A 50,663-nucleotide genomic window follows, 5' to 3' on the forward strand; every position below is an offset into this window, starting at 1 on the left:
TAGCTTCGGCGCCGACTACATCGCGGCGCTTGCCGATCCTCAGTTCAACACAGCCAACATCGTGTTCGACGGCGAGACTGATCCTGCGATGGCACATCTGCACCGCATCAACCAGCCAGCTTGGCAAGCATTCAAGAACGCTCAGGAAAGCCTCAAATTGGCCCCTCGAGGCGCGATTGCATTGCTCAATTCAGAAGGGCGCCGGCACATTCGAATCCACGCTGGAGACGGCTACATTAGCGAATGCCGGACGATGCGCACTTCGGGTCCAAAGCCATCCGTTCGTGAGATACAAGAGTGCCTGCTCTCGTACGAGGGCTATCTGGCCCGGTGCCAAGCAAAAGAAGAGCGGACAATCCTCAGCAATTTTGCTCGCCTGCGCGACTTGAATCTGCAACCTGGTCAAACGATCCGCGACGTTGAGCTGACGCACAACGGAAAACGCTCGAAAATCAGCTTCACTATCCAGTCCATCTCTGCAACCGGATTCCTGTCGCTTGCAGATGGCGTACTACGCGGTAGCCGAAATCGCTTCACCGCAACGGTAGCGGCCTGCCCCCGCTTTACCCGACGACACGATCATCACCGTGACGCTTAGGACTATCGAACACAGCTGCTACCTTGTTGATAGGGCAAAGAAGCTGGCGGTACAACTGGGCCTCGTCACAACAGTCGACGATGTACCTGAAACTTACGAGACGACATTCGGCTTAGTGCGCGAGAAGAACGAGGAATACTTACTTTCTACGCTCAGCTTTACACTGTCACTTGGACGCTGCCACCGAGCGTCAACGCCACGCTGCTGCAGGGCTGCGCTGCCCCCGGCCAAACTCCCCAACAGAGTCTCTTTTAACAAGCACTTCAATCCCGGACGCGCAGATCCCTGTGCGGTCCATTCACACGCCTTTCGCGTAACCACCAATACACCCTCAGGGTGCCCTACAAGGAAAATACTGATGGATAAGAAAAGCCCAATAAGCCGCCTGGCGGACGCCGGTATCGGCTTCGATGGTTCACCTTTACGGATTAAAAAAGATACCGAAGAATCTGCAACTCATTCCCAAACTAGGTTCGATGTACACAGGCACAGAAAATTCAAATTTAAGGCAGTGGTGGGCTTGGTTGTACTTATAGGCGCCGCCGCCGCGTACTTCTACAACGGGGGCATTTGGATTTACTACGATTAGGATGGGGAGCCCATGTTCAACGAATTACCAGTACGGCAAAAAAACGCCAACCTAGCTAGCGAATTCGTCATGCGTGTTGGCATCCCCCACAGCGGAGGAAAACTCGCAGCACACGCATTCAACGAAAATTATCCAGCCATGGTGTCTGCTTCGGCTTTCTGGAACCGAACGAAACGAGAGTTTCGGATTCCAGAGGCAACGGACCTCAGTGAGTTGGACTTTGCGCTCGATTCTGCCGGATACACCGGCATTCTTAACTTTCAACGTAATGGCGTTCAAGAGGGTATCGCAGGGATTTTCCCATGGAGCTACACCGCATACATGGAGTTCGCGAATCTGTCGGGATGCAGCTGGTATAGCCAGGCGGATCTGTGTGTGGAGCAAGCAGTTGCAAAAAATCGCGAAGCCATCGACTACCGCATTCGCGCTACGGCAACTATCATGGAGGGCATGCTCCAAATTTTGTATGAATGGCAAAATGAACTGGCAAGGTCATGTAATTCAACGGTTGTCGCCAATATGCTGCGCCCCCCAGTGCCAGTCCTCCAAGGTCGCAATGTAAGCGACTACCTCTTCAGTTTGGAACTGCTCAATTCTGTATGGGACAGGTGGCATGGTTGGCTCGACACGCCAACATTGATAGGTATCGGCAGTATGTGCCGTCGTGATCTGCATGACGCAGAAGAAGGGTTGTACCCGATCCTAGAAACACTCAGTCGAAACTTCCCAAGTAGTTCAAGAGCTCACTGCTTTGGGGTCAAGAATCTGGCGCTGAACGAACTTCCTAAGATGGGCTTCATCGCTAGCTCAGATAGTATGGCCTGGGACTTCAACTCACGTGTCAAAGCACACAAACAAGGCGTCTCGAACTCTATTGAACGGCGTTCGAACGAGATGACAGCTTGGATGCGAGCGGCCATGAACCGCATCGCCGCCAGCACCAGACTTCCAAGTTCCTTCCTCAACAACTAAAGCCGTCTGCCCTGATTACCAGGGTAGCGGCTTTCCCTTTCTCCGGCCACACGCCAGCTTTTCTGTGCACGCGTACCGAACAGCTTCAACCCGGTTATCACAGCCGATCTTCGGCATCTAACCACATACCACCCGGCATAATTTTTGTCGCAAGGTACCTAAAACAAACTGGAAAATCCATGAGCAATGCCACCACCCTGGCCACCGCACCATTTACACCTACCCCTGAGATGATTTCGGCCGCCGAAAGCCTGCTATTGGCGATCGCATATGAGCGAACGGTACGCCCAATCGTCGAGGGTTACGAGCGAAAAATTCTTGCGGAACGCAAGTGGGAGGTAAAGTCTGAAATGCAAAAAGAACCTGGTGTGATGGAGTACATCACTGCCAGCAATCTGACTTGGCTGATGTCTGGCGAAGACTTTGAATCCTATCGCAAGCGGTGCAACGAGGAACGGGTTGCAGCCAAACTAGATTCCGCAGTCGACGACAGCCTGCCCCAGGACGACTATTGCCCGCTTCTGGTAGCAGTTGACATTACAAGGAAGATGAAAATTACTCTGTGCGAGGTAATGGCCAGCGTAGCGAAAATCAGTAGTGACGACATGATGATGCTCAGTACCGAAGAAACTGAAAGACTGGTTGAAATGAGCCTTAACCTCTTGGTGGGATTCGTTGCAAACCCATTAGCTGAGGGTGGTCGTTCTAAGCCCACAACCTAAATAGTCGTGCAGTCAATCCGGAGAAACCTCCAAGCTGGCACCCCGGACCACAAACGAAAATAATATAGCCTGACGAACAAGCCCCTCATTCCTATAACCGGAATGGGGGCGGGTGTCAGTTCTTGAAAATTCGTTGCCAAAAGTCAATACACAATTCAACAGGCCGCTAACTATGTTGGCGCGCAGAGCCGGTATCTATGGCCATGACAGCTTAAGCGCGGCTCTTAGCAATGTGTTCGGCGCACGCTTCTACGCTGAATTCTTGCCCTTCGTAGTCGTCGACGACATCACGCTCGTCGGCTGAAAGTATGACAGTCAGACCTTTCCGGCCAAGCTTCTCCTGGACTGCCGTGAAGTAATCACTTGATGCCTGAATCATGTTCTCTCCTTAGTTAAGTCGGTTTTACTTCCCTGAGATCATCCCACAGAAATATGTCTCGAAAGACTATCTCCGGAATTGCAAAACGCAAGCTACTTTATAGCCGAAGTCGAGGATAAATGAGTAGAGCTAGGATGACGTAAGCACCGATGCTATTATCTCAAAATCAAAAATTATGATGTGAGGACCTTCACCGATAGAATGGTCGAAAACCTGTCAAACGAGCAAGAAAGCTAAAACTCACCTCGACAAGGAACCCTCACAAATAATTGCTGCTTTTATGGCAAACTTATTTTTTATGGAATTTAAATGAAAAAAATTGCAATTCTTATGCTTGCGGTTGTACTAAGTGCGTGTGGAAACAACGGAGGAGAGTTCGAGGGGAAGTGGGTCGAAACAAACGACGGAACATCCCTGATGTCGATTGAACGAAATAACAATGAATTCCTGGTAACAATTAGCGACAGCACGGAACCCGCCGATGCCTTTACTCCAATCCCGGCGACTCTGAAAGACGGAAAACTCTTCTTGGAAAGATCGGGCGCGACGGTCACTTATGTGAAAGCAACAAAAACCGCAGTTGTCAGCAGTATGTTGGCAGGAGCAGAATTTAAACGTGCTAAATAATTAACAACAGTATTATTACAAAAAAGGAATTACCATGACCGACCTGAGCAACTATTCGTTGGATCAACTCAAGGATCTGCAAACCCAAATCAAAAGCAACATTGCATCCCGCGAGAAGGAAGCAATCGCGAATGTCCAGCAGCAAATATTGACTCTTGCCGAAAGCGTTGGCATGACAGTCGCACAACTCATGAACATCAAGGGAACAAAAATGGGGAAACCCGTGAAAACCGTGGAGCCTCGCTACCGCCATCCCGATAGTCCTGAACTGCAATGGACTGGCCGCGGTCGTAAGCCCCACTGGATCCAAGCATACATCGACACGACAGGCAAGGATCTGGATTCGCTGCTGATCAAGTAAAGGTGAATGACATAGTGAAGGGCCAATACCAGGTACTCCGCTATGCTGAGTTACCATCACCATAATTAAAAGTAAGGAGTAGGTTCGCGAAAGCGATCCTACTCCTACTCTTACTCCTACAGCATCCGTTGTGCCAGGCTCATTAGCTTGCAAGTACGAATTGTTAGTGTAAAATTGACCTGTCGCCATGCGGCATTGTAGTTGCACTCAACTCCTTCATGCACCAGTGCATTGACGAGTTCAAAAAAACTCCCCCTTTTTTCATCACCGCCTTGCGGTAAAACTGTTCGCTTTCGAACTTCAAACACCTGTCAACAAATTGCGTCGTCGGAACTTCTTCCGGCACGGATGGAGGCTCCGATACGTATTCTAGGAGCCCCTAATGAAATTAAAATAGCCTACCCCCCCCCCCATCATCTGGATTGGTTTATCAATCCGAACTCTTCGGAAATCTTCAAGTACGGCCTGGTTGAGTGTGCGACAAGGCAATTATTAATCAAATAATATTTCAAGAATTTTCCTCAACTCAAACGCAAAGAAAACTCCTCAGCATTTTCTACGGTACGACTATCAGTGTCGTGCAGCCTATAGCTGTTCAAAACAGTTATTGCCATCCACGGTATGATCCTGACCGGCTCCAATTACATGGATCGGACACTGTCGCGCGCGTAGGGGCAATGCGAAGGAGATTTGCCACGCCTGGTGCCAACGTCAAAACGTTCGGCAAAATGCGGCTGAGATAGCAATACAGAATACACAGGAGCGCATTGACGCTTCGCTTCAACTCTCTACCACCTGGGTGAACCTTCCCCAGTGGGGCAGGTTCGTCCTCGTTTCAAGGATTAAACATGCTCCAAAAAAACTCCATTACTCAAAACATCCAGCCTCCAATTGTAGCGGCCGGATCGATGCTCACCGCCACAAACTTACTTTTTAGTTTCCTCTTTGCATGCTGGCACCCGATGCTCGTATACAGCCGTACCAAGTTCGAATACATACTCGCTGACCTGATCGGCGCCACATACCAAGCGCGTGCTGCCTCATGAAGACTGCTAAAGACCTCCAGGCATCATTCGGACAGCGCAAGCCGAATCCACAGGAAGTGGCGCTGCTCCACAAACTCCGTCACCAAGACGTTGAACACCTCCTCCAGAAAGACGTGATCACTATCAACGGTATCTTGGGTTTAGACTGGGGTGGCAGATTCGCCATCGCAAACAGACACTTCGACAAATGTGACGACGACGCGAAGCATGCGCTTCTACACGATCAGCATCACGCTGTCCGAGCGGCTGCGTCCCTGTTCAAACCGCCGGTGAAGTTAGCACGAGTCGGTGCAGTGGCACTGGCGATTATGGATGGCAAGCCAAACATAGGTACGCTAAATGGCGTGAAATCACTTGAAGGTATTGAAGAGATGATTATTTCAACGCATCCCTTTGCCGTCCTTGAAGCTGCCGAAAAGTTCATTTCCGGCTTCGAAGATGACAACACGCAGTTTGGCGTTGGAGAATTGCTCGCCCAACTGCGGGCCTGCATTAATCCCATCCGGTAAATCTCTATAACATTCCGCCTTTCCCTCATCCAGGGCAAGGCGGATGTTTTTTTAGCTTTCGCTTCATATTTTTCGTGCCCCTCACATTGTTAGCGTTGCACGGAATACGAAGACTCATAACATCGATTCGTCTCTCAATGTCGCTTTACAGAACCATGCTTCTGTACGGCCACTCGGCCAACTCCTTTCAAATCGCCAGTCGCTGGCAAATTATGGAGTAACCATGGATATCGAAATCACATTCGCACAATTTAATGAATTGACCAGCCGATTAGACCAGGAGGTTTGTACTGGGCTCAAGCGCAAATTGGAAAGTCAACACGGAATTTATTTTGTGGAGCAGCACAGACTTGGTGACCATGTCATTTTTTCGGTCCACACCGATCAGCATCGCTTAGAAATCCTATCGGCATTCATCCCCCTTCGTCGAAAAATCGAAGACCTGTGTACGATTCAGCCAACCCTCGCAAAGTTCCTTTGCATACGCCATCTAATCAACCCTAATGAGCTCGGCTGGTGGCATGTTGACCAGAGTTATGGAGATCACGGGTATGCCACATTCTGCGTAAATCCACTTGATATTGACGGTATCCACGCCTTTATTGCGGTGCTAGCAAAACACATTCTTGAGCATCTCATACAGATACACGCTTGAGTCACTTCACAAATCCGCCAAAGCTCGAAAGATCGAAAGCTATCTCAGAGGTTTTCGCAAACTGGGAATTACAAGAAATACAAAGGTCAACTCATGTCATCAAATCTACGCACACCTGTGCAGACCACTCCTTCATTGGTGCCCACGGCATGTTACGCCGAAGCAGTTGTGTTGCACGGTATTCACGACGGCATCGCATTGCCGCCATTAATCGAGGACCAGTTTTTAAGCAAGCTGAGTACCTCTGGCTCTGTTCTTTTTGGAGGCGCCACGTATGTATTGCTTCCTCACCATGTGGGTGGCATACGGTCCGGATGGACTGTAAATGCAATCTATCCAAATGGATCGAAAAAAACCTTTGGTGAAGGTCACGCTTTAACCCGACCTCTAGCCGTTCAGGTCGCAAAAGAAGATGCAATGGACTGGTGGATGAACCGCCGTGAAACACAAGCGCAAGTAACTTTGGGCTAGCCCCGACTACTACACAAACTTTACCCTAGTGGGGCTCTCCCGCTAGGGAAGCCCCATGCCCAAAATGGAGCAGACAATGGCTTTTTCCTGTACAGACTTTACCGACAACATCCTCAATCACCTTATTAAACTTGGAGCAATCACGGAGGATGACTACGACCCTGAAGACCCAGAATCTCAAGCTAACGCTGCTCTCGCGGCGATCAACAAACTCAGCGCACCCAGGGAAGATTTGCTCACCCCTGTCTCCAACCCCACGGCTGCGGCATTTGGCAAGAATGGGGAAGTAAATTCCACATGCTTCATGCAAGAGCTGCTTGCCTCACACGAGACACTTACAGGTATCGGAGATATCCACGGCGTCTACACTCTCGCAGACTGCATGTACATGCTTAGCGCATTGCAGAGAGGCACGTACATCGAGGTCCACCGCCCGAGCGACTCTAAAATCCTGGAAGTGATTCAGTCTCTTCCGTCCGCAAAGGTTTGGATGACTCACGTAAATGAGATTGATGCATGAAACAAGCTCAAATTTTAGCTGTCTCACATATCAGCATGGGCGTCATAAAAGCGGTCGAAGCGGCCGGCGACCTTGGGGCCCCTGGTGGCGTACTCTACGCAGCCATGCAATCCCACGGCGCCAAGCTGAAACAGTTCCAATCGATCATGGACATGCTTACCTCCCCCGGATACCTGATGCTGGAAGTTGACTGCTACCACACCACGCCATGTACCGCGCAAATGAAAGCCAGGCTGGCGCTAGTAATCGCAACAGTCGAACGTTAAAAATCCACAGTTCCCACCATACACACCAGCTCAGCGTTGGTGTGTATTGATGGGCTGCCTGACTGATCTTTGCCCTGCATAGATGAGTAGGCCCATCGAATTTCTACGCCGTCCATCGGCAATCCTTCATGGCCAAGCGCCTCTATAAATCACACATCGTTGGCAAACTCCACTCGGACTGCCACTTGAAATACACTGGAGCAATTAAATGAAGCATCATCTCGAAAGGAACGCTGCACCACTCGTTCACGACAAAACAGAAGAATTATTGGCGCTGCTCGAGGCGCAACCTATGCTCGGCGTAACAATCAAGCAAAGCGAACAAAGAAAAACAATCCAGGAAGAGGGCATTGAGACACTGCTTGGGCTCATCCGCCGGCGTCATTCTCTGCATCTACGTTTTAGTTCGGGCAAGGACTCAACTTCATGTGTCGTATTAATGATCGAGGCGGTGCGTAGAGCTGTAGCCGAAGGGATCACAACTACGCACTACATCAGCAGCAGCAGCACTGGCATTGAGAACCCATTGATGGAAATGCATCTCTTGACCGTTCAAGACGAGATGCGGGAGCATTTCTCTGAGCATGCACTGCCGATCGAGTTATACCTGACCCATCCATCACTGGCCTCGTCTTTCATCGTCACAACGATTGGACGGGGCACGCTTCCGCGGTTTCCGGAAAACAGCAAGGCTCGTCAATGTGCTGCCGACTGGAAATATCTGCCAGCCCAGCGCTTGGCTGCCGAACTGGAAACGCGAGCAATTGCGCAAACCGGCCGAGAAATGGTCACAATAATTGGCTCGCGACTGGGCGAGTCGACCGTGCGTAAAGGTCGGATGGCAAGACGCGGCGAGTCAGCACATGAGCCAATTCGTAGCTCCTCCGGAGAGTTGGTTTTGAGCATTATCGCTAACTGGTCTCTATCCGATGTTTGGGAGACGCTAGAAATGCTGTTGGAGCCTGAAAGTAACCCGTATCAGTCACCGATAACAGCAGAAAGTGTGCATCGGCTGTTCACAATCTACCAAGATGCAAACGATGGTGTTTGTGGCGTCGTGCTGGGTGACGGGGGTAACAAGCAACCGTGCGGGGCACGTACCGGCTGCTCATTTTGTACTTTGACTGGCGCCGAGGATAAGAGCATGGAGAGCATGCTGACGCTTGATCGGAACTCATTTATGAGGCCACTAAACGACTTCCGCAACCTATTGATGACAACACAATTCGATATGGAGTCGCGCGAGATAGTCGGAAGAACTGTCAGCGCAGCTGGTTATATTCAGATACGGCCAGATGTCTACTCATATGAGTTTCGACGATCCATGCTCCGTTACCTATTATCGATGGATGCCAACGAAAGGGACAGAGCGGAGGAAATGGAAGCCGCTATTTTCACCGGTCGCTTGCCTGACACGAAAGAAAACCGACTTATTGCCAGTCCTACTTTCGAGCTGGTCTCCTTACAACAGCTGGCGCTGATTGATTGGCATTGGAGCAACCATTATCAAGCTGTCGAAGCATTTCCTGCCGTGGCCATTTGGTATGAGGTGTACATTTTAGGACGACGTTATTCAATTCCAAAACATGACAAGGCGCCGAAACTGACCATTCCAACTACCCGATGGTTCAAGGTGGGAAAATATGACCACGAAGTCCCGTCAGAAGGAATGCGCAGCTTGGTTGATGAGATGTGGAACCCGTACTTACACCCTGAAAGGCAATTCTCACACTGGGTGATCAATGGCAAGAAAACCACCTGGTTCAACGAGACCGATCAACTCAGTGTTGACGCTGAAAAAGCCTGCGAGTTCATTACCTGCGTATACCCTACGATATCGATTGATTGCAATAATCTGCCGGCATCCGAATCAGCCACCTTCTGGCTGAATCAGGGGATTGTCAGCCTCCCAGCTGGTCACGCTCATAGGTACCAGGAGATCGCGCTTCGCAACCGCTACTTCGCAAACCTTGCACTTCGATTCGATCTTTCTCCAGTCGAGTTAAATCACTACTTGATGCAGAAGTCCATCTCGAATGCTGAGCATGAGAAGCTACTACCACCAGCCCCACAATTAGACATGTTCGAAATTGACAAGTCGTCTTAGCAAAGCCATTCTGGCATCACAACCTATCGCTGACCGCTTCCCGGAGTGACCAACAAGGGGGAGTGTTTAGGAAATAAACTACGTTTTTCTGAACCCTGCTACGGCAGGGTTTTTTTTGGTCCATACCTAGCAGATAGGCATTTTCGACATTCAGCCGCAACCAGTACTAGTTGTTGATTGACAAAATAGGCACGTGTGCCTATTCTGGCATCTCATAGGCACACGTGCCTATTCTCCCACTATCAAATCAAGGACCCATAAAATGCAGAGTTCCGTTTGCCGCGTCTATGTCAACCAGGTTGAGGTCGGTGCTCTGCCTGAACAGGACTACCGCTCCCCTGTTGCCGAGGCCCAACGGGAAGTGAAGAACGAGCGCCGCCTTTATCTCGCGCAGGCGTTCAATCTCATAGGATGCTCATATCGCGTGGCTAAATTGACCGTGTTCTTGTTGCCGTTGCAGCTCTTTTTCAGCGTGGTTGCCGGCTTGCTGTTCGCGCCAAGCATGATGGCGGAACTCCTGGAAGCCATGCGTCACGCTAGCGCCACGGAAGTGATTGCTGCCATGCGAACCCTCGTGCAGATCTGGGTAATTATTACGATCTTTCTTCTTTTTACGGTCGCCATGTTTAGTGGAAATTGGTTCGGTTATATCAACCAATTCACCAAAGCAGTCGGTGAGCGCATCAGCCTGCGAATCAGGGCCATCCTGGAAGTTGCGGCGGACGGTGTCGTGGAGGTAAATATCGGTAAGAGCTGCCGTCGGTGATGGGGAACCGAGAATTGTTCCAGAACATACTTACCAAGCACCGATTGACGCAGGCAGATAGCGCTGCGCTGATCTGCGAGCTGACCCAACGTCCATGCTCCGTTAGGGCAGTGCGTTCCTGGTTGAACGATCCGGACAAACCCAGCTCGCGGTCTTGCCCGGACTGGGCAATCACGGCACTATCCGATGCCTTAAAGCGGCGTGACCACGAACAGGATAGAACTTGAGCGAGCGCCAAATTTCCTTAAGGGCGCTTACCGGTGATTCTGTCGAATCGAGGTAAATGAGCCACACAACCGGCATGTTCGTTGACGCTACTTGCGACAGTTTTACCAGCCTTAAAATCCGATCGCAAGTTGCCATCATTGTCGCTAGCGAAATGAAAAACTTCGACGATGTCCATCCCTGATGAGGACATTGCATCCGCGGCTAGGTCAAGCCACTGCACACGCCATGTGTTGAAAGCAGGAAGCGACGCCAATTCTATGACATCACGAAGAGGCACTGGCCATTCGTATCCAGTAATGCTCACACAGTCCTTCTCAAGATCGACAGAAGTGATATAACCCCGACCGTACTCGGCGATACCTATTTGATATTCCACTTCGGAACCAACACCCATTGCCTCCTCGCATGGCGCACGAACACGGGGCCTGATCGTCAGCGGCATCTTCAATTTACGAGTCATATACAATACTGACTTTCAAGTTCGCCGGCTGCCGGCCGTCGCGGTTTTCCTGGGGAATCGGAAATTTCCCATTCAAAAACTGCGGGATTGTAGGGCGCGTATCATTGTCAATTCCGGGCCAGGCGGCGGCATTTTTTGCAGGTGATTACTCGAACCGACACGCCGGGGGCGTCGGCAAATCCGACACCACTATTCCGCATTCCACCGCACAACGAGTTGCCGGTGACCGGGTGAACAAGGTGGATCGCTCTTACAAACTCGCCGGTGGATTCCCCGCGGCGCATATAATTAATGAGAGGTTGAGCGCCAACGTCAAGGAGCAATCCAAGACCCACTACCAAAGCAAAAACCAAAGCTAAATTCAAATGGTTGACGTATCCAAAGAAAATAACCGCCGTCATGGCTACGCTTACAACAAATGCAATTATGAGGTTTCCCATATTTACCTCGGCTACATTTTCTGAATTTGGACTACTAACAGTTGTGCTAGGGCCCTCTCATCAGGTGTTTTGGCGGCCTGGCAGACAAGAGTCTTCTGACGTGGAGCTTCGGTTAAGGATGCTTCCGCAATTTTCTGTTTTGCAGCGTCACAAGCGGCCTGGCTCTTGTACGCATTCACAGGCATCAAGGCCGTACCGTAATCGACCGCATTGCCCCATTTGACTGAGGTGTAGAGGATCGCCAGTTCCTCTACACCTACCTGTGCTGCGCTTTTAGTTTGTGCCGAAACTGTCATGATGAAGAATATGGCTGTAGTGATGGCAATCTTTGTAATCATGTATTTCCCTCAGGGGGCAAACTCGTTGTCCGACCATCTGACGACCCATGGCCCGTCATGCGGGCCGTCGGATGCTGCTAGGTTTTTTCCTTGGTCATTGGTGGCCGGCCGACGCATCAAAAAAAGATGGTCCAGGTACGGCGGGTTGCACTTGAAATCTGTAGCCAAAATCGTCGTCGTGCAGGACGCCTTCTAGTTCGCCCTTTTTGAGCTTGGCAAGTACGGTTTCGAGCTGGCCGATCACATCTTCCCTTTTACTATGCCGTGTCCCTTGCAGTTCGATCGTAATCTGCTGAAGAGGGTACGCGTGTTTGATCCAATTTTCATTCGACATGATTTTCCTCTGAGGCGCAGGTTAGTTCTGCACCTTTGTGATTTCGATTACCAGTGGTTCGCCGCCTTCTACCGGAAAGGTAAATTTGCCGTGGTCACTGTCGATCAGCATATTCTGGACGAACTGCTGGTGGCTGAAACGCGGAACCTCGATAGGCAACAACGAGCCAGCGCTTAATATTTTGTCCGGGATGTCCAGTTTGTCGCTTATCCAGCTAAGTTCGAAGAGCGTTTTTGCCTCTGCGGCTCGTGCCTTTACTTCCAGCCACCGGCCCGTGGTGAACTCCTGATGGACGCCGTAGCTGCACGACACGGCATCGCACTTGGACACGACGCCAACAGGCAGCTTGTTCAGATGTCGCATGGCGTCAAACTCCACCTTGGGGATACTGCTGGTCTCAACCAAGAGGCGAACGGCAGTCTTCTCCGCGCTGACGGCTGGTTTGCTGTCATCGGCAACGACGACCATTTGCGTGCGCGCCGACGTGCCATACATCCATGACATGTTGACGTTTTAGGTGGCCGCGTGCGCTGTAGCTACAAGGCCCATGGCCAGCGTTGCAAATACGATTATTTTCATGGTTTCTCTTTTGAAGTTCTCTCTCGGCCTGGCACTGCGCCAGATCCTCTCAATGCGTATGGCCCGTCTCGCGGGCCGTGGAGTGCTGCTGGGCGTTTTCCGAGGATAAAACTGCAGTAGGCTGATTAATGGCTAAGAATCATCAATCCACTACACCCTGTAACCTTCGCGAACATATCGGCGCAGGTAGCCCAAAGTTACTTCGAAAGGTACAAGATAAAAGACTGCACACTGGATCGCTTCTTTCAGCCCAAACTTAGCGGCGGCAGCGGCAAATTGGTGATAGCCCATTTATTCTCAAACTAAAACATCGACTCGCCGGCGCGAGCAATTGGTTGGGCCGCCATGAGCGGATGAAGCTCGCGGGCTTCTTGAATAAGACTAGCCAACCGTGGACAGGCAATGGGAGGGGAGAAGGACGGTAAAGCCGCGATTCTTGAAGTAATTGACCAAGAATGCTCGTGCTCGGTTTGGTCATCAGTGCCTATCAACTCGTTCATCTTTTTCCCGATACAGTTACGTCTGCTTGACTACATTCATACCAACAATGGAACCGCGTGCCACTGGGGATCTCTACAGTTGCCTTGATACTATGAGAAAAGGCCACTTGCACCCGCGTTAAATCCGGACAAGTTCTAAAATATGGGGTAAGTGAAGCCTTTGACTGCAATGAAATTTTTCCATACTTCGCCTAGGGAAATATCTCGAATAGCTCTGATAAAAGCGTCCTTTTCGCACTGGATACGATGGTTCTGCTCCGTGCCCTAGTTCAGTAGAAGTATGATATTATTTTTGTGTCGGCCTTCGGCATTGATTCAATTCCACAACATCACTTCACTGTCAACTTTTCAATGTTTCCACATTGAAAATTTTCTCCTTGCGCCTATTCAGGCATTTTTTTATTCAAAAAGTAAGTTTTGCGCTGTGAATAATTCGTAGCGTCCCCCTGTAATTTGGTCGATCAAGTCGCACCCGATCGGCCTCTCTTCATCTATCTACACCTAGCCGCATAGCGGCATTCAACCCAACGGGGGGACACCCCCTGCTTGGTGGTGCTCTTCCCAAATTTTTATGGAAAGCACCGTAAATCCATGCACCGCTCTTCTACAAGCACCACCATCGCCGATGCCGATCGTGCAGCAATGCGTCGCCGTTCACCAGTCACATTGGCATCTTGGAAACGAGATGCTCAGGCGGACGATGACATCCTGAACAGGTCAAAAACAATCCCGCGACCAGACGTAAAAAAGGAACAAATACCACTCACTTTTAACCAGGATGAATGATCAATAGGAGGAAAGATGGCAAACGCATACAAAAAGGAGCAAAACGACAAGAAGCAAACAAAGTTGCTAGCCCAATGCAAAGCGCTTCTTGAACAAGGCCCAGTTGGAAAACAACGGGCGATCAACCTATACGCAAAGTCGGCATGCGTTACTACCGCACAAGCGGAAGTCGCGCTAGGGCTACGCTGACTAACTCCTCCACATATTGGCGATCACCAACAGGTGATCGCCGCTACAATGAACGCATCGAAAGCAAATAGATGAAATTAATGCAAGTAAAATTTAGCTCCACGATCTCCAAAGCTTTGGCTGAAATTTTCATAGCTGAGTTTGATAACGACGAGATTGCTGAAAGCTGGCTGGCGCAAGAATCCAAAGCGCTCAGCTATGTCAGTTGGCTGGAAGGGAAGCATAGTTTGAACGCATTCCGCAATGGATTGGATCGCGAACGCATCCATTTGGAAGCGGACATTGCTTCCGTCCTGATCCATCCAGTTTGTTTTTTGGAGACTTTCACCGATGTACGTGAAAATCCTCCATCCATCATTTTCTTGATGAATAGATACTTGCGAGACAAACCAGATCAAGTAACTTTGAAGAATCAGCTGCTTGCCGAATGCGCTGTTTTGCATGTTGGCCTGTTGCAACTGTACGAACAGATGTGTAATGAAAGGAATAATGGGTAAAACCATGCCAGTCTATCGAACTGAAGCAATACCGGCCAAGTTCAAAAAGAAGAAAATCAACAGCTTAAAAATTAAGAAGATGGACATAATTTCTTCATTCACCTCTACTTTGGCTCCATCAATGGATGATGCCAAGGCCAAGAGTGGACTTGAAAAGAGGACGGCCAAAACGATCTGTTCAAAGTAATTCAATGCCACAAGCACCACTCTATGTCTTCAGGGACTATAGAGTGGGCGCATCACCTTCAGGCATCATGCAAACACCAAGTGGTGGAATCCAAAATAATGACTTGGGCAATCCGATCAACCTTGATTCCGCGTTTATTAGCCTCATCTATTTCGTATCATCTATCCTCGTCGACCAGGCATAGCCTCATTGGAGTAGCGCCGCGCTAGACTTCTCATTGCGCTAGGCCTCGTCGTGCGCGGCCATAGTTGTTACTGTGAATTTCCGTTACTTAGAACGTGGGGTAGTTCCACTATGGATCATTGGCCAATACATAAAGCCACTATCCGAAAAAAGAGGGCAGCGATAATCTAAAACCGATTCGGTATCGGTCTTCTTAATCTCGACGGGTTTGCCTTCGCATCCAGGAAACCGACCAACTTTTGTTGTTCCGAGTAATCTATCATCAGTGCCGATCCAAACCATTCGTTCTATTAATGAAGTTGCGAAGAAAAAAAATACAAGATTTATGAACCAATGGGTTTTTAACCAGTATAAAACTGTCATGACTGTTGCAGAGATTTTCATATTGTTCGGATTTTCATATTGTTTGGTTACTTGGGCGCTTCCACGGCGCGTTTTCGTCGATCAGATACCGCATAACAAGACATTGAAAGTTGGCTTGTTCAAAGGTGCTTCGAACTGAACCTTTGCCGTCAATGACAAACTCTTTCCAATCATGCGGAAAAGAATACTACGGTTGATACTAATATTGCGATCAGTGCAAAAATATATTTCGAAATTGTTATCCTCGTTTTACTCAGGCCAAAGCCAATTTGAAGCGCCTACAGCCGCTTCTTTTCACCGTTAACTGGGCGATGCCCCACTTCCCAACCGTTGAGCTTTTGGACAAGCCGGCTCAATCCTTTACCAAATAGTGTGAGCCAAAGCGTAGAATACCAAGGCAAGCAACAATTGCAAACGAGAAACTTGAGAAAAATGAGTAATTTCTCATGTTTTTATCGCGGGCATACCTGCGCAACGCTATCAGGAGTATCACGCCCCCAACTGTCAGTCTGGTCGAAAGTATCCTCTTCTGTGTTTCTCATGGTGGTTTGGACGCTCGCATGTCCCAACGAGATAGCCACCGTGCGCAGGTCTTGGCCCATGATCAGCGAGGTCATCGCAAACGTTTGCCTGAGCCAGTGAGCCGATACCTTTTCAAGATGCGCCGCGGTTTCATTCTCGGCCGCCAGTTCCATCAGCTTAACCACATCACGGATACGCCCTTAAGAATGCCATGCAATCCTCGACGGCTTCCAACGTCGAGCCATTCGCCTAACACGCGCCTGTCCGATACTATCTAGATTCGTTTGCAGACTTCATTTTTTCTTGGTCTGCCATGAGAGCACCAGGCCTAGCGATTCGCAACCAGGCAGGACAGTGGTTCGAGGCCGAACGCACTGCGGTACGCGGTAATCGCTTCGGCGAAGGCCACAGTCACTGGTACCGTGCACTACTTGCCGCCCTTGGCCGTTCCACCCTCGAAGGTCATCGCCCTATAGATTTTGCCACTCTTTGGGTTATACAAGTATGCGACTGCCCCCATATTGGCGTCGATAAGCTCGGACAAATCAAAATAGAACGATCGCGCAGGAATGTCTGATAATCCTTTTCCGTTACTAACGTAAGCTGATGTGGCTGCGGTTCCGATGGCCTATCCTGCACTTGCCAGCAGCCACTTCTTCCCGCGTTTCCCGTTCCGCCAGTACGCTTTCCTTGATTCGCAGTTCGTAAAATTGTTCAACAATGCCATTGTTGCTGGTAATTCGTCTATAGTCATGCATCAACGAAAATGTGAAAGAGGAGGGCGCTCCCTTCCTTTCTGGTCAAGGGAACCGAATGACGATCTATGAACTAATTAAACACCTATTGCCAGAAGGTACCGACGCTTTTGATTCGATGCAGGAAGAGCACGTAGAGTTGCCGGCAATCGATTGGAAAAAATGCCCAACCTGGCCCATCGACTTGTTCGCGCTCGTCGGCTCAATTATCGAGAGGTCCGGCTGCTATACACTGGCAAGTCCTAACCGCAAGCAGCTTGAAGAACACAAAGCTTACCTTGCTGAGATCGCTCTCGAGGCGCAACGTTGGAATGCCAATAGCAGTGAAGTACCAGAGTCGGTAAACAACCTGTGGTGGATACTCACGCTGATCTATCCTGACGTACACATGCACGAAATAGCCAGCGAGCCTGATTTGGTCAAAGCCCTCTTGAGCCTTTTCGCCATTGCCGACGAAGCATGTATTGGTATGGGCTGGGACGTGGATCCAGCTAACGCGCCCCAACACCAGTTTTCCTCGATCACTTTTGCTGCGCTCACCAAAGCGGATCAGGCGCTGGCATTACCCCACCTCCCGCATTCACTTTGCGTGATAGTATCGCCTGATAGTGCAGTGGTCCTGCCCAAGTCGATTAATTCGGCCGTGGGTTGCACGATCCGCAGTCTCTCGCATTATTTGGCCCTGCTGGCTCCAAGCTCGGTTTTAAATTCTTCCTGGATACTCTCGAGTAAGAAACCGCCGGCTACCGCCGCGGCAGATCCCACAGCGCCCTATGACATGCGCTTGTTGCTGATCCCGTTTCCATTTACGATTCATGCAGACAGCTTCAAACTCAGTTCCCCCCGCATGACCCTGGGCGCCAACCATATCCCTGCCTACTTCGAACTGGTGGCGAGCTGGCTCAACCGGAATGGCAAGCAGCTGACGGGCGAGCTCTTAGCCCGCGAACTCATCATCCCACTCATTCAACAAGCGATTGCGGAAACGGGCGCCGCCCCCAATGGAATCATTCTCCCAGAATGTGCGTTAACGACAGCACTGGCGGGAGAGCTTGTGGATGCGCTCAAAGACAGCGGTATCGACTTTCTCATCACTGGCGTGCTTGATACCGTTGAGGACGGCACGCACTATAACCGTGCGCTGACGTTCGCTTTCCAGGAAGGAGAGGAGGCCACCATTGCCGAGCAGAACAAACATCATCGCTGGCGCCTCGATCGCGGGCAAACCGAGCGGTACGCTTTGCACTTCGACCCGGATCCGAACAACGATAAGTGGTGGGAAGACATCGACGTGAGCCAGCGCAAATTACCTTTTTTGGCGCTACACAAGGACATGTCGCTGGCGACCCTCATTTGTGAAGATCTCGCGCGCACGGATCCTGCCATGACCGCCATCCGTGCGGTCGGCCCCAACTTAGTGGTAGCATTGCTCATGGATGGGCCACAGTTGGCAGTGCGCTGGCCTGGCCGTTACGCGACCGTGCTCGCTGAAGACCCCGGTTCAGCAGTCTTATCTTTTACCTGCGCTGCGATGGTGGATCGTTCAAACTGGCTTCAAGCAATACCGGCGAGGGCCGTTGGTTTGTGGAGGGATGGCGCAGGCCGTACACAGGAGATTGGTTTAGCCCCTGGGAGTCTTGGCGTGTTACTGACCTTGCAATCGAAGAAGAAGCACCAAAATACACTGGACAATCGGTCCGATAATTCCTTGTCACGACAGCTGACGTTGCGCACGGTCGTACCTCTTTTTCTTGCTGATGTACCTAATTGGTTATAGACTGGACTTATTATGGCCAACACTCAAAACAAAAAAATTAGCAGAGCGCGTCGGATCATGGCGGCAGCGTCTGGTGTTGCTCAGCAAACAGCCGCGGCAAAGGACCATCTGGTCGACCTTCAGTTTGTTGTGCATTCCGGCAGCCGGAAACCGTTTGCCGAGGAAGCGCCGGTTGTTGAGGCGGCACAACAAGCGGCGCAAGTGGTTGCCGAGAAATACGGCAAACCACCTGGTGCAGCCATGTTTAGAGACACTGGCAAGGTTTCTGCAGCGACGCCGGTTCATCCGCAGGCGGTGGACTTGGCACGTGCGGCTATTTCGAGGTTGACGGGCGTGCCTTATAAACCAAAGATGTCGGCGGCTCAGGCTGCGGTAGAGGAACTTAACAGTCAAGCGGCAGCCAAAGCCATGCTCAATGTCGCGAGGATGAGACGTCGCCTGGAGCAATCCCAAGCGGGGCCCGCGGTGCTTGAATCGCTGCGCCGGCTGGGTATCAACGTGTGAACCGGTGATAGAAGCTTCGAGCGCATTGAAAAACGGCCATTTGGTCGTTTTTTTTGGGCATCCTCCTTGCCTGATAATCCGTATTATCAATAAAGCGTTTATAATGAATTACGCGTGAAACAGCCTTCGCCCGATGTCAAAAAGTTACTTTTTGCTGTTTTTCTGTACCAATCTTTACCTGGATGCACAGGCTTTCCCATTCCTCCCAATTGCTCCCTCCCTTGACGATGACCAACCAGCACCCACTACCTGCGTTTCATGCACTCACCGCCGACGACCTACGCGCCAGTGGCTATGCCGCGCTCCTGCGCGATGTGTCACCCACCAGCTATCTCGACGTGCACGCGGCGCTTTCTGCAGCGCGCAAGGCGCACGCGCAGACTGCACATGCCAGTGCCTTCAGTTTCCTCGACGCGATCATGTCGATGATGCTCACGCCAGAGACCCCAGCAGAGCCGTTCAAGCCGGTGATTGAATGGGGCAACCAGCGTACCGCCATCCCGGACGACTTTCGCGACTATGTGGACCTTCTGGCTACCCTCAGCGACGAGGCCGCACATCGTCTGCTGCGGGCCAGATCGGCCGACCTGGTCTGGCTGCTCGACAGAAAACGCGGTGTGCGCTACGCCATCCAGGCCATAGAAGCGTATCGGCAGCTGCCGGCACAACCAGCCACCTGGATTGAAGGTGAACGCAGCAACTGGATGCGCGCCTTACAGTTGGCCGCCAGCCTGGGTAAAGCGGGCGCCGCACACATCGCAGCGATGGAAGCGGAGCTGTTGCACGCTTTCAACGAGGCGCAGGACGATGGCGAGAATCGCAATGCGCCGCATTGGTTCTCGTATGCCCTGTACCGCAACAATCTGGCCAGGCCCCAGGCACGCCAGCTGGTAGAAAAGCTAACGACCATGGGGCGCAACAGGAGCGCCGCTGGGGACCTGCCTGGTGCCCGTGGCTCCTATGAACGCGCCGGGCGGTGGTACAACAAAGCAGCCGACGGCAACAACGCCGTGGAGATGACGGTGGCGATGGCACAATCTTGGGCAGACGAAGCCCAACAGCGGCTGCAAGGCCCTACCCCATCGAGCGTCGTCGCTGCAAGTGGCTACGAGAAGGCGATCCAGTTGCTGCGCTCGGTGCCAGCAAAGGGGCGAACAGTACGCAATATCGCTCACCGGATTGACTTTCTGCGGCAAGCGATGAATGCAGCCGGCGAGCAGGCCATCGGCGAGATGCACATCATCACCACCAAAGGACCGGATGTACGAGCGCACATCGCCGAGGTGCGGCAGGCGGTGAAAGGAAAAACAGCGGTCGATGCCCTCCTCCACCTCACCTCCATTTATCACCGGCCCGCCATCGCAGAGCATCGCGCGAGCGCCGAACAGCGTGTACAGGAATCCCCGATTTCGGCCCTCTTCAGAACCACGCTCATGTCGCCCGATGGAAGAGTCATCGCGGCACGTCCCGGTGCCAGCGTGGACGATACCGCCGACATGCAAGAGGCCGCGCTGTTGGCCAGTATGGTCGATTACTTCGCACAGACGACCATGCCAAAGGTGGCGTTTCTCATCCTGCATGCCCTCGATGAGGTACGCTTTGAACATGCCCTCACACTGGATGATTTTGTGGCCCTGGCCCGCAACTCGCCGCTGGTGCCACCCGAGCGTGCCTATCTGTTCGGCAAAGGACTCTATGCCGGGTACAGCCTGGACTTCACTACAGCGCTGCATATACTGGTGCCGCAGATTGAAGACCTGGTGCGCTTTCATCTGCAAAATGCAGGCGAACATACGGCGACGTTTATCGACGGCATCAGCGATGAGATGGGGCTATCGTCTTTGATCGGACGCGAGAAGATGGTGCCCGTATTTGGGGAAGACCATACCTTCGAAGTGCGCGCGCTTTTTTGTGATCGGCACGGGCCCAATTTACGCAACCTGCTGGCGCATGGTCTGCTGTCCGATGGCGCTTGCCAATCGAACGCCTCGGTCTATGCCTGGTTTTTTGCCTTACGCACCGTCTTCGCTGGATTCTGGAACGCGCATCGCCCTGCACAAGAGGAGAACCATCCAGAGCGAAACGCCCCCCACCCTCAAGATGATGTGAAGAAGACAGCACCATGACCCAGAACACGCATGTCGTCCTCACCCCCATCACCTACACCCGTGCCGATTACACGGCGTTGCGCGCGCACGTGCTCAAGATTCCTCTCGCACGTATCGCCGACCTGTATTACAGCGAAGACAGTCCGCAGCTGGCGCACGGCCTCGAGCGTTATCTCATCGACATGCGCAACGACCTGATTGAACGCGCCATCGTTAACAACCCCGCATTTGCAGACATTTTAAAGGGTGCGCGACAAGGGGGAGCTGTCACAACGAAGGCCCTCGACATTCTGGTGAAGGCTGCCGATGTGCCGGTAGCCCAACCGCAACTGCACCAGCCGGTCGCACAGTGGTTTCGGCCGAAAACGGCCGCCGTGCTGCGCGATGAAGGCATTGTTCAGTTAGCCGACTTGCTCGCGTTCATCAAACGCCGGGGACCAGGCTGGTGGCGCTCTGTTCCGCGGATCGGGGCAAAACGCGCCGACGTTATCGCCAGCTGGCTACGCCAGCACAGCACGTCCTTGGGGGAGCTGTCACTCCAGCAATTCTCCGTAGAGGTTCCTGCGATCGCCGTGGTGCTCGATCCCCAATATGCAGACCAGCTGGCACCGCTCGGTCGCTTCGCCGTGCCCAGTAAGTACGATGGCTCTGCTGGCATCAACAGGAACAGCAAATTTTGCTTCATTACGGCAGACAACGACCTGCGCGCCGTCGAGTGTTACCTCGCCCGCTTCGAAGACAAAGCGCATACGTTCCGCGCCTATCGCAAAGAGCTCGAGCGCTTTCTGTTATGGGCCATCATGGTGCAACAAAAACCCATGTCCTCGTTGCTGGCCGACGACTGCGAAGCCTACAAACTGTTTTTGCAAGCCCCCTCCCCTGATTTTGTCGGCGACAAAGCGGCGCGGTTCACCGACCGCTGGCGCCCGTTCACCAAGACGCCGATGACTGCCAAGTCACAAAAGCAAGCGATCATCATCTTGAGAGCCGCATTCGACTATTTTGTTCGCGTCCGCTATTTGGGGGGGAATCCCTGGTCCGCAGTCACCGACCCGAAAGTAACGGAGGAAGTGCACGAGATGCAAATAGAAAAAGCCTTGAGTGAAGAGTTTTGGCAACTCGTTATCACCCAGCTCGAGCAGCGTGCCAGCGTGCCGGAACATAGCCAGGACCGCGCAGCGCTTGCTGCGATACTCCTCCTCGGTGATTCCGGATTGCGGCGCGAGGAAGCTGCCGGCAGCCTCCGCTCGGCGCTCAAACCGAGTCCCTGGTCGGTCAACGTCTCCACCTTGCGCGTGGTGGGCAAACGGAACAAAAAAAGGGACGTCCCCGTCAGTGACAGGACCCTTGACGCGCTACGCGCACACTGGGCGGATCGCCAGCTTGATTTTGACCATCCCCCGCTCGCGGCCGGTAACGTCCTGCCAAGCGACGACATAGCGCTCGTTGGACCCTTAGTCGTACCGCGCCACCTGGCAGCCATCGAGCGCCATGAGGAACAAACCGGCAATGGCTACACGGCCGATGGCCTGTACAAGCTCACCAGGTCTGCCCTCAAGCGGCTCAAGCAGGCGCTACTCGAAAACGGCATCAGCCCACGCGATTTTGCGCAGTTGGAAACAACGACGCCCCATGCTTTTCGCCACACGTTCGGCACCTTATCGGTGGCGGCAGGTATGCCGCTGGACGTGGCGCAAGGCATACTGGGCCACGTCAGCGCCGCAACGACGTCGATCTATGTACGGTCCAAAGATAAGCGGATTGCCGAGGAGGCCGCAAAATATTTCATGCAACAAAAGGACAAGAATCACGGCTCGTAAACAGGGTGAAGGCCATATCCAATTAGCGAATTGCGCGCATGAGCATGGAAGGAGCGCCGCGCAAGAGCGTAATGTAGTGGTGGGGATTGTCGTCTTGGGTGCCGACGGCGCCGAAGTTCGCTTCTAGCAGGTGCGCCTCGTTCGCAGCGATGTCCCCCTAGATGCGACTTTGGCCTAGCAGCTGCAAGGAACGGTGCCAGCCAGCCCAGAGCCTTTACTGGGCCAACAGGCGGCGCAGTCGAGCATCTTGCGGTACGCCACGATCGCCATGTGGCCGAAGTGGGTGCCCCAGCGTTTCTCCTGCAGCCAGCTTAGGTCCGCCACGTGAGCGCATAGGGCATGGTTCTAAATGGTGCCGGCCAATTGGGCCAGCACCTAGACATCACTGGCGGAAAAGTGCGCGGGCGTGATGGCGCCTTCATCGCTCCATTCGATCTTTCGCCTATCAATGGGAGGAATGCTTCCTCTGGCACCAAGCGCTTCGAACAGATGCCGGCATGTAGCTCGAGGACGCGAGCGGCGGCACCGTCGATCCCGTCCTTGGCCTACCCAAACACCTTGATCAGCTCATACCAGTCGGCATCGCGGAGTTAAGAATTTGCCTGATCGATCGGAGGCAGGTATTCCGGCTCGGTCGTGTCGTGCGCCAAACGGGCTTCATGTTCCGTCGCCATATCAGGAAGCGCCTGAGCCAGCTCGCGAACCTGCGAAGCTTTCAACCAACGGCCGGCCTCACTGCAACCGACCCAAACCCGCTCGCCTTCGATCTTTTTCGAGTCGCTGGTATCGACAATATCGAAGCCAACGCACTCCACGGTCGAGTGCTCAATGTACTTGTCATGTTCGTTCATGGTCGATTTCCTTTACTTCAGTGAGCAGATCGGCGCGATGTTTTCCAACTGCTCGATGCTCAAGAAACGGGTAAGGTTCAGCGCGGCAGTAATGCGCCGGGCCATCTCATACCGCTCGGCCTCTGACATGCTGTAACTGTAGGCTGTCGTCGCCACGCCTCCATCATGGTCGCCGAAGCGGATCCCCCAGCCCTTGTAGCCGCTGTTCTGCGTGTACGTGCGTCCTTCAAACATGGCTGCGATTTCCTCTACGAGTTAAATGCTCAGGACTTCTTCAAATTTTTATTCCTAGCAGGGCGTGCCTGCGCCGCATGTAATAATTCTTGAACACGGCTCCAGCCAGCATCGCTCATATGGACAGGACCCCGTTCATCTAAGCGCCGAATTTTATCTGCCCGAATTTTTTCCGGGTGAGCTCGCTTAGATTCATCAGGGCGACGCGCACGCGAGTCCGTACTGACCACACTAATAACGTCTTCACGCGAACCAGATCCATAAATCCAGCATTCGAAAGAACAGGGCCGCCGTGGTAACGGCGGCAGTGGTCCAGGATGTCGTCGCGCTCTGCAGCAGGGAGAAGTTGGAGGAGATCACGCACGTTGTAATCATGCAATGCGGACAAGTGAATAAACGCGCATCCGAATTTGTAAACTGATGCGGTCCAACCTTGCAGCTGTTGGGCAAGATCCACCATATTCCGATCAGTCACGATTTGCCGTCCAACTTTCCATTTTTTGCCGTTAACAGAATCTGCAATCAACTGAGTTCTAATGTGACTTGGTTGTGCAAGCAGGAAGATCACTCGCACCATCGAATCGAGCTCCTGGCGCAATACCGCAATCATAGGCCCGTAGAGGTTGTGAGCGGCCAGCAAGGACATCGCCCTCAAGTGATCAGAGGAGCGATGACGCACTTGCCTATCGAATATCTGAAGATCGGACATTGATTTCCTCTACGCCACTGTGGCATTGTTGTGATCGCCAAGCCAGCCCCAACGCTCAGGTTCGCCTTCATGGGCAAGCATCCAGGACCAGCCAGTCTCTCCAGTGTCAGGGCCGTTGCTGTTCAACTGCACAAAGGCGGTACCGCCGACGTTGTCGATGATGAAGAGGCCGACGTGACAGAAACCCGGTGCCTCCCGCTTGATGCTTCCTTCGCGGCCATCAATGTGCTTTACGCACTTCCCTGTCCAACCCATTTCGCGACTCATTTGGTAATTTCCTTGCGCCAGGCTCGCTCGATCGCCCAAATCAATTCGTTGAGATCTGGCCCGTGTGTCACTACCCTTGGTTCACTACCGAGATCAATAAGGTAGTCCCGATTGTCGCCCTTGACAGAAAAATATATATCACCGTCCGACTTCCGGTAACTAACTTTGCTTCCGTCGAGGTTGTTATTAGTTGCCATGCCTATTCCTCGAACTTCAGTAGTTCACGTGGTGCATGGGAATGCCTTCCGCTTCGTCGGCGGCATTGCAAATACCGGTAGTCAAAGCACCGACCAAGAACGCAATAAGTGTCAAATTTCGTTTCAAGATGTTTTCCCTATCGCTTAGAAGCACCTCGGGCCTTCTCGGCCGCATTCTTAGCGTCGTCGCCTACAGTACCGATACATGCAACCTTCGCCCCTTCGGTTGAGGTCAACCACGACGTACACTGTGAGTCGTTCCACAACTTCGCCGCCAACAGACCCACACCTACGACGATAAGCAGGACAATCACCCTCTCGCGGCGCTTTGGTATGTTGAACTGCTTCATACCTAAAAACTCTGGTCGTTTGCTCATGGCGGTTTCCTTGGATTATCGCGTGTTGCTACCGGCTTCTAAGCACAACGCAGAGAAGTCCTGCCGCGCTGATCATCATTCCCACGATACCCACAATGCCAGGCAAAGTATCTGCCGAAGGAAGGCCGAAATCGATCGACAAGCTTGGCGAGTTCGTCCCACTTAAAGTAGTTGACCACTGCTACATAGATGCCAAGCACGGCAAGTGCCGGTCCAGGTAAAAAGTAATTTGAAAAGAATTCGCCCATGATTTTCCCTGTTAGCGCCAGTTTGTTCCCGCGTAATATCTAAAGCCCCATTCCTTCGCCAGAGCTTCCCAGATGACGCCGCCGTTGTCGAAGTAGGAGTGAACTTCTTTCGCTGGCTGGAAGTCCATTTTCAGTACGGCCATGCAATCGTCAAAGAGGTCAAAGTCCAGGCGGCGCAAATCGCTCAGGTCGAACGGGAAGCGTTCGCCGTTGTACAAATTCAGCAGGAAGCGAGCGACCACGGACGACTGGCCAGTGTCACGTTGTGCGATCGGAAGCAAACGACGGAGAGCTGCTTCGCCCTCCATTCGAATCGCCGGCAATTCGGCTTGCCGCTGGTCGATCTCGCGGCGCAGAGCGTTCATGACAACCTTGGTACGGGCCTATGCCTCGGGGGCTGGTTTGCGCATTGGTGAGCCTTTATTTTCCATGTTCTTTTCCTCGATCAATCGCGGCACGCTGCCAGGGCAGCATCGTCCGCAGATACACCATTTGCAATTGCCATCGCACGGTAGTTCTTGTGCAGCTCGTGGCCACCGTCATGCACGTCGTTCTTCAACTCTCCGCGCATGTACCGCAGACGCACCGTCAGATTATGGTCGGCGCCGCGCATCAAGAAGCCCGCACACATCGCTGGCTTTTTGCTCCGCGCTTCGTGGCATCCAAACGTATGTTCCGCCATATCGTAGGCCGTGCCAGCCGAATGACGGAACGCCTCCGCTGGAAACTCGCCGGTCGCGTCGACCCGCCATGGACACTTGGGGCATGGTTGCTTTCGATAGCAGCCCTTCCCGCCTTCAACCGTTACAACTTGGTTATTGGCGTCGGCCGGTCGAACGCGCGTGATCCTGGTCATGTCATTGCGCATGGCGCTCTTTCCTGGCTGATTATTTGTTGTCCACGACGATACTCAGGTCGCGGTGCGGCCACCATGGCAGGCCACCTCCGTTTTTCCAGTCGCTGTAGCCGATGCAGCGCCCTTGACTGTTGCAGATTGGCTTGCGACGCTGTCGGGTGGTCTCACTATTCGCAGTGCTGGTGGTATTCATGTTTATGGTCTTTCCTCTACTATTCAACCATCGCTGCTTTGATGGCGGTTCCTGCCTTTTTGATCGCCTTCAACGCGTTTTCCAATGTTAGATTGCGGTGGAGTCGACGATAGTCTTCGCCATCTCAATCGCCACATTGATTGCAGCTTGTTCAATCGCGTTGAAGGCCATCTCACTCGATTCCTCCACTGTCATTGGAACAAGCCCGTTGTGGCGCACGTAATCGCCAACTGGTCCCCACTTCCCGTCACGGTCAAATGTTTTTTGGCGACACGCCGTAAAGAATGTGTGTAGATGTCTTTAGAGCGCCCATGCGCATTTGTTCGTCGGTACTCTCCTCCTCCCACGATAACGACGCGAGTCGAAATCCCCCTTGCCGCAGACGGTATAGCACTTCAGTTGCAAATTTAATATCCATTTCGTTTTCCAGGCTTAGTGTTACCGGCAAGCCGACCGGTGCGGTGCGCCTTGGGCGCCGGGAATTTTCATCTCTAACCCGCTTTGTTACTGACGCTGGCCCACTCAGTGTGGAGCAGTCCAAGAATTGGCAAAACACCGTGGAAAATCACAGTTCCACTATGCTCGGTCCGGGCTTGTTCCGTGATTGCCAGTTTTCTTGCAGCGGTAATCTCCGACTGCACTTTAGACAAAGCAAACTCGTTTGCTGCGATCAACGCGATTGGTCGCTTGTTCTCAGTATGGAAGAGCGCCTCCATGAGACTGCTTGAGGTTTTGTTCGCGAACTCAACTATGACTCGCATAGTGCGTACTGCACCCTTATGGGGGTTGTTTTCAAAAGTCCGGATCAGTTCAAGAGCCTGCTCCGCCAGGTAAAGCAGCTGCGCCACTTGATCCATCACTACCAGCGACTCATCACCAAAATTTTTGCGTGTCAGTTGCATTGATTTTTCCATCCTATTGTTCGCTCACGAACTTGAGTGTTCGACGCAGATATTCAAAGCCCTTGATGGTCACGGGCACTTCGTGAAGAATGTCGCCATTCTCGGCCAGCACATCAACCCACTGTGAGGCGTCTCCGTCTGCGATGCCGTCAACCAATTGGAGAAGGCGCAGTGTGCGCGCACAGCCCTCGTAAGGGTCGCCAGGAAACGTTATGCCAGTAAAGTGGCGCAACTCATCACGGACGATGCGAGCGGGCCGTAGCGCGTGCGCTGTGGCCTGCAATGTCTCCTGCCAGCCCGTCGTCCTCAACATCATCATTTGTATGGAATTTCCCTAGTCGGTAATTGCACGCAACCTGGCGAGCGCATCTTCCACCACATACTCCGGTACGGTCTCGATTCGCTTTGCCTTTCTTGCTTCCAAATCCAACATGCGAATCTGATTGACCAAAGCCACACCTTGCGTCTTCGTGCCGGCACCGCTCAGGGAAGCTGCAAAGCCCGCATGCCGTGCGAAGTCGCCGCCTTGTGTTATTGGCGCAACCAAGACCACCCCCAGCACGTTGAATGCGCTTGTGGACAGCACTAAGGCAGGCCGCATACCTCTTTGCTCGTGTCCTTCGGTTGGATCGAGGCTGACCATGACAATGTCGCCGCGTCCGAATTTACTACGGCTCACCACGCTTCACGCCCCACCGGCTTGAGTTGGGACCATAATGCTATATTGACCGGTTCCGCCGCTGAAAGGTCACATTGCGCCACTAAGTCAGCCAAGGAATACGACGGGCGAGCAGCTTTCAGCAGCACGCCTTCGGGCTGCACATTGACGCTGAGCTTATCGCCCAAATTCACCTTGAGCATGCCTAGCAACTCGGTAGGCAAACGTACTGCTGCGCTATTGCCCCATTTCTGAACTGATAATTCCATAAAGCCTCCTAATGTAGATACATTGTAGATTCGCTCAATGGGCCATGTCAAGCTCATTGTTTATACAATGTATCACCAAAATCGACTTACAGTACGTGCGCAAAAGCCTGCCGCAACTTTTTCTTGTCCACCTCCAGGTATGGGTCCACATGTTCTAGATCGGCATGACCCAGCAAAAGTTGAAGGCTCTCCAGCGAATGTCCCTGGTCGAGTAGCCGGACTGCCATCGTGCGCCGCACGGTTCTTGCTACTGCCGCCCTTAATGCCCGCGTCCCGATACAGCTTAGTCACATGGGCCTGCAAGGCGTCACAGGCCACGTAATCGATTTCTTCGCCCGCCTGATTGATTCGGCGTTTTCGTTTCATACTATATTTGTGCCCTTTGAAGGTCAGCACCAGTTTGCTATCGGCTCGCAGGCCACGATATCGCTGGGGGTCGTCGCTCATACGCCAACGACGTTCGATCCTGTAGGTTAAGTAGCATTCCAACGCCTCGAAGAGCGCCCGGTTAGTGGGATAGATGCACCGCTGGCTGCATCCCTTTGTGACAGCAGCTCGAAGTGAGACTTCCTGCCTGATCGCTCCAGATGGAAACAGCACGTCCTGAACTTCGATTTGAGCAATTTCATTCACCCTCATCCCGCACATGATCCCCAGCAAAAGAACGAGGGTATCGCGCTCGGGATCGCGACTGATGGCTGCTGTGACGCGGAGTAAGTGCCGGTACTGGCCCGGACGTAAGACGGTGGCTTGTGCCATGCTTATCCTCTGAATAGATGTCGAAAAGTGCTGCGATACCTGTCGCCGCTGGGATGGGAACACATCAACCTGACCGAGGACTATGTTTGGCCGCAGAGCCGGAACGTTGAAGAGGGAAAATTCCGTCCGCTTCGGACTGGAGGAAATCCTTAACATACTATTTTTTCCGAATTCTGTGGGCACCCCTCCTATGGGCCACCGATCCCAAAGTGGCCTTTCACCGCTGGCATGAAAAAGACGCGTATGAGGAAGGCCTCAACTTCAGCGCCAAGACTATCGCGGTTTACACATCGATGTGGGCGATATTCATTGCCCACCTGCGGACGTTCCGCGGCAAAAGCGTAGTGCTGGCCAATGAAGAAGATATCCCTCACTTCCTGGATCGGGCTCATATATGCAAACGCGTCGAAGCGCGTCAGCGCCATGCGCTGCTGCTGCGGCGCGCTTACGCCGCCTTGCAGCAAGCCGATCCTGATTTCGTCAATCCGACCGAGGTGACCTTTCGCCCAGCAACCCCGCCTGCGGACGAAGAGCCGATGCCCTTTCTGCTCCCAGCTGAACGGGTACGCGTGTTTGCCTTGCTATGCGATACCCGCGATCCGCAGGATCAGGAGAACTTGGTGCGCATCCTCGCAAGGCGATGTGTGCGTTGATGCTGGGCGCCGGGTTTAAGCCTGGCCAAGCCAACATAACCTCAGTTAATTGTGTAGGACATGGGCGCAAACGGGTTATGGTTGCGCCACAATACGGTATCATGACGTCGCACCGGACCCTGGTGCATCCGGCCGCCTAGCCGGCGATTGCCCGGCGATTGCCCGGCGATTGACCGGTGGCTGACGTTGAGCGGGAGCGAAGGATTGATGTTTCCCGGCGCGCCCTCGGACAAGGAGCATCCGGTCGGCTATGCACGAGCATTCATCGGTGCGAAAAAACTGCTGGCGGACCTGGGGACAATGGCTGGCGGCGAACGGGTCAGTCCGCAAACCCTGCGCAACTCCTACGGCGCCAACCTGCTCGAGGATGGAATGGGCCTGGACGCAGTGCGGGAATACATGGGCTACTCCAGACTAGAGTTATCCCGGCGCTTCTCACATGCCCATGTGGCATGGTGCCACCGTTCCGGACTACAGCAAAGCACAGTAAAATCGGCATCCAGCAACAATCTGGACAATGCTCCACCACCCTCTTCTGAAAGCTGCCACGATGCATCCGATTAATCCAACGGCAGAACAACGTATCTTCGAGCTGGAAAGTGCCCTTGCAAAAGCGGTCGACTATTTGCGCTCATTGCCATTGAATCCTTCGAACCACCACGCCGCGGCGGCGGCAGACCAGGTCCTGCAACAATCTGCCCTGGCGGTACAAATGCTCTCGGGAACGGCGATGGCATCGGCCGGTGTGCCACTGCTGCGCGCCACGCTGCAAGGCAATCAGCTCGCCGTGCAAACAGCCGATCCAGGCACAGTGCCGGCCGCCTTTCGGGAACAGCATGCAGCGCAGCTGCGCGCGGCACTCATTCGCGGCATCACCATTGACCTGTCAGGCACGTAGAACTCAAGGTATTTTCTAGTACTAGCATGCTGTTGAACATGCGGGCGAGCCAAGGCAGCAAAGCTGGCGCCGCAGCAAATCCTGCGCCGCATCTAGCGGGGCGCCAGGCTGAACTGCTCGACGAAGGCGGCCAGTGCCTCAATGGTTGGTTCACCCCAGAGTTCCTGGGCGTACCAGTTGGTAAAAAGCGAGCGGGCCAGGACGTTCTCGACGCCGCGGTCCAGATTGACAGCCGTGTTCGTATTCTGATCCTTGAAGCGCTCGAAAATGGCGCTGCGGTCGGCGTTATCAAATTCGTTGTACAGGTCATACGCGTCCTGCGCCCGCGCCGCGAGGAATTTCTCCAATACCGTCGTTCCGCTATTTTTCTTGGCGACGCTATTTTTTGCTGCGCTGCTTCTGAGCTGCAGGTTTTTCGCCGCATCGGCGCCCTGTTTCAACGTCCAGCGGAAATACGCGGCCGGAGAATCCAGTGGCGCACTACTCTTGTGATCAATCCGCGCCTGAACGAAGGCCACGGCGCTACGGATCTTGTCATCGCCATGCTGTGCCATCACATCTGCCGCGTCGACCTGGCTCAGGCCAAATTTCATGATGCTGCCCATCAGTTCCAGATCGATGACGGGTGGTGCCGCAAAGCCAAGCTGCGGCTGCTTGGTGTGCTCGACGCGGAACTGCAGACGCTCGACGCGACGGCCGACACGGTGTTCGATCAGCTCGACTTGGATATCGGTAAGGGCATTGATCTCGGCCATCGCCGGCCGAATGACATCGCGCTTGAAATATTTATATTGCGGCGGCGGCGCATCCTCGGACACGGGATTACCAGTCAGCGCGCCATACCAATGCTCATACGTCTGGATCAGCGTGACCTTAGAGGGATTGGTGGCATAGCGGCGGCAAATTTCATACAGTGCCAGGGAAGAGCCAGAACGCAGCAAGCCCTGATAGAAAATACTGAAGCGGGTGTAGGTTCCCGGAGCCATAACCAGCTCATGCACTTCCGGTGGAAACGCAAAACCAAACCAGACCTGCCCGGAATGTTTTTTCAAGCCCATCGGATTGACCAGCGTGACTGAAGCGACCAGGCGCTCGGACGTCCACTGGCGGTCATTTTCCATCAGCAGCTTGATGTTCTGCATCTCTTCGAGCTGAGCCTTCAGGAACTCGGTGTCCTTGCTGTCATACGCAGCATCGCGTGCCAGATCTGCCAAGCGAATCCAGAAGTATTTTTTTGACGCGGGCGTATCGATCGGCGAATTGACGCCCGTAACCTTCAGCTGCTGGGCATGGTACATCATAACGTTAAACACCTTACGGGTGAGCAAAGACATCTTGCCTTCACGCACGCGCAAGCCAATCGCATCATTCGTCTTGCGAAATTCCATCGATGGTAATGTCAGTTCGCCATTCTTGGCTGCCTTGGGTTTTCTCGTTGCCACGCCGATCCTCTTTCATCGAGAAAGCATGCCTTCACATGCCCATACTCGCCTTTACATGGTGCGAACTATAACGCGAATTAACTCACCTTTGCATCCTCGCACAGGAAATTTCACCAAAATAAGTGATTTTTTTTTGAAAAATAATTCACCTTAAAACTAGCCCACATGCTGCGGACATGACCCGTTGACTAACAAGCTCCCTGTGCAAGCTCACCTGATATCACAGCCACATAAAACAAGCATCTGACACCAGAGCCGCATGGCTGGCTGTGTCCAGTACTATTACATCGACAAGCACACCGAACCCGCAAGCTACCCAATGCTACGCAACTTCGTAGATAACGTCCTTCAGGCTCCCTGTAGAATCTCACCTATCGACGCTGCAGGCGCCTCGCAGTACCCTCAACAACATACCACTCGTCCAAATTGACCTATTTCGCATAAAAAACAGCACCTGAAGACCATAGCACGTCAACACGCCGCCACAAATATCCTGCACTACCAAAAGCACTCCCCGTGAAAGCTCCCACAAGAGACATCACCAAGCGATACCAACGCCTCTACGGCAATCAAATCTACTCCCTGTAAAACCTCCCCAAAAGACTAATAGCCCGCAGATGTCACAACGCAAGGCCAACACTGGCCGCAAGGACACGACAAAAAAGCAGAAAAAAGCAGCCTAAACTCATACAACACGTCACCTGCCTCTACACGAAGCATCGCCTGATGGAAAAAAGTTATCCACATCTCCCCTTAAACACTGTCTCTGTGAAAGCTCACCTTGATGACCTTCAGTCACCGTATCCCCTCCCCTCAGTACCCGTACATTCTCACCATAAAAACATTCACTCCCTGCCACAACTCACCGAACTCCCCGTACAACCTCCCCGCTGTTCCCGGCCAAGCTCACCGAATCCCCCGGGAAACCGCATGAATGCTCGGTCTACGCGAGCTTAATTTGTATTTAAGGTTTTAAAAGGGTTCTTTATCAAAAAACCTCTCAAGCAAAAAAATAACCCAATGAAGGTTTGACGCAAAATCCAGTGCCCTAGAATAAGAATATTTTAGTAAAAAAATAATATTTTTCACTTGCCAAATGATAACTACACCGTTTCATGAAGAAAATCAGTCATACAATCCAAGCAAACATACTAACTTTACAAGTATATTGTGAGCAATATAACGTCTTTAAAGTAAGATTGCCTGATGACAACTTCATGATACTGAACAGTTTTCAACTTAATGAAGCGAACTAAGCACCACCTTACTATTCAGAAAAATGTTTCACTAACAAATGATAGATCGACAGCAATCGCCTCGATCATTGTTCCTGTAGAAGCTCACCATAGGCAAATAGCAAAAAAAAGATAATCATTAGGTTGACAAATAGGTATCGTTTTTTACAGAGATGCGTACTTTTTATTTATTCATTAAGCAATTGATTAACAAATAAACAAAAACACGCGACAAATAAACATCAGTTCCTGTAAAAGCTCCTATTTAGTCACTTTGGATTTCCGGTGCAGAATACATTCATGCGTAAGGTTCATATTCTCATCGACTCCCTAACGCATGCGACACACTAAAGGTGAGGAATTACAGGGAGTGTACTTCAATATTTTTCTAGATAGTTCCTATGAGTTGCATATTGCAACTTATATACTGGCTAGATGTTTATATCATCATATTTCGAACCAATTTATACACGCAAACCAATTCAACAGTGACTCACACGCATACTTTTTCTTCCAATCCAAGCATGTGCACTCACATGATTAGATGTTCCTGTAAAAGCTCACTTATTAACAGCCTCAAATCCCGATGCTCCCTGTAAAAGTGCCCTCGTGTATAGGAGGATCAAGAGGCCACGCATTGAATAATTGAAATACTAATGCATCTGCTGCCGCTGGCTCCCTGTTAAGGCTCACCTATGATGCACCTTCATCCTCTCCACGTGGTTTATTGAAATTACAGCAATAAAATTACATACTTTGTACAGCGATAATTCCTTCATACGTCCGATCCTCAAATTTTGCCTTGATACATCCCTGAAAATCACATCCGGGCTTTTGAAAGAGACTATTCTTTTTAACTTGTCGATAGACTTTATTTTCGTCAATCTCCCTTTATTTGGAAAAGTTCGATTGAAAAGTACATTGAAAACCGCTATCATCATGGAAATAATCATCACCACAGGATCCACATGCGCGCATTTGAAGGTGTAAAGCAGAAACTAGCGATGGAATTGAGCGGCTTCACCGGTACGCCAAAAACGTTTCGCACACGGTATCGTGAACAAGCAGATAACAAACACAAGCTCTACAGTGCCGCTGAAATCCGCGCTATCCGTTTCGGACTTCTTAATATTCCTCCAGATACCAAACGCCCTTTGACACTGCCACCAGTGATCGACACACGCATGGCAAAGGGCGGCGTCGGCAAGACTACCATTTGCGGTAACGTCGCCAGCTGCATCGCCTTGTCAGGCTACCGCGTGCTGCTAATTGATGGTGATCCACAGTCTTCGCTGACGAGCCTGTACGGCATCAACTGGCTTGACGAGGAAATTACGCACATTGGCGAGCTGATGAAACGCACCTCGCAAGGGCAGCGTGCGCACCCAGAAAAGGCGATTCGCTCGATCTATCCTGATGGCATGCTGGATCTGATCCCAAGCGACATCACCATGGTCGACGAATCTTGGCTGATGGGCGCCATGAACAGGGAGCAGGCTTTTACACGCTTGCTAGAGGCGGAGATCGAGTTTTTCAGCCAGTACGACGTCATCATCATTGATTCCGCACCAGGAACATCCGTCCTGGCCACAACGTTCATGGTGGCCTGCAAGACCCTACTGACCGTGGTGACGGCGGAAGGACAGGCCATTGCTGCACTCGACGTACTCGCATCCAACGTACAGGAAATCAATGCTGCTTTTGGGCGGCAAGGGATTCATTTGGACGTCCACATTGTGGTGAACCAGTTCAATACGTCGAAAACACCGCACCAGTACCAGCTATCAAAACTGCTGCCGAAATTTCCTGGCAAGATTAACGACACCATCATCCGTGATTTTGTCGGCTTCCTGCGTGAGTCCGATCCAGACAACATCAGCAGCAATGGCCCTGTGCTGGAAAAAGAACCCAATAGCGGGGGCGCACGCGACATCATCGACTTAACCAAGTCGCTTATCAAACTATACGGTCTACGCTTGGCTGGTACGACATTACCAGGGCAGGAAAAATTATGAGCAGAAAACCATTGAAAGTATCCGGCCTGATTCAGTCTGGTCGTCTGGTGCCGCAGGCCGGCATCACCGCATCGACTGCATTTGATACGCCAGCAGAGGTCTCAGCGGCAGATATTCGCCAGGATCAACCAGCTGAGTCAGCGCTTACCGTCCAATCACCGATTGCACCAACGATCGTCGTTCCCATCGACACGCTTGGCATCGAAAAACTCATCGATCTTGATCTGCTCGATGACAGTCCATTTCAAACCCGGCTGAAATACGATCCGGTGCGTATCGATGAGATTTCGCAATCGTTCTTGAGCGCGGGTCAAAGCACGCCAATTACGGCACGCCAGATGCCTAACGGGCGCTACGAGATTATCAAAGGACAGACCCGCAAGAAGGCTGCCATCAACATCGGCTGGAAACAGGCACGCGTACTGGTTGTTTCACGAACAGATCGTGAAGCCGAGTTGGACGTCATGGTGGACAACACAGGTACGCCCCCAACCGAGTATGAAGAAGCACTTATGTTCCGCAAAGCCATGAGCAAGGAATATGCAACCACGCAAAAGGCCGTGGCAGCGATGTTCCTGTGTTCGCAGGCGAAGGTCTCCAATGGCCTGGCGATGTTGAATCTGCCTGCCGAAGTACTCAGCCTGCTGGATGAAGAGCCGGGCCTATTTGGCGCCCATGCAGCTAAGGTGATCAATTCGTTATGGGAAACTTATCCTACCCACCACCACGTGATCATGAAGGCTATCCAGCGCCTCAAGGAAGGTGGGGATCAGGGATCGATACAAATGTGGGTCACACAACAGATTAACGCCGCCAGCCGCCCTCCGCGGACCCAGAAGCATCTGATCCCTTCTTCGTCAGGCGCGCCACGGTATTTGACACAGGCGAAGGACCGCGACATCATCGTGCGAATTTCGGACCGGTCGATCGATGCTGCAATGGTGCACCAAAAAATTAATGAAATGCTAAGAAAAATGGCGGACGAGGTAACGGAATAATTGAATTAACTTAATAAAATCAAATATTTACGCAATATTACTGAGTAATAACCTGATTTATCAAACACCAAAAAGCCTGGGAATATTCAGGCTTTTTTTTTCAATTTTTATTTCTATTAAGATAGTCGAATGATATACGATCCCCAAAAAAAATGTGCATCTTCGATTTATCCCTGGGTGCGAACTATCTACGCATATCTTTCCGTTTTTCGAGCGCGGTGAAATCACCTAATACTGATGAAGTAATGGCCGTCCCCCATTCAGATCCCCTTCGATTACGTACTCTACGTCAATGATCCATCATCTCAGAGTGACCGTTGCGACACTATGGAAAGATCAGTTTTCTCGTTTTAGCAGCTCCATACCATGCAAGCTAATTATGGTAAGTTTCAGCTGCCTGCAGGAGCAATATGAATTGGACGATACGCATAAAACGTCCTGCTTCACTTGTTGCACCTTCTCATCCAGAAAAGAAAGACTATCCATGAGGCAAAAGGTGAGATCGTACGGGGACTATCTTTCATAATAATTTCTCTGGTATCTCGCTCTATGAAATTCACCGTATTAAGTGTGCGTCGATCATAGAATTCATAGACCTGCGTCAAATTGCGCTGCTGCTTACGCGGCTCAGTCATCACGGCCTTGAACTACCCGGATAGCTACACCGAGTATTTGTCCAATCCGCTAACTGAGCGTCACTCCGCATAGGAGGGCTCAGGGGTTTCCGATCGCAGATAGCGTCGGACGGTATTGCGTGAGATATCAAGTCGCCTGGCGATTTCTCGTATTAGGATCTGGTCACGAAGGTACCAGCGTCGAATGATACCGAGTAGAGCCACGTAGATCACTCCGATCTCCTACTGATAGTCAGGTGGAATTGTGCTACTAACGGGGGGCAGATTCGTTACAAATTCGTGGGGAAAGTGGGGGAATTTTCAGTGTAACTTAACATACAGCTATCATCTGTATTTTAGATGAGTACCGCGCCATGTCATGAATTAGTGTTGGTAGTATTCTCTTACACTGGTCGGAGACGGGAAATTGTTTTGTCGGCTAGCGATCAGCTGCACTGTGAGTGATTAGGTGGCATGCACTACTAGTGCCTTTATCCACTGCTAGTGTTTCCTGTTCTCATACGTCTTTAGCCCATTCAGTGTGATAGACGTTTCTCTCCCCAGCCCGTTTCATGCCTCTTAGGGTGAAGATGATTGGACGTTTTTTGAAAATTGTTGTATTGCAAATTTTGCTAGTTGTTCGCGCGTATGTCCGCAGATGTATTCTCCAAAGCCAACCTTTGCTGATTAAAAAGGGAGCTTGTACAGGGAGATAGATTACAGATACTAAGCGCATCTAACAATTGCCGAAGATATGCATTGCTCGGGAAGTCTATTTGGCCTCGTATGATTGTGAAATCGAGAGACTTCAGCTAATGCATTACATGAACGTGCACAGAGACTGGAGCTGTACATGGGTCTATCTAGTTAGCTGCAGTACGTATCTGGCCAAGATGGCCAAAACTATTCCTAACGCCTAATAAAGATTACAACCGAGAAGTAGTGCAATAAGTGGGAGGCTAGCTGAGAAACTGGTCTCTGAACATGTGCGTAATCACTTGCATTATGTAGGAGCAGCGATAGCAACAACAGTGTGCTTCCTCATTGCGTTTCACAGCGTAGATTTCTGTTCAACAACCAATTACCTTGCTCGTCGTATTACTCAGTAATACTGCATAACTCATTGATTCTATTAGAATTATGAAGGATGGTTGCTTACGAAATGATCGGGGTATAAGATCTGTAGCTGCTGTGAAGTTAGCCTGCCCTCTCTACAACACCACAATGTCGGGACACCGGCATGACAAATCGAGTCCTACGAGCACTTGTGTCGGCGAGTAAGAGCGAACTTCGTGTGGACCAGCCCCGGTAGGCTAAGCTAGATTGGGATGTTCCTCTGATCGGTTGCAAGGCAACCGTTACCTTTCCAGGTGGTGCCGAACGTGCTGATAGTGGCACCGGCTGCGCTTGCGTGACTATTGCCGGATACGCGACTGATCGCCATACCTCCGGATAACGCTGATAGGCGCATCGCGACAGCTAAGGTAAAGCGAAATGGCAACCATAATGCACCGTGCCCAAGCCCCTTAAGGATCTACCGACTGATACGTGATTCCTATGCGTCGCAATGGAGTTAGGCAAATCATTGGTGTGATCAATGCCTGAGCGTGAGGATAGCACCTATTAGCCCGTAGCGAAATGGCGCAATTAAGTTGTCCGCAAAGCCAGACGGTCACGGACATGCTCCGAAAATCATCGCGCAGTGCGGCAGGCGTCTTCGACGTTTAAGACAGGGACGTTGTCTACGTTCGAAGGTATTAAACTTTACAATACGCAAAAAGAAGGCTTACCTACCTCAATAGACTCGGACGACTATTTAATACCGTAGCGTAGGACAGCCCATGACTAGTGTTTGCCATATGGGGCTGTCGCGTATTCTAGATCATCACTACCGCGTTTATATAAAAATATGCATTAAATCAAAGAGTTATATTATATTACTGAGTAATATTAGCGCTCGGCGTAGTCTGGTACCTGTGCAACTGAATGTGTGGGAACCTTCGCTTACCTTGAAAACCCATGAAAGGAGAGTAATGCCACCATCAAAGAAGAACCATGCGTTTTGCTCGGGCATCGTCTTAGCGGCGCGTTGAAGGGGCAGCAGCTACTAATAAGAAAGACATATTTCTAGAAGGACTGACGTGGTTAGAAAAATACTCATGCAGATAAAACAGCGAAGCGATACAGCTAGATCATGCGATGTTTTTTCATCCTTCTCACACGTTCATTCTTTTAGAAAAAAACACTGCACGACAAGCAGAAGTAGACCACGCTTTTGTTCAACTGCAGCATAACGCCAGCCATGCTTGACTCAGGAGTGAGGTGCTCAGAAAGGTTATGAATGCAGTCTGACCTCAGAAGCGAGTATGTAATTGACTACTCCGCTGACAGAAAGCCTGCAGCTGGTATCGTCTGCTAACCATATAGGGTTGCGTCACGTTGACTGCGAACGGACGCTGACCAGAAGCTAGGCCCATGCACTATCGCAGGCCAAGCATTAAGCAACACGGTAGGCTGTCGGTGAAGGTAGGCAAGCATCTCGATGTTTTCGCATCGCCTATCTAATTTCTTTTGGAGGTGGTAATTGCATTCCCAGTTGAAAAGTTTGACAGGCCCAGCTGCTTGGCCGGGTCATCCGCAGTGTGCTACGAGGCATCCGCCGCCACGGTTCACCATCATCTTGGCGCCATCGTGTACCCGTTGCGCATAACGCTGAGTTTGCGCATGGGTAGCGAGTGCGCTACGAGCGCATGGCTCGCACGGCGCCGGCTGTACCAGCGTTCGCTGAAAGACAGTCTTTTGGGACCACGGGTTTTGGCAGAGACCTGATGGCTCCCCGCTTTGTTGAGTATGTACGCTGTCCGCATTTCTTCGTGATTGGGAGATGGTCCATCATGCGCAGATGAGAGCCAGTTTTATTGCACTCATTGGCGATGGAGACCTAAATTGTCGCCAAATTATTGATAGATATTAAATTATTTTCGATTGTCTAATTTTGTGTTTATATATGCATGATGATTGATTTACTGATCATCCGCTCGGCATGCAAACGTCCAGGAGAATTGAACATGCAGCCTGACCGCCGTGCCTCATTAAAAGCGCTTGCAGTGTTGAGTGGTCTTTCTATGCTGCCTATACCCTTGAGCGTCACCCCATTGCCTACTACACCTGAATGGCTGATTCTGGTGTATATGAACGGCAAGAATAGCCTTGCAGCGGACGCGATAGATGACTTCATGGAAATGTCCGCAATCGGCTCATCCAAGGCGATGTCGATCATTGTGCAATTGCGGATCGATGATCCGTCGTGTAATCCGTCGACCTACGATGGCTGGTCGGGCATAAAACGCCATCTCATCAATAAGGTTACGCGGCCCATCGTTAAAAAGGTGCTGGTGCACGTTGGTGGTGCGCGCATCTCGACGGCGGATATAGGAGTAATCGCGACGCTCGATGACTCCATTGCATGGGGAACGGCGAAATATCCTGCGGAAAAAAAAGATTCTCGGCATCTGGAATCATGGATAGGGGGCGCCTCGTCACCACGCCAGAAACACGCATCCTCCCCGTGCCGACGGGCAATCTGCGTGTCGCCCCCAGGGGCGTTCGGGGCAACCAATCTACGGTAACTATCGTTTGGTGTCATCCGATGACGATCATCGCTCCATTCTCGATAACAAGGAGATCCAAAATTGCCTGGAAAAAGGGCAACAAAAAAATGTCAGATTTGACATTGTTGCGTACTATGCGTGTCTGATGGCGATGGTGGAGACCGCCTACTCTTTGCGAAAAGTGACGGACTTTCTGGCGGCCAGCCAAGAGCTTAAACTTGGCGCGGGTTGGGACCATGCGCTGGTATTGAAAAAACATGCGGACAATCCCGGGGCCGACCCGTAAGCGTTTGCGAAAATGATCGTCGCGAGCTTTCGGGAGAAATATCGCGATGTCGACCACACCACCCTGTCGGCGGTGCGCTTGGTAACTATCGTGAATATCTGTGGTGGCATTAGCTGTACGGCAGACGCGTTACGCGCCAACGCCGATGTGACTTTCTCCGAGCTGCGTTCGGTCCGACCGGCTTATTGGGATTCGCCGATCATGAAAAGCTTGGATTTACGGTCGATTGTGAGCCCTTGTTTGCACGTCTTGCCAACGTTACCCAAAATACAGACATTTGACGATAGGCGCGCGCCGTGGCCGATCAGATGCACCAGGCGACCATAGAGAATTATGCATCCGTGGAACCGGCTGCATGTTCTCCACGTGCACTTACGCTGTACTTTCCCAAAACACGCAGCGACTTTAACAGGGATTTCGACCGGCTCGGCTACTTGCGGTCCAATACACTGCATCCCGTCGATTTTGTGGTGGATGTCAATTGGTCGTTGCTCCTGCGGGATTTCCTGGCATTACCGGCCTGAGGCAATCATGCAACGAGCCAAAAACATCCAGCGTCTTGCGCCGCTCTTGCTGTTGCATGCTTGCGTACTGGTACAGGCCGCACCGTGCACCATTGCCGATCCGATCCAGACTCAGCTGTTGTCTGGCGGCTTCACCGAACTCGCCAACCTGCAGGAAACGCCGGCCCCGGCGGACCGTTCAACAGGCGCCAGTGCCACGTACCTTGGGGGGGACGGAAGTACTGGTGACCGTAAGCCTCAGCCATCCATTTCCGGCCGGATAAGGACATGTCCGCGCCAACGGCCCCAATCAGTGCGCCCACCAATCGATGGTTTTGGCCTGCGTATGGACGTCACGTCCGATGATCAACGAGATCTGGCCATGGCATGCGTGTTAGTGGTGTAGGTGGGCAAAAATGACCAATAGATCATCCGGCTCTCATTGAGGCAATCGGCGCACCGTTTTAATGTCCTAGTAACGCCAACTCACCCCTTTTCCGGGTGGCACGAGCATCAATATTTACGCCGAGACTCAGATCGAGCGGGCGGCAGCATTGTTCCCCCCTGTGTGCCGTGATATCGGCTCGGCAGCCCTACGAGACTAATTCACGTTGACACCCATGGCCAAAACTATCATGGACAAGCATGGCACCTGCAGTCAGCGTCTGCACGTTGTCAGTGCCGATGAAATTGCCATGCGATTCACGCAGGATGACAGGCCTTCCTGCAAGACAGCACTCGTCATCGGGTTCAAGGATCCACTGCATTATTTGCCATTTGCTTCACTATGCTAGGCTGAGTTTGTGCCAATACCTGCCAGCCGCACCGTCCATCTACTGGCGGGTGTTCACCCCTCCATACCCGTGCTCGGCAGTGCTCGGCGGCCCCTCTGGGCGGTCGATCCTGATTGCAAAACGATGTCAGGGGAGGTCGAGGTTGAATTGTTCGAGGTCGGCGTGGCGGCACAGCTGAGCCGCGCGGATGATCGGCCTGCCACCAGCGTGTATGGCGCTTCTATTGTCGTCGATGATTTGTGCCTGGCGTGCTTCAGCGACGCGGAGTCGTTCGTTGCACTCCGCGCAGTACGACGCCACCTCGGCACAGGAGTGGTCAACAAGTCTTACATTGAAATGAGTGTCCTACAACCCGATCAACCGCTGGCGCCGGAGCAAGTCGAATTGGCCGAGCTGGCGGCAATGAATTCACTTTCCACCTGGTATTCGGCGTGCCTCTTGTGCGGGCGCCGCGGCCTTGCGCTCATACGCGTCAACCAGGCGTTGTTTGCACCGAGCATCCTGGTCGAAGAACTCGCCGGTACGCGTGTCGCGGGCATGTCGGTACCGCAAGTCATACGGAACCAAATGGATCAAGTAATAGGGCGCTGGGACGAAAACATCACTGCGGCATTAGGTGGCCGCGTTCCAGCATTTCTTCGGCTTAATCCTACCGATATCGGTAGGCTGTGCAAAAGCGCTTTGCTCGTTGAGCTGCTCGGCCCCGATGCGCGCTGTGTCGAGGCGCCCATGCTTCCTCGCATGGGCACATTTACCTATCGTTAAAGCGTCTGATGGAATGGAGAAAACCAGGAAAGATAGTGGAACGAAGCGTTATATGTACTGAGTCATGCCGATGCTGATCATGTTGCTCTATTTTGCCGGAAACCTAGCGTTCGCGGCCACCGATCCGACTGTGCTGGCGCAGCAGATCAAGGAGGCCGAGGCGGACGCCGCAGTGTATATGGCGCAGAAGGCCGCGTCGGAGGCTCGCAAAGCCAAGGAGGAGGCGGATACTGCCGCGATTGAAGCGGAAAATGGCAGGGCAACCCAGATGGCCAGCCAGCAGTTGGCGCTGCAAACTGCCGCCGTAGCACTCGACAAGGCCAAAAACGAGGTGCTTGCCAGCCGCGTGAATACGATTCAGAATGCGGTGTCGCTGAATGGATTGAATGAAATAAAGCGTGATGCAGTGCCACCCAAGAGCAACGTTGGAGAGTTCCAGAACGCAGCGGAACAGACGGCAACCTTCGCAGCGCAGATTGCCCCACGGGTGACAGCAACCGCAGTTGCCGGGGCCATCCGCATGGAGGCACAGTCCGGAGGCAACCTGCAACCAGTCTCGTTCGTGGATTTGGGGAAGGCATCGATTGATTTTGGTGCTATGGCATTTGCAACCAGTAATGAACAGGCGGATGTCAGTATCGTGTTGGCACTTGGTAAAGTCGACACCGAGATTGAAAACGCGGAAACGAACCTCGCCAAACTGAAAGTGCAACTGGGCACGGCGCAGGCGGAGAAGTCGTCGGTTGTAAGCCGCATTGCGCACTTGATAGCCAGGATGGTAGCAATGGAGGGGGGGCATCCAGAAGGCCCGTGATTTCCAGGCTAGTCTTGTAGAAGTGAAGGTTGCTGGCACGTCGTCTGCCCTTGCCAAGTAATTGCCTGTCGATAGAACGATCGGTCGTCGTGCAAATCGGTGTGTGTTGTGGCTAGGAATTTCGACCCAAGCATTTGCAACCGACATCAGAGCCATGCAGCCAGCGTTTTCAAAGCAAAAAACGTATATCCGTAGCGCACGCGCGCTCAGTGATGCAGATGGCGCCCGGCAGGATGGCGGAATCCTGGCATTGAGCACGCCATGGACGCAGGCGGATCCCGACATCAAGTGAGCGCGTCGTATCGTCTTTTAATGCCATATCTATCGAATCTGGATAATTTTCGAAGTGGACAAGCTTGCTTTCATTGCAGTGCAATGGCCCGTGAGGCGCATGGAAGACGAGAAGGTTGAACACTCTAATTCACTTTGTCGCATATTACTGTAACACGGACAGGAGGCGATTGGGGAGGGGCTGTGGTTCTTGCAGTGTTCGTTGTGTAAATGGCAGACCCAGCCCTTCCTATTGTCCGATACGCCAACCCAGTCAGGTGCTGGACCTTGATCGTCTCGTTGGTGACAACTGCATCGGTTTATGCTGGTTAGCGATTGTCAAAGACGACCTCGGAAAGGTTCAGGATAACAAGCACGGGAAATTGGAGCCGGCTGCTCTCGCTAGCAGTTTTCAATACGACTATGCCGTTGACCTTAAAGATGTTTCAACGTGCAGATGTTCTGGCCATCAAGTAAAACCTGCCCAGCATTGCGGTTTTAGCGGCCGATGGCTCCTCGATCACGCCTATTTTCTCGATGCGTACGGCGATAGGAAATGGTGGCAGGTTGAGTTGGCGACGGTATAGGCCCTGTCTAGCATACATAAGCAATGCATCGTCGACTGCGGCGTTGTGATGCGTCACAGACCGTATCTTGAGTTGTTTTGACGGTTGTAGCAATCAAAAATCTTGTAATGCCGTCAAACTCTGGTACCCAGCAGAGTTGGGACATGCACCACCAGGAGGAGGGACGTCGCGTAGCGCTAGGCGCCACGCTGGACGGCTATCCCTTGGCGTGCTGACGGAATCTGTGCCCAGGCATTACTTCCTTCACCGTTGTGCAATTCGGCTTGCCTTCCAGCGCGCCAGTCCTGCTCTCCTTGCATCCCGTCGCGATGTCATGGCGGTATGTGTCACCCACCTGGGATTTTAGCGCGAAAACATGGCGTCTGTACATCTAGCTGAGCTCGAACTTAGACATATTTTCCGCCCACGCACGACAAACGGAACTAGCTTCAATTAGTTTACTTAATCGCTGCTAAGTAAACTAGATTATATTTACTGGTATCTTTATACCGATTATACTACCTGTCACGCGGTGCTCCGGCGCCCGCCTTGAGTCCGCCCAGTACCTGCGACGCCCGCCAGCTCTGCCGCCACTGCCCACATACCCCGACGAGGAAGCGCATGATGTTGTCCGATGTCCCTTTGAAGTCATTGCCGCTGGCGCACGCAGGCCGTGCGACACTGTCGGTTCGCACGCAGGCTAATGGCAAGCTGTTGCACCGCTTCTTCAACCATGGAGGCATGCTATAAGCCGCCCATCCTTCAGCCTGGCCGATGACGAGGCGCGCACTTTGCTGGCCTTGCTGCCCGCCATTGTGACCCGCCACGCCAGCGATCTGCGCAATCACCGCCCCTTCGTACGCGACTTCGTCGAGGCAGTGCACAGCGCCACCGGCCGTATTATGATCCAGATGTCTACCGGCGCCTGCTAGCAGCGTATGCACGGAGCGCCGGCCTTCGACGACCACCCTGGCGGCCGAAAAGACTTCCCTGGAGCAGCGGCTGGCGTTGGTTCCCGCCGTTGCGCAGTCACTGGCAAGGCAAGGGAGGGTAGTGGACCACTGGCCGAGCTGTTGCGCCAGGTAGTGAAGGATGCACTGGCTGGCAGCGAGCGTGATCAGGATGGCACCGAAGCGCTGCTGCAGCAGCACCGTGCGCATGCCGATTATCTGCGCGAACGGTTGGACGGTGTCGAAGCGGAGCTGGCCAGTGCGCGAGAAACGGCTGCCCCCCTGGCAACGCAGCTGCAGGTGGTGCAGAGCCAAGCTGCCTTTTTTTCCAAAAACAGCTCGCTCTGGTCCAGGCCGCGGTCGCCACGCAGGCGCAGGTGAACGAGCAGTTGCCCCAGGCGCTACAGGACATGCGCCAGTTTGCTTTGCGGGCGATGGATGAGGTCCGCGGCGAGACCCGCGCGGTCAAAGAGAACAATGCCTATCTGGTGCAGCAGCTGAAGGATCAGGAGGCGACGCTGGACACGTTCCGCCAGATCGCCTACCGGCATGGCGTGCCGATTCCCGGCCATCGCAATGGCGGGCTCGTCCGATGAGCGATCTGGCCAGCTATGTATCACAGGACGCGCTGGCGCCCGCGCACATGTTTGGCAATGTCAGTGACGACTGGGCAGCAGCGGAGATCTGGCTGGGCGAGATGGCCGATAACAGCCGTAACAGTTCCCGCGAGACGCTGGCGACGTACCGGTTTCACCTGGCCAAGCTGAGCTGGTACTGTGAGCAAATCGCCTGTCTTCCGCCGTCGCGCTGGACGATTCCCGACGTCAAGGCTTTTCGGGACTTTTTAAGCGCGCTGCCGGCGCGGGCCATTTCGGCGCGCGATGCGCGCGCCGGCGACAGGGGCTACACGCCGTTCCGCAAGCAGCCGTCGCCAAGCAGCCAGGCCGATATCATGCGGTGTGCGCGCGATGTTCACGGCCTTCCATGGCACCGGCTACCTGCGCGTCACCCCCATGATATTGACCCGCACACCGAAACCGCGGCGGCTGGACACAAGCCGGTCGATTGCGCCTGACATCTATGACCTAGTGCTGGGCGTGATGGAACGCCAGCGAGACGAGGGACAGGTGGCATATCAGCGGCATCTACGCGACCGTTTTGTCTTGGTTTTCCTGCGCGAAACGGGCCTACGCGCGTCGGAACTGGTGGGGGCAAGCATGGGGGCCGTGTATGCGCTCAGCGATCCGGAAGCGGGTAAAACCTACTGGGTGGTGCGCGTTGACGAGGAGGATGCCAAAGGCGCCAGTGAACGTTCTATTCCACTCACGCGTGTGGCGATGGATGCATTGATCGGCTACCGGCTAGGGTTTGGGTTGCCGGCGTTACCCGCTCCGAACGAAGTGCAGCCCATCTTGCTGTCGCGGCGTACCCGGTCGTTGTCGATCAACGCGCGCGCCGTCAAGGGCGCAGCCGACCGGCGCTTCTTTGGCGCCTGGGGCAGCGTCACCACGCGGCAGGGACTCTACAAGATTGTCAAGGGCCGGATTACGGATGCCGCGCAGGTGCTGCAGCGCGACGGCCTGCACGATGCCGCAGCCGAATTGTTGAAAGCCTCGCCGCACTGGCTGCGGCATACCTTCGCCAAGGCGACCCTGTTGCACGGGCATAGTGGGGTGGATGTTGCCGCGGCGCTGGGTCATGCCAGCGGCGACACCACCATGATCTATACGGAGCAGGGCGCACTGGATCAAATCAGGGCGTGGGAGCGGCGCCGGCGGGGAGTATTGGCCGAAGTCGAACCGGTGTCCATACCCGCTGGCGCTGGCTGGTCCTAATGCGTGCGGCGGTAGAAACCTGTCTTCCGGGCGTGAGGGATTGCCTGTGTGTCGCCTGTCACCAGATGGCGGGGGATACTGTCCGTTGTTTCGCCCCCTGACGGTACGGCGCATGATTTTCTTTGCGGGTGCGTCTGTTGTAGCTACTTCTTCCACTGCTTGTAGCATAACGGGAATGGGTGTCTCATCCAGCAATGCCATCAGGTGTGGCAGGTATTCTTCTGGTGCTTGGCCGGAACGCAGTATCCATGCAAGTCGGTCTGGAGTGACAAGGAGGCGGCAGCTGTAACGACCTGCATTTGAAACTGGCCGGACCAGCATTCCTGTAGTGGTTTAATGTATCCAGACACTGATTTAGGCGAAAATGCTCGCCATAGAGAGGTGTTTGATGAGCAAGCAAAGACGTACGTCTTCCCCTGAGTTCAAACAGCAGGCGGCATGCCTAGTACTAGATCAAGGATATAGCCATACGGAGGTAAGCCGGTCGGTCGGCATCGGCGAATCAGTGCTGCGCCGCTGGTTGCAGCAGCTTCAGTTGGAGCGGCAAGGCATCACGCCACAGAGTAAAGCAATGACGCCGGATCAGCAGCGAATACAGGAACACGAAGCACGCATTGAGCGTCTCGAGCGGGAGAAGTCCATTTTAAAAAAGGCTACCGCGCTCTTGATGTCGGAAGGGATCGAACGTACGAGGTAATCGATCAGATTTGTGACGACGAATCAATTAAGTGGATCTGCGCTGTGTTCGACGTAGCGCGGTCATGCCTGTATGCGCATCGGGAGCGCGTCCGGCACATTGATGTTGAGCGCATGGCATTGCGTAGCCGCGCCAGAACGGTCTGGCGATCAAGCTGCATAAACTGAGCCGCATCGAGTCCACGCTGTTCATTCTGGACTGGCTCCAAAGCGTCGAGCTACGCCGGCGCGTCCATGCCGAATTGAAGAAAGGGGAGGCGCGCAACGCGCTGGCCCGGGTAGTGGTCATCCACCGGCTGGGCGAAATTCGGGGCTGAAGCTTTGAACAGCAGAGATATCGCGCCAGCGGCCTGAATCTGGTGACGTGGGCCATTGTGCTCTGGAACACCGTGTACCTGGAGCGGGCCACGCAGGCCTTGCACGAGTCAGGCAAGCTGCCTAAGGACGATATGCTGCAATACCTGTCGCCCTTGAGCGGGGAACACATCAATCTGACCGGGGATAACGTCTGGCGACAGAATTGGAAGGCCGACGATGGACAATTTCGGCCATTGGGTTGCGCAACAACGAGTGAATTGGCTTAGCGCCCGATTTTTTCTGAATCCTGTGTTCTCCCCATTGAACGCTCACTTACCGATACATCTTCTCTTTTGCTGCGCTTGCCGAGTACGCGTAGCGTTGAGACAGTTGGCGTTCACAGGTTTTATTTTGGATCTGCACGCCTCCTGCCAGCGGACTCGTTGGATGGTAGTCCTGAGCCGTTGCGCAGGAGAATGGCGACAAACGCAGAACGACCTTGTGCATTTTCAGCGATCCTGGTCCATTGCGATAATTGATCGATTAGCCGGTCCCACCGGTCCTTATCAAGAATTTTTTCAATGTGGCGGGCCCGGACTTCTTCTGTAACTGGCGGACCAACAACGGCCACCCAGCGATTACCTCCTGCATGTAGTACGCGGACGTGATAGTTGAACGCGGCTCGAAGAATCACCGCCTGCTTCTGTGTATTGGCGGTCATCGGTTCCAGCGTAAACGGGGTTCAATATTCCGTAAAGCGTACTGCTCTCTTGCCGACGAAAGCGGGCGAGGTATCAATCAGAAATTCATTCTAGGCGTTGCACTCATCGACCAACAAGCAAGGCATCGGTTGCATGAGATCATGATAGCCTCGGAAAAAAGCATTCAATTTCCTTCCGATACGCGCAAAGAATGCGTCCTGCCGCCGAAACGTGCAAAGTAAGCCTCATGGTCTGCGTGTCGACATTTGCCTCAATAAAGTAGAATTTGTGACTTTAATTGAAGCCAGTCAAGTAGTTGCATGCGTTTAGAAGGGTGAAGTGCGCCAACAATGCTAACCGGGAAGCCTAGATTGGTTGGCGTAGAAAAGATGGGGCAGGTGATTGCTCAGCAAAGCAGGGGGTTGGTAGGCACTTTGTTAGTCTTCTGCCGGCACGTAATGATACAACCAGCGTGTCTGATACCGATATGGGGATTCAATCTCCACCACGTTAGACCTATTAGTTTAATAAGACTAATCAGGTCGACAATCTGGACAATGTCTTCATAGTGCCATACTGCAGCAGCTTTTGGCTACAGTCCTTGGGAAACCGTTTATCTAGGCTACACCGCTGTGGTAGGGTCCACAAGGGAGGCGTTTTGCAAAGGCGCCTATACCACTGAGTAACAATCGTCGCAACAGTGCACGCCTAACTTAATCTCCGAAAAGCATTCCATACGCGAGCAGATATTCATTGGCTACATTTCATTCTTTACAACAATAGTGACCTGATAAAAAAATAACGATTTCTTGAGCGAATGCTCACAAGAAATTTTCTTTATGGAAATATTTATCTAACCCTCTTTAGAAGGGGGTAAGTATAACGTCGATACTGATGAAATGGATGAATAAAAAATATATAGAAAAATTAACATCAGAGCGACTAACTGAGCAGCATAGCACCTTTATCATCATCTCATACCGCCGAAATAGTAATCAAATGTAAAATCACCCAAAAAAAACCAGTTTCAACTTCTCCGTTA

55 protein-coding genes and 3 pseudogenes (1 of these 58 cut by a window edge) are annotated in these 50,663 nt (G+C 52.5%); 34 read left to right on the forward strand and 24 right to left on the reverse strand.

Going from position 1 to position 50,663, the window contains the following annotated elements:
• From ASN89_RS07290 to ASN89_RS07305, 4 genes are all read left to right on the forward strand, one after another.
• A protein-coding gene (locus tag ASN89_RS07290; protein WP_058048804.1) for a hypothetical protein crosses the window boundary here: on the forward strand, positions 1–598 show its 3' portion. The gene continues 170 nt to the left of window position 1, outside the view; the window shows 598 of its 768 coding nt (coding positions 171–768); the start codon falls outside the window, past its left edge; it ends in the stop codon at positions 596–598.
• Positions 599–956: 358 nt separating this feature from the next.
• Positions 957–1,187, forward strand: a complete 231-nt coding sequence (locus tag ASN89_RS07295; RefSeq protein ID WP_058048805.1) for a hypothetical protein — start codon at positions 957–959, stop codon at positions 1,185–1,187.
• A gap of 12 nt (positions 1,188–1,199) precedes the next feature.
• Positions 1,200–2,159, forward strand: coding sequence for a hypothetical protein (locus ASN89_RS07300; protein WP_058048806.1), 960 nt, complete (start codon positions 1,200–1,202; stop codon positions 2,157–2,159).
• Positions 2,160–2,338: 179 nt separating this feature from the next.
• A complete protein-coding gene (locus tag ASN89_RS07305; RefSeq protein ID WP_058048807.1) occupies positions 2,339–2,881 on the forward strand; it encodes a hypothetical protein in 543 nt (180 codons plus the stop codon).
• A gap of 211 nt (positions 2,882–3,092) precedes the next feature.
• On the opposite strand, the gene ASN89_RS28970 is transcribed toward ASN89_RS07305, so the two are convergent.
• Positions 3,093–3,260, reverse strand: a complete 168-nt coding sequence (locus tag ASN89_RS28970; protein WP_161911753.1) for a hypothetical protein — start codon at positions 3,258–3,260, stop codon at positions 3,093–3,095.
• A gap of 309 nt (positions 3,261–3,569) precedes the next feature.
• Between ASN89_RS28970 and ASN89_RS07310 the strand changes: the two genes are divergently transcribed.
• From ASN89_RS07310 to ASN89_RS07350, 9 genes are all read left to right on the forward strand, one after another.
• On the forward strand, positions 3,570–3,887 hold the full coding sequence (locus tag ASN89_RS07310) for a hypothetical protein (protein WP_058048808.1): 318 nt from the start codon (positions 3,570–3,572) through the stop codon (positions 3,885–3,887).
• A gap of 34 nt (positions 3,888–3,921) precedes the next feature.
• Entirely contained in the window at positions 3,922–4,248 is a 327-nt protein-coding gene (locus ASN89_RS07315; RefSeq protein ID WP_058048809.1) for an H-NS family nucleoid-associated regulatory protein, read from the forward strand.
• A gap of 1,042 nt (positions 4,249–5,290) precedes the next feature.
• A complete protein-coding gene (locus ASN89_RS07325) occupies positions 5,291–5,803 on the forward strand; it encodes a hypothetical protein (protein WP_058048811.1) in 513 nt (170 codons plus the stop codon).
• 223 nt (positions 5,804–6,026) lie between these two features.
• Positions 6,027–6,458, forward strand: a complete 432-nt coding sequence (locus ASN89_RS07330; protein ID WP_058048812.1) for a hypothetical protein — start codon at positions 6,027–6,029, stop codon at positions 6,456–6,458.
• Positions 6,459–6,551: 93 nt separating this feature from the next.
• Positions 6,552–6,929 carry a hypothetical protein gene (locus ASN89_RS28610; RefSeq protein ID WP_152988493.1) on the forward strand — a complete coding sequence of 126 codons (378 nt, stop codon included), beginning with the start codon at positions 6,552–6,554 and terminating at the stop codon, positions 6,927–6,929.
• Positions 6,930–6,984: 55 nt separating this feature from the next.
• The gene (locus tag ASN89_RS07335; protein WP_058048813.1) at positions 6,985–7,449 is read left to right on the forward strand and encodes a hypothetical protein; all 465 of its coding nucleotides are present in this window, start codon (positions 6,985–6,987) and stop codon (positions 7,447–7,449) included.
• The gene (locus ASN89_RS07340; RefSeq protein ID WP_058048814.1) at positions 7,446–7,715 is read left to right on the forward strand and encodes a hypothetical protein; all 270 of its coding nucleotides are present in this window, start codon (positions 7,446–7,448) and stop codon (positions 7,713–7,715) included. Before ASN89_RS07335 ends, ASN89_RS07340 begins: the two co-directional genes overlap by 4 nt.
• Positions 7,716–7,923: 208 nt before the next feature.
• Positions 7,924–9,822: a hypothetical protein gene (locus ASN89_RS07345; RefSeq protein ID WP_235501899.1), complete on the forward strand. Its 1,899-nt coding sequence runs from the start codon at positions 7,924–7,926 to the stop codon at positions 9,820–9,822.
• Positions 9,823–10,084: 262 nt separating this feature from the next.
• Complete coding sequence (locus ASN89_RS07350; protein WP_058048815.1) at positions 10,085–10,588, forward strand: hypothetical protein; 504 nt, start codon at positions 10,085–10,087, stop codon at positions 10,586–10,588.
• 244 nt (positions 10,589–10,832) lie between these two features.
• Here ASN89_RS07350 and ASN89_RS07355 read toward each other — a convergent pair whose 3' ends face one another.
• From ASN89_RS07355 to ASN89_RS07370, 5 genes are all read right to left on the reverse strand, one after another.
• On the reverse strand, positions 10,833–11,276 hold the full coding sequence (locus tag ASN89_RS07355) for a hypothetical protein (protein ID WP_058048816.1): 444 nt from the start codon (positions 11,274–11,276) through the stop codon (positions 10,833–10,835).
• A gap of 107 nt (positions 11,277–11,383) precedes the next feature.
• Entirely contained in the window at positions 11,384–11,716 is a 333-nt protein-coding gene (locus ASN89_RS28615) for a hypothetical protein (RefSeq protein WP_152988494.1), read from the reverse strand.
• A gap of 11 nt (positions 11,717–11,727) precedes the next feature.
• Positions 11,728–12,054: a hypothetical protein gene (locus ASN89_RS07360; protein ID WP_058048817.1), complete on the reverse strand. Its 327-nt coding sequence runs from the start codon at positions 12,052–12,054 to the stop codon at positions 11,728–11,730.
• 94 nt (positions 12,055–12,148) lie between these two features.
• Positions 12,149–12,388: a hypothetical protein gene (locus ASN89_RS07365; protein ID WP_058048818.1), complete on the reverse strand. Its 240-nt coding sequence runs from the start codon at positions 12,386–12,388 to the stop codon at positions 12,149–12,151.
• A 21-nt stretch (positions 12,389–12,409) separates the two neighbouring features.
• Positions 12,410–12,892 carry a hypothetical protein gene (locus tag ASN89_RS07370; RefSeq protein WP_152988495.1) on the reverse strand — a complete coding sequence of 161 codons (483 nt, stop codon included), beginning with the start codon at positions 12,890–12,892 and terminating at the stop codon, positions 12,410–12,412.
• 1,621 nt (positions 12,893–14,513) lie between these two features.
• Here ASN89_RS07370 and ASN89_RS28620 point away from each other — a divergent pair.
• Entirely contained in the window at positions 14,514–14,939 is a 426-nt protein-coding gene (locus tag ASN89_RS28620) for a hypothetical protein (protein ID WP_152988496.1), read from the forward strand.
• Positions 14,932–15,126: a hypothetical protein gene (locus ASN89_RS07380; protein WP_152988497.1), complete on the forward strand. Its 195-nt coding sequence runs from the start codon at positions 14,932–14,934 to the stop codon at positions 15,124–15,126. Before ASN89_RS28620 ends, ASN89_RS07380 begins: the two co-directional genes overlap by 8 nt.
• Before the next feature lie 998 nt (positions 15,127–16,124).
• Here ASN89_RS07380 and ASN89_RS07385 read toward each other — a convergent pair.
• Positions 16,125–16,367 carry a tyrosine-type recombinase/integrase gene (locus ASN89_RS07385; RefSeq protein WP_058048822.1) on the reverse strand — a complete coding sequence of 81 codons (243 nt, stop codon included), beginning with the start codon at positions 16,365–16,367 and terminating at the stop codon, positions 16,125–16,127.
• Positions 16,368–17,007: 640 nt separating this feature from the next.
• On the opposite strand from ASN89_RS07385, the gene ASN89_RS07390 reads away from it, so the two are divergent.
• From ASN89_RS07390 to ASN89_RS07405, 4 genes are all read left to right on the forward strand, one after another.
• A complete protein-coding gene (locus ASN89_RS07390; protein ID WP_058048823.1) occupies positions 17,008–18,726 on the forward strand; it encodes a hypothetical protein in 1,719 nt (572 codons plus the stop codon).
• A 12-nt stretch (positions 18,727–18,738) separates the two neighbouring features.
• Complete coding sequence (locus tag ASN89_RS07395; RefSeq protein ID WP_058048824.1) at positions 18,739–19,230, forward strand: hypothetical protein; 492 nt, start codon at positions 18,739–18,741, stop codon at positions 19,228–19,230.
• 227 nt (positions 19,231–19,457) lie between these two features.
• Positions 19,458–21,356, forward strand: a complete 1,899-nt coding sequence (locus ASN89_RS07400) for a DUF4209 domain-containing protein (protein ID WP_235501903.1) — start codon at positions 19,458–19,460, stop codon at positions 21,354–21,356.
• On the forward strand, positions 21,353–23,158 hold the full coding sequence (locus ASN89_RS07405) for a site-specific integrase (RefSeq protein WP_058048826.1): 1,806 nt from the start codon (positions 21,353–21,355) through the stop codon (positions 23,156–23,158). Before ASN89_RS07400 ends, ASN89_RS07405 begins: the two co-directional genes overlap by 4 nt.
• Positions 23,159–23,748: 590 nt before the next feature.
• Here the strand turns inward: ASN89_RS07405 and ASN89_RS07410 are convergent.
• The 13 genes from ASN89_RS07410 to ASN89_RS07470 form a co-directional block, all read right to left on the reverse strand.
• Positions 23,749–24,009: a hypothetical protein gene (locus ASN89_RS07410; RefSeq protein ID WP_058048827.1), complete on the reverse strand. Its 261-nt coding sequence runs from the start codon at positions 24,007–24,009 to the stop codon at positions 23,749–23,751.
• Between the two features lie 12 nt (positions 24,010–24,021).
• On the reverse strand, positions 24,022–24,243 hold the full coding sequence (locus ASN89_RS07415; protein ID WP_058048828.1) for a hypothetical protein: 222 nt from the start codon (positions 24,241–24,243) through the stop codon (positions 24,022–24,024).
• A 139-nt stretch (positions 24,244–24,382) separates the two neighbouring features.
• Positions 24,383–24,952: a hypothetical protein gene (locus tag ASN89_RS07420; protein WP_058048829.1), complete on the reverse strand. Its 570-nt coding sequence runs from the start codon at positions 24,950–24,952 to the stop codon at positions 24,383–24,385.
• 9 nt (positions 24,953–24,961) lie between these two features.
• Complete coding sequence (locus ASN89_RS07425; protein ID WP_058048830.1) at positions 24,962–25,219, reverse strand: hypothetical protein; 258 nt, start codon at positions 25,217–25,219, stop codon at positions 24,962–24,964.
• On the reverse strand, positions 25,216–25,416 hold the full coding sequence (locus ASN89_RS07430; RefSeq protein WP_058048831.1) for a hypothetical protein: 201 nt from the start codon (positions 25,414–25,416) through the stop codon (positions 25,216–25,218). The genes ASN89_RS07425 and ASN89_RS07430 overlap by 4 nt, the downstream gene beginning before the upstream one ends.
• Before the next feature lie 636 nt (positions 25,417–26,052).
• Complete coding sequence (locus ASN89_RS07440) at positions 26,053–26,406, reverse strand: hypothetical protein (RefSeq protein WP_058048833.1); 354 nt, start codon at positions 26,404–26,406, stop codon at positions 26,053–26,055.
• Positions 26,407–26,486: 80 nt separating this feature from the next.
• Positions 26,487–26,909 (reverse strand): DUF6283 family protein, encoded by a 423-nt coding sequence (locus ASN89_RS07445; RefSeq protein ID WP_058048834.1) that lies wholly within the window; start codon positions 26,907–26,909, stop codon positions 26,487–26,489.
• 19 nt (positions 26,910–26,928) lie between these two features.
• Positions 26,929–27,090, reverse strand: coding sequence for a hypothetical protein (locus tag ASN89_RS28975; protein WP_161911754.1), 162 nt, complete (start codon positions 27,088–27,090; stop codon positions 26,929–26,931).
• A 491-nt stretch (positions 27,091–27,581) separates the two neighbouring features.
• Complete coding sequence (locus tag ASN89_RS07450; RefSeq protein ID WP_058048835.1) at positions 27,582–27,992, reverse strand: hypothetical protein; 411 nt, start codon at positions 27,990–27,992, stop codon at positions 27,582–27,584.
• Between the two features lie 13 nt (positions 27,993–28,005).
• Positions 28,006–28,311 (reverse strand): hypothetical protein, encoded by a 306-nt coding sequence (locus ASN89_RS07455; RefSeq protein WP_058048836.1) that lies wholly within the window; start codon positions 28,309–28,311, stop codon positions 28,006–28,008.
• A gap of 15 nt (positions 28,312–28,326) precedes the next feature.
• Positions 28,327–28,674, reverse strand: a complete 348-nt coding sequence (locus ASN89_RS07460; RefSeq protein WP_058048837.1) for a type II toxin-antitoxin system ChpB family toxin — start codon at positions 28,672–28,674, stop codon at positions 28,327–28,329.
• Positions 28,668–28,919 (reverse strand): AbrB/MazE/SpoVT family DNA-binding domain-containing protein, encoded by a 252-nt coding sequence (locus ASN89_RS07465; RefSeq protein WP_058048838.1) that lies wholly within the window; start codon positions 28,917–28,919, stop codon positions 28,668–28,670. The genes ASN89_RS07460 and ASN89_RS07465 overlap by 7 nt, the downstream gene beginning before the upstream one ends.
• Before the next feature lie 72 nt (positions 28,920–28,991).
• Positions 28,992–29,678 (reverse strand): site-specific integrase, encoded by a 687-nt coding sequence (locus ASN89_RS07470; protein ID WP_268766382.1) that lies wholly within the window; start codon positions 29,676–29,678, stop codon positions 28,992–28,994.
• Between the two features lie 209 nt (positions 29,679–29,887).
• Here ASN89_RS07470 and ASN89_RS28625 point away from each other — a divergent pair, with 209 nt between their 5' ends.
• From ASN89_RS28625 to ASN89_RS07480, 3 genes are all read left to right on the forward strand, one after another.
• On the forward strand, positions 29,888–30,331 hold the full coding sequence (locus ASN89_RS28625) for a hypothetical protein (protein ID WP_152988498.1): 444 nt from the start codon (positions 29,888–29,890) through the stop codon (positions 30,329–30,331).
• A gap of 204 nt (positions 30,332–30,535) precedes the next feature.
• Positions 30,536–30,895, forward strand: a complete 360-nt coding sequence (locus ASN89_RS28105) for a tyrosine-type recombinase/integrase (protein WP_152988499.1) — start codon at positions 30,536–30,538, stop codon at positions 30,893–30,895.
• Positions 30,882–31,229, forward strand: coding sequence for a hypothetical protein (locus ASN89_RS07480; protein WP_058048840.1), 348 nt, complete (start codon positions 30,882–30,884; stop codon positions 31,227–31,229). The genes ASN89_RS28105 and ASN89_RS07480 overlap by 14 nt, the downstream gene beginning before the upstream one ends.
• Positions 31,230–31,321: 92 nt before the next feature.
• Here the strand turns inward: ASN89_RS07480 and ASN89_RS07485 are convergent, their stop codons facing one another.
• Entirely contained in the window at positions 31,322–32,671 is a 1,350-nt protein-coding gene (locus tag ASN89_RS07485) for a replication initiation protein (protein ID WP_152988500.1), read from the reverse strand.
• Between the two features lie 2,203 nt (positions 32,672–34,874).
• Between ASN89_RS07485 and ASN89_RS07495 the strand changes: the two genes are divergently transcribed.
• Together ASN89_RS07495 and ASN89_RS07500 are read left to right on the forward strand one after the other, a co-directional pair.
• On the forward strand, positions 34,875–35,921 hold the full coding sequence (locus ASN89_RS07495; RefSeq protein ID WP_082654459.1) for a ParA family protein: 1,047 nt from the start codon (positions 34,875–34,877) through the stop codon (positions 35,919–35,921).
• Positions 35,918–36,919: a ParB/RepB/Spo0J family partition protein gene (locus tag ASN89_RS07500; RefSeq protein ID WP_058048844.1), complete on the forward strand. Its 1,002-nt coding sequence runs from the start codon at positions 35,918–35,920 to the stop codon at positions 36,917–36,919. The genes ASN89_RS07495 and ASN89_RS07500 overlap by 4 nt, the downstream gene beginning before the upstream one ends.
• Before the next feature lie 704 nt (positions 36,920–37,623).
• Here ASN89_RS07500 and ASN89_RS28630 read toward each other — a convergent pair.
• Positions 37,624–37,767 (reverse strand): annotated as a pseudogene (locus tag ASN89_RS28630) (winged helix-turn-helix transcriptional regulator); the annotation flags it as partial.
• 2,777 nt (positions 37,768–40,544) lie between these two features.
• Here ASN89_RS28630 and ASN89_RS07505 point away from each other — a divergent pair.
• The 5 genes from ASN89_RS07505 (at position 40,545) to ASN89_RS07520 (ending at position 44,306) form a co-directional block, all read left to right on the forward strand.
• Positions 40,545–41,162: a hypothetical protein gene (locus ASN89_RS07505; protein ID WP_152988501.1), complete on the forward strand. Its 618-nt coding sequence runs from the start codon at positions 40,545–40,547 to the stop codon at positions 41,160–41,162.
• A gap of 10 nt (positions 41,163–41,172) precedes the next feature.
• Positions 41,173–41,430, forward strand: coding sequence for a clostripain-related cysteine peptidase (locus ASN89_RS07510; RefSeq protein ID WP_161911756.1), 258 nt, complete (start codon positions 41,173–41,175; stop codon positions 41,428–41,430).
• A gap of 531 nt (positions 41,431–41,961) precedes the next feature.
• Complete coding sequence (locus ASN89_RS28635; protein ID WP_152988502.1) at positions 41,962–42,339, forward strand: hypothetical protein; 378 nt, start codon at positions 41,962–41,964, stop codon at positions 42,337–42,339.
• A gap of 511 nt (positions 42,340–42,850) precedes the next feature.
• Positions 42,851–43,492: a hypothetical protein gene (locus ASN89_RS07515; protein WP_058048847.1), complete on the forward strand. Its 642-nt coding sequence runs from the start codon at positions 42,851–42,853 to the stop codon at positions 43,490–43,492.
• A 64-nt stretch (positions 43,493–43,556) separates the two neighbouring features.
• Positions 43,557–44,306 (forward strand): hypothetical protein, encoded by a 750-nt coding sequence (locus tag ASN89_RS07520; RefSeq protein ID WP_058048848.1) that lies wholly within the window; start codon positions 43,557–43,559, stop codon positions 44,304–44,306.
• Between the two features lie 1,354 nt (positions 44,307–45,660).
• On the opposite strand, the gene ASN89_RS07525 is transcribed toward ASN89_RS07520, so the two are convergent.
• Positions 45,661–46,407: a hypothetical protein gene (locus tag ASN89_RS07525; protein WP_058048849.1), complete on the reverse strand. Its 747-nt coding sequence runs from the start codon at positions 46,405–46,407 to the stop codon at positions 45,661–45,663.
• Positions 46,408–46,469: 62 nt separating this feature from the next.
• On the opposite strand from ASN89_RS07525, the gene ASN89_RS07530 reads away from it, so the two are divergent.
• From ASN89_RS07530 to ASN89_RS28110, 5 genes and pseudogenes are all read left to right on the forward strand, one after another.
• Entirely contained in the window at positions 46,470–46,688 is a 219-nt protein-coding gene (locus ASN89_RS07530; protein ID WP_058048850.1) for a hypothetical protein, read from the forward strand.
• Positions 46,685–47,167 (forward strand): hypothetical protein, encoded by a 483-nt coding sequence (locus ASN89_RS28980; protein ID WP_058048851.1) that lies wholly within the window; start codon positions 46,685–46,687, stop codon positions 47,165–47,167. The genes ASN89_RS07530 and ASN89_RS28980 overlap by 4 nt, the downstream gene beginning before the upstream one ends.
• Positions 47,061–47,927, forward strand: coding sequence for a tyrosine-type recombinase/integrase (locus ASN89_RS07540; RefSeq protein WP_161911757.1), 867 nt, complete (start codon positions 47,061–47,063; stop codon positions 47,925–47,927). Before ASN89_RS28980 ends, ASN89_RS07540 begins: the two co-directional genes overlap by 107 nt.
• A 388-nt stretch (positions 47,928–48,315) precedes the next feature.
• Positions 48,316–48,779 (forward strand): annotated as a pseudogene (locus ASN89_RS29440) (transposase); the annotation flags it as partial.
• A pseudogene (locus ASN89_RS28110) lies at positions 48,752–49,207 on the forward strand (Tn3 family transposase); the annotation flags it as partial. The pseudogenes ASN89_RS29440 and ASN89_RS28110, both read left to right, overlap by 28 nt.
• Positions 49,208–49,326: 119 nt before the next feature.
• On the opposite strand, the gene ASN89_RS28640 reads toward ASN89_RS28110, so the two are convergent.
• Positions 49,327–49,641 carry a hypothetical protein gene (locus tag ASN89_RS28640; protein ID WP_152988504.1) on the reverse strand — a complete coding sequence of 105 codons (315 nt, stop codon included), beginning with the start codon at positions 49,639–49,641 and terminating at the stop codon, positions 49,327–49,329.
• Between the last annotated feature and the right edge of the window lie 1,022 nt (positions 49,642–50,663).

The sequence above is a fragment of the Janthinobacterium sp. Ant5-2-1 genome, from assembly GCF_001445815.1.
Lineage (GTDB): Bacteria > Pseudomonadota > Gammaproteobacteria > Burkholderiales > Burkholderiaceae_D > Janthinobacterium > Janthinobacterium lividum_E.

Excerpts from the sequence above, each read along its gene's own strand:
- ASN89_RS07295 (WP_058048805.1), top strand. The coding sequence starts at position 957 with ATGGATAAGAAAAGCCCAATAAGCCGCCTGGCGGACGCCGGTATCGGC.
- ASN89_RS07300 (WP_058048806.1), top strand. The coding sequence starts at position 1,200 with ATGTTCAACGAATTACCAGTACGGCAAAAAAACGCCAACCTAGCTAGC.
- ASN89_RS07305 (WP_058048807.1), top strand. The coding sequence starts at position 2,339 with ATGAGCAATGCCACCACCCTGGCCACCGCACCATTTACACCTACCCCT.
- ASN89_RS28970 (WP_161911753.1), bottom strand. The coding sequence starts at position 3,260 with ATGATTCAGGCATCAAGTGATTACTTCACGGCAGTCCAGGAGAAGCTT.
- ASN89_RS07310 (WP_058048808.1), top strand. The coding sequence starts at position 3,570 with ATGAAAAAAATTGCAATTCTTATGCTTGCGGTTGTACTAAGTGCGTGT.
- ASN89_RS07315 (WP_058048809.1), top strand. The coding sequence starts at position 3,922 with ATGACCGACCTGAGCAACTATTCGTTGGATCAACTCAAGGATCTGCAA.
- ASN89_RS07325 (WP_058048811.1), top strand. The coding sequence starts at position 5,291 with ATGAAGACTGCTAAAGACCTCCAGGCATCATTCGGACAGCGCAAGCCG.
- ASN89_RS07330 (WP_058048812.1), top strand. The coding sequence starts at position 6,027 with ATGGATATCGAAATCACATTCGCACAATTTAATGAATTGACCAGCCGA.
- ASN89_RS28610 (WP_152988493.1), top strand. The coding sequence starts at position 6,552 with ATGTCATCAAATCTACGCACACCTGTGCAGACCACTCCTTCATTGGTG.
- ASN89_RS07335 (WP_058048813.1), top strand. The coding sequence starts at position 6,985 with ATGCCCAAAATGGAGCAGACAATGGCTTTTTCCTGTACAGACTTTACC.
- ASN89_RS07340 (WP_058048814.1), top strand. The coding sequence starts at position 7,446 with ATGAAACAAGCTCAAATTTTAGCTGTCTCACATATCAGCATGGGCGTC.
- ASN89_RS07345 (WP_235501899.1), top strand. The coding sequence starts at position 7,924 with ATGAAGCATCATCTCGAAAGGAACGCTGCACCACTCGTTCACGACAAA.
- ASN89_RS07350 (WP_058048815.1), top strand. The coding sequence starts at position 10,085 with ATGCAGAGTTCCGTTTGCCGCGTCTATGTCAACCAGGTTGAGGTCGGT.
- ASN89_RS07355 (WP_058048816.1), bottom strand. The coding sequence starts at position 11,276 with ATGACTCGTAAATTGAAGATGCCGCTGACGATCAGGCCCCGTGTTCGT.
- ASN89_RS28615 (WP_152988494.1), bottom strand. The coding sequence starts at position 11,716 with ATGGGAAACCTCATAATTGCATTTGTTGTAAGCGTAGCCATGACGGCG.
- ASN89_RS07360 (WP_058048817.1), bottom strand. The coding sequence starts at position 12,054 with ATGATTACAAAGATTGCCATCACTACAGCCATATTCTTCATCATGACA.
- ASN89_RS07365 (WP_058048818.1), bottom strand. The coding sequence starts at position 12,388 with ATGTCGAATGAAAATTGGATCAAACACGCGTACCCTCTTCAGCAGATT.
- ASN89_RS07370 (WP_152988495.1), bottom strand. The coding sequence starts at position 12,892 with ATGTCATGGATGTATGGCACGTCGGCGCGCACGCAAATGGTCGTCGTT.
- ASN89_RS28620 (WP_152988496.1), top strand. The coding sequence starts at position 14,514 with ATGAAATTAATGCAAGTAAAATTTAGCTCCACGATCTCCAAAGCTTTG.
- ASN89_RS07380 (WP_152988497.1), top strand. The coding sequence starts at position 14,932 with ATGGGTAAAACCATGCCAGTCTATCGAACTGAAGCAATACCGGCCAAG.
- ASN89_RS07385 (WP_058048822.1), bottom strand. The coding sequence starts at position 16,367 with ATGGAACTGGCGGCCGAGAATGAAACCGCGGCGCATCTTGAAAAGGTA.
- ASN89_RS07390 (WP_058048823.1), top strand. The coding sequence starts at position 17,008 with ATGACGATCTATGAACTAATTAAACACCTATTGCCAGAAGGTACCGAC.
- ASN89_RS07395 (WP_058048824.1), top strand. The coding sequence starts at position 18,739 with ATGGCCAACACTCAAAACAAAAAAATTAGCAGAGCGCGTCGGATCATG.
- ASN89_RS07400 (WP_235501903.1), top strand. The coding sequence starts at position 19,458 with ATGACCAACCAGCACCCACTACCTGCGTTTCATGCACTCACCGCCGAC.
- ASN89_RS07405 (WP_058048826.1), top strand. The coding sequence starts at position 21,353 with ATGACCCAGAACACGCATGTCGTCCTCACCCCCATCACCTACACCCGT.
- ASN89_RS07410 (WP_058048827.1), bottom strand. The coding sequence starts at position 24,009 with ATGAACGAACATGACAAGTACATTGAGCACTCGACCGTGGAGTGCGTT.
- ASN89_RS07415 (WP_058048828.1), bottom strand. The coding sequence starts at position 24,243 with ATGTTTGAAGGACGCACGTACACGCAGAACAGCGGCTACAAGGGCTGG.
- ASN89_RS07420 (WP_058048829.1), bottom strand. The coding sequence starts at position 24,952 with ATGTCCGATCTTCAGATATTCGATAGGCAAGTGCGTCATCGCTCCTCT.
- ASN89_RS07425 (WP_058048830.1), bottom strand. The coding sequence starts at position 25,219 with ATGAGTCGCGAAATGGGTTGGACAGGGAAGTGCGTAAAGCACATTGAT.
- ASN89_RS07430 (WP_058048831.1), bottom strand. The coding sequence starts at position 25,416 with ATGGCAACTAATAACAACCTCGACGGAAGCAAAGTTAGTTACCGGAAG.
- ASN89_RS07440 (WP_058048833.1), bottom strand. The coding sequence starts at position 26,406 with ATGAACGCTCTGCGCCGCGAGATCGACCAGCGGCAAGCCGAATTGCCG.
- ASN89_RS07445 (WP_058048834.1), bottom strand. The coding sequence starts at position 26,909 with ATGCGCAATGACATGACCAGGATCACGCGCGTTCGACCGGCCGACGCC.
- ASN89_RS28975 (WP_161911754.1), bottom strand. The coding sequence starts at position 27,090 with ATGAATACCACCAGCACTGCGAATAGTGAGACCACCCGACAGCGTCGC.
- ASN89_RS07450 (WP_058048835.1), bottom strand. The coding sequence starts at position 27,992 with ATGCAACTGACACGCAAAAATTTTGGTGATGAGTCGCTGGTAGTGATG.
- ASN89_RS07455 (WP_058048836.1), bottom strand. The coding sequence starts at position 28,311 with ATGATGATGTTGAGGACGACGGGCTGGCAGGAGACATTGCAGGCCACA.
- ASN89_RS07465 (WP_058048838.1), bottom strand. The coding sequence starts at position 28,919 with ATGGAATTATCAGTTCAGAAATGGGGCAATAGCGCAGCAGTACGTTTG.
- ASN89_RS07470 (WP_268766382.1), bottom strand. The coding sequence starts at position 29,678 with ATGGCACAAGCCACCGTCTTACGTCCGGGCCAGTACCGGCACTTACTC.
- ASN89_RS07480 (WP_058048840.1), top strand. The coding sequence starts at position 30,882 with ATGCATCCGATTAATCCAACGGCAGAACAACGTATCTTCGAGCTGGAA.
- ASN89_RS07495 (WP_082654459.1), top strand. The coding sequence starts at position 34,875 with ATGCGCGCATTTGAAGGTGTAAAGCAGAAACTAGCGATGGAATTGAGC.
- ASN89_RS07500 (WP_058048844.1), top strand. The coding sequence starts at position 35,918 with ATGAGCAGAAAACCATTGAAAGTATCCGGCCTGATTCAGTCTGGTCGT.
- ASN89_RS07505 (WP_152988501.1), top strand. The coding sequence starts at position 40,545 with ATGATGATTGATTTACTGATCATCCGCTCGGCATGCAAACGTCCAGGA.
- ASN89_RS28635 (WP_152988502.1), top strand. The coding sequence starts at position 41,962 with ATGCAACGAGCCAAAAACATCCAGCGTCTTGCGCCGCTCTTGCTGTTG.
- ASN89_RS07515 (WP_058048847.1), top strand. The coding sequence starts at position 42,851 with ATGTCAGGGGAGGTCGAGGTTGAATTGTTCGAGGTCGGCGTGGCGGCA.
- ASN89_RS07520 (WP_058048848.1), top strand. The coding sequence starts at position 43,557 with ATGCCGATGCTGATCATGTTGCTCTATTTTGCCGGAAACCTAGCGTTC.
- ASN89_RS28980 (WP_058048851.1), top strand. The coding sequence starts at position 46,685 with ATGAGCGATCTGGCCAGCTATGTATCACAGGACGCGCTGGCGCCCGCG.
- ASN89_RS07540 (WP_161911757.1), top strand. The coding sequence starts at position 47,061 with ATGTTCACGGCCTTCCATGGCACCGGCTACCTGCGCGTCACCCCCATG.
- ASN89_RS28640 (WP_152988504.1), bottom strand. The coding sequence starts at position 49,641 with ATGACCGCCAATACACAGAAGCAGGCGGTGATTCTTCGAGCCGCGTTC.